The organism is Cellulosimicrobium sp. XJ-DQ-B-000, assembly GCF_031119065.1.
GTDB lineage: Bacteria > Actinomycetota > Actinomycetes > Actinomycetales > Cellulomonadaceae > Cellulosimicrobium > Cellulosimicrobium funkei.
This window is the reverse complement of sequence record NZ_JAVHYN010000007.1, coordinates 57,672-115,342: the sequence shown is the minus strand read 5'-3', so window position 1 is coordinate 115,342 and position 57,671 is coordinate 57,672. Positions and strand designations below refer to the sequence as shown.

General features: G+C 74.2%; 36 protein-coding genes (2 of these 36 cut by a window edge). 24 read left to right on the top strand and 12 right to left on the bottom strand.

Translation table 11 applies throughout. The features are described 5' to 3' along the window. Positions 1-78: the 3' end of a carbon storage regulator CsrA gene (csrA, locus tag RDI86_RS12015; protein ID WP_061266705.1), read on the top strand. The gene continues 162 nt to the left of window position 1, outside the view; only the last 78 of its 240 coding nucleotides appear in the window; the start codon falls outside the window, past its left edge; its stop codon occupies positions 76-78. 83 nt (positions 79-161) lie between these two features. On the opposite strand, the gene RDI86_RS12010 is transcribed toward csrA, so the two are convergent. Both RDI86_RS12010 and RDI86_RS12005 read right to left on the bottom strand, forming a co-directional pair. Beyond that, a complete protein-coding gene (locus tag RDI86_RS12010; RefSeq protein WP_308821474.1) occupies positions 162-1,532 on the bottom strand; it encodes a hypothetical protein in 1,371 nt (456 codons plus the stop codon). Between the two features lie 138 nt (positions 1,533-1,670). Then, the gene (locus tag RDI86_RS12005) at positions 1,671-2,621 is read right to left on the bottom strand and encodes a hypothetical protein (protein WP_211932026.1); all 951 of its coding nucleotides are present in this window, start codon (positions 2,619-2,621) and stop codon (positions 1,671-1,673) included. A 283-nt stretch (positions 2,622-2,904) separates the two neighbouring features. On the opposite strand from RDI86_RS12005, the gene RDI86_RS12000 reads away from it, so the two are divergent. Continuing rightward, the gene (locus tag RDI86_RS12000; protein WP_021483189.1) at positions 2,905-3,519 is read left to right on the top strand and encodes a hypothetical protein; all 615 of its coding nucleotides are present in this window, start codon (positions 2,905-2,907) and stop codon (positions 3,517-3,519) included. A 12-nt stretch (positions 3,520-3,531) separates the two neighbouring features. Here the strand turns inward: RDI86_RS12000 and RDI86_RS11995 are convergent, their stop codons facing one another. Continuing rightward, positions 3,532-6,159 carry a LuxR C-terminal-related transcriptional regulator gene (locus tag RDI86_RS11995; RefSeq protein WP_308821473.1) on the bottom strand — a complete coding sequence of 876 codons (2,628 nt, stop codon included), beginning with the start codon at positions 6,157-6,159 and terminating at the stop codon, positions 3,532-3,534. Positions 6,160-6,457: 298 nt separating this feature from the next. Here RDI86_RS11995 and RDI86_RS11990 point away from each other — a divergent pair, with 298 nt between their 5' ends. Further along, positions 6,458-8,017 carry a hypothetical protein gene (locus RDI86_RS11990; protein ID WP_308821472.1) on the top strand — a complete coding sequence of 520 codons (1,560 nt, stop codon included), beginning with the start codon at positions 6,458-6,460 and terminating at the stop codon, positions 8,015-8,017. Between the two features lie 66 nt (positions 8,018-8,083). On the opposite strand, the gene RDI86_RS11985 is transcribed toward RDI86_RS11990, so the two are convergent. The 5 genes from RDI86_RS11985 to RDI86_RS11965 form a co-directional block, all read right to left on the bottom strand. Continuing rightward, positions 8,084-9,391, bottom strand: coding sequence for an alpha/beta fold hydrolase (locus RDI86_RS11985; protein WP_308821471.1), 1,308 nt, complete (start codon positions 9,389-9,391; stop codon positions 8,084-8,086). A 53-nt stretch (positions 9,392-9,444) separates the two neighbouring features. Beyond that, a complete protein-coding gene (locus tag RDI86_RS11980; RefSeq protein WP_009862620.1) occupies positions 9,445-9,954 on the bottom strand; it encodes a pyridoxamine 5'-phosphate oxidase family protein in 510 nt (169 codons plus the stop codon). Between the two features lie 151 nt (positions 9,955-10,105). Beyond that, entirely contained in the window at positions 10,106-11,623 is a 1,518-nt protein-coding gene (glpK, locus tag RDI86_RS11975; RefSeq protein WP_021482287.1) for a glycerol kinase GlpK, read from the bottom strand. Positions 11,624-11,759: 136 nt separating this feature from the next. Beyond that, the gene (locus RDI86_RS11970) at positions 11,760-12,521 is read right to left on the bottom strand and encodes an MIP/aquaporin family protein (RefSeq protein ID WP_021482286.1); all 762 of its coding nucleotides are present in this window, start codon (positions 12,519-12,521) and stop codon (positions 11,760-11,762) included. Positions 12,522-12,694: 173 nt separating this feature from the next. Further along, a complete protein-coding gene (locus RDI86_RS11965) occupies positions 12,695-14,443 on the bottom strand; it encodes a glycerol-3-phosphate dehydrogenase/oxidase (protein WP_168946112.1) in 1,749 nt (582 codons plus the stop codon). 230 nt (positions 14,444-14,673) lie between these two features. Between RDI86_RS11965 and RDI86_RS11960 the strand changes: the two genes are divergently transcribed. Together RDI86_RS11960 and RDI86_RS11955 are read left to right on the top strand one after the other, a co-directional pair. Continuing rightward, complete coding sequence (locus RDI86_RS11960) at positions 14,674-15,651, top strand: sugar-binding domain-containing protein (RefSeq protein WP_308821470.1); 978 nt, start codon at positions 14,674-14,676, stop codon at positions 15,649-15,651. Then, on the top strand, positions 15,651-16,304 hold the full coding sequence (locus RDI86_RS11955; RefSeq protein WP_076403272.1) for an amino-acid N-acetyltransferase: 654 nt from the start codon (positions 15,651-15,653) through the stop codon (positions 16,302-16,304). The genes RDI86_RS11960 and RDI86_RS11955 overlap by 1 nt, the downstream gene beginning before the upstream one ends. A gap of 16 nt (positions 16,305-16,320) precedes the next feature. Here the strand turns inward: RDI86_RS11955 and RDI86_RS11950 are convergent, their stop codons facing one another. Then, a complete protein-coding gene (locus RDI86_RS11950; RefSeq protein ID WP_083711184.1) occupies positions 16,321-17,286 on the bottom strand; it encodes an A/G-specific adenine glycosylase in 966 nt (321 codons plus the stop codon). Between the two features lie 190 nt (positions 17,287-17,476). Between RDI86_RS11950 and RDI86_RS11945 the strand changes: the two genes are divergently transcribed. Then, positions 17,477-18,319, top strand: coding sequence for a hypothetical protein (locus RDI86_RS11945; RefSeq protein WP_168946114.1), 843 nt, complete (start codon positions 17,477-17,479; stop codon positions 18,317-18,319). 82 nt (positions 18,320-18,401) lie between these two features. On the opposite strand, the gene RDI86_RS11940 is transcribed toward RDI86_RS11945, so the two are convergent. Beyond that, on the bottom strand, positions 18,402-19,124 hold the full coding sequence (locus RDI86_RS11940; protein WP_076403269.1) for a class I SAM-dependent methyltransferase: 723 nt from the start codon (positions 19,122-19,124) through the stop codon (positions 18,402-18,404). Between the two features lie 37 nt (positions 19,125-19,161). After that, positions 19,162-20,247, bottom strand: a complete 1,086-nt coding sequence (gene disA / locus RDI86_RS11935; protein WP_021479893.1) for a DNA integrity scanning diadenylate cyclase DisA — start codon at positions 20,245-20,247, stop codon at positions 19,162-19,164. 194 nt (positions 20,248-20,441) lie between these two features. On the opposite strand from disA, the gene RDI86_RS11930 reads away from it, so the two are divergent. After that, on the top strand, positions 20,442-22,907 hold the full coding sequence (locus tag RDI86_RS11930) for a hypothetical protein (RefSeq protein ID WP_308821469.1): 2,466 nt from the start codon (positions 20,442-20,444) through the stop codon (positions 22,905-22,907). Positions 22,908-22,992: 85 nt separating this feature from the next. On the opposite strand, the gene RDI86_RS11925 is transcribed toward RDI86_RS11930, so the two are convergent. Continuing rightward, complete coding sequence (locus RDI86_RS11925; protein ID WP_076403266.1) at positions 22,993-24,456, bottom strand: DNA repair protein RadA; 1,464 nt, start codon at positions 24,454-24,456, stop codon at positions 22,993-22,995. 84 nt (positions 24,457-24,540) lie between these two features. On the opposite strand from RDI86_RS11925, the gene RDI86_RS11920 reads away from it, so the two are divergent. The 17 genes from RDI86_RS11920 to RDI86_RS11840 all read left to right on the top strand — a co-directional run. Further along, positions 24,541-25,077, top strand: coding sequence for a potassium channel family protein (locus tag RDI86_RS11920; RefSeq protein WP_308821468.1), 537 nt, complete (start codon positions 24,541-24,543; stop codon positions 25,075-25,077). Between the two features lie 229 nt (positions 25,078-25,306). Then, a complete protein-coding gene (locus tag RDI86_RS11915; protein WP_251177747.1) occupies positions 25,307-26,047 on the top strand; it encodes a hypothetical protein in 741 nt (246 codons plus the stop codon). 79 nt (positions 26,048-26,126) lie between these two features. Continuing rightward, positions 26,127-27,002: a pyrroline-5-carboxylate reductase gene (gene proC / locus RDI86_RS11910; protein WP_168946116.1), complete on the top strand. Its 876-nt coding sequence runs from the start codon at positions 26,127-26,129 to the stop codon at positions 27,000-27,002. Positions 27,003-27,037: 35 nt separating this feature from the next. Next, on the top strand, positions 27,038-28,090 hold the full coding sequence (locus RDI86_RS11905; protein ID WP_061266725.1) for a LacI family DNA-binding transcriptional regulator: 1,053 nt from the start codon (positions 27,038-27,040) through the stop codon (positions 28,088-28,090). Positions 28,091-28,203: 113 nt separating this feature from the next. Then, positions 28,204-29,877, top strand: a complete 1,674-nt coding sequence (locus tag RDI86_RS11900; protein ID WP_308821467.1) for an FGGY-family carbohydrate kinase — start codon at positions 28,204-28,206, stop codon at positions 29,875-29,877. Continuing rightward, entirely contained in the window at positions 29,874-30,632 is a 759-nt protein-coding gene (locus RDI86_RS11895) for an L-ribulose-5-phosphate 4-epimerase (protein ID WP_308821466.1), read from the top strand. Before RDI86_RS11900 ends, RDI86_RS11895 begins: the two co-directional genes overlap by 4 nt. A 124-nt stretch (positions 30,633-30,756) precedes the next feature. Further along, on the top strand, positions 30,757-32,265 hold the full coding sequence (araA, locus tag RDI86_RS11890) for an L-arabinose isomerase (protein WP_308821465.1): 1,509 nt from the start codon (positions 30,757-30,759) through the stop codon (positions 32,263-32,265). 381 nt (positions 32,266-32,646) lie between these two features. Further along, positions 32,647-33,666 carry an ABC transporter substrate-binding protein gene (locus RDI86_RS11885; protein ID WP_031315144.1) on the top strand — a complete coding sequence of 340 codons (1,020 nt, stop codon included), beginning with the start codon at positions 32,647-32,649 and terminating at the stop codon, positions 33,664-33,666. Between the two features lie 235 nt (positions 33,667-33,901). Then, positions 33,902-35,440, top strand: a complete 1,539-nt coding sequence (locus RDI86_RS11880) for a sugar ABC transporter ATP-binding protein (protein ID WP_061269177.1) — start codon at positions 33,902-33,904, stop codon at positions 35,438-35,440. Further along, a complete protein-coding gene (locus tag RDI86_RS11875) occupies positions 35,437-36,495 on the top strand; it encodes an ABC transporter permease (protein ID WP_043655183.1) in 1,059 nt (352 codons plus the stop codon). The genes RDI86_RS11880 and RDI86_RS11875 overlap by 4 nt, the downstream gene beginning before the upstream one ends. Before the next feature lie 83 nt (positions 36,496-36,578). Next, positions 36,579-37,556, top strand: coding sequence for a galactofuranose ABC transporter, permease protein YjfF (gene yjfF / locus RDI86_RS11870; protein ID WP_021482614.1), 978 nt, complete (start codon positions 36,579-36,581; stop codon positions 37,554-37,556). Between the two features lie 263 nt (positions 37,557-37,819). After that, positions 37,820-41,701, top strand: coding sequence for an alpha-L-arabinofuranosidase C-terminal domain-containing protein (locus RDI86_RS11865; RefSeq protein ID WP_308821464.1), 3,882 nt, complete (start codon positions 37,820-37,822; stop codon positions 41,699-41,701). 208 nt (positions 41,702-41,909) lie between these two features. Further along, positions 41,910-46,088 carry a beta-L-arabinofuranosidase domain-containing protein gene (locus tag RDI86_RS11860; protein WP_308821463.1) on the top strand — a complete coding sequence of 1,393 codons (4,179 nt, stop codon included), beginning with the start codon at positions 41,910-41,912 and terminating at the stop codon, positions 46,086-46,088. Positions 46,089-46,244: 156 nt separating this feature from the next. After that, positions 46,245-49,142, top strand: coding sequence for a family 43 glycosylhydrolase (locus tag RDI86_RS11855; protein ID WP_308821462.1), 2,898 nt, complete (start codon positions 46,245-46,247; stop codon positions 49,140-49,142). A 152-nt stretch (positions 49,143-49,294) separates the two neighbouring features. Further along, the gene (locus tag RDI86_RS11850) at positions 49,295-51,709 is read left to right on the top strand and encodes a family 43 glycosylhydrolase (protein WP_308821461.1); all 2,415 of its coding nucleotides are present in this window, start codon (positions 49,295-49,297) and stop codon (positions 51,707-51,709) included. Between the two features lie 224 nt (positions 51,710-51,933). Beyond that, positions 51,934-56,871: a family 43 glycosylhydrolase gene (locus RDI86_RS11845; RefSeq protein ID WP_308821460.1), complete on the top strand. Its 4,938-nt coding sequence runs from the start codon at positions 51,934-51,936 to the stop codon at positions 56,869-56,871. Positions 56,872-56,994: 123 nt separating this feature from the next. Beyond that, on the top strand, positions 56,995-57,671 hold the 5' portion of the coding sequence (locus tag RDI86_RS11840; RefSeq protein ID WP_308821459.1) for an immunoglobulin-like domain-containing protein. It continues 1,921 nt past the right edge of the window; the window shows 677 of its 2,598 coding nt (coding positions 1-677); the start codon lies at positions 56,995-56,997; the stop codon falls past the right edge of the window.

Below are 57,671 nucleotides of genomic sequence, written 5' to 3'. Positions count from 1 at the left end.
AACCGCGCCGCCGCGCTCGGGGCGCCCGGGGGCGAGGCGCGCGCCCGCGCGCTGCTGGGGCTGGACGCGCGCTCCTGACGCGCCGCACGGGACGTGCGGGGCCCGCGGCGGCGGAGAGCCGCCGTCGGGGGTGCCCGTCCCGTCGGGAGGCCCGCCGGGCGCTACCCGCGTCCCTCGCGGCCGCCGCCGTGGCCCCGGTCCTGCCGGCCCGAGTCCTTGTCGGGGCGCCGGTCGTCGTACGTCTGCGGCTGTGGCGTCACCGTCCCTGGCAGGGACGAGCCGCGTGCGTCGTCCGACCGCGGTGCGGGACGGTCGGGCTTCGGGAGAGCCGGACGCGTGACGGGCGGCCCGGGTCGCACGGGCGTCGGAGCGGGCCGAGCGGCCGGCGCGGGCTTCGGCGTCGGCTTCGGCGACGGCTTCGCTGCAGCCGGCGGCGCGGGCTGGGGCGTGGCCGCCGGTGCCGGCGCCGCTCCCGAGGCCGGTGCGGGTGCCGGCGCGGGCGTCTGCGGGACGGCCGGGCCCGGCGGGGCCGGCACGACCACGGGCAGCGGCTCGACCACGGGCCCGCTGCCGGGCTCGGCGGCGGGCACCTCGACGGCGTCGCCCACCCGCGGACCGACCGGCTCGTCCGCCGGCTCGTCGACGAGCTCGACCGCGGGTGCCGGCGACGGCGCCAGGCCCGTCAGCACCGGGGAGGACAGGTCGAGGCGGACGGACGCGGCGCCGGCGCCGTCGAGCGGCGCCCACGCGGTCGAGCCGGTCCCCGGGGTCGTGCCCAGGAGCACCTGCTCGGGCCGTGCCGAGACGCCCGGGCCACCGCCGACCTCGTCCTGCGCGGGCGCGACGACGACCCCGAACGCGAGCGTCGCGGCCGAGAGCACGGCAGCGGCACCCCAGCGCACGGGACGACCCGGGCCGCTGGTGCGCGCGCGTCCCCGCACCCTGGGCGCACGGCGGCGCTCCTGGCGTGCGGGGGTGTGCGCCGACGAGACCGGCGCTGCAGGCCGGACCGTCGGGAGCACGCGCGTGGCGGTGGCCTCGTCCAGCGGGTGCGGCGTGGGCGGCAGCCCCACCGCCACGGCACCCGCGCGGACGACCTCTCGCGGCGCGGGACGGTCCACGACGGCGGCGGTCTCGCGGAGCAGCAGCAGGGCCGCGCGGTCGGCCGCGAGGCGGTGGCGGTACGGCGGGACGGCGACCGCGCCCTCCGCGGCCAGCGCGCGCACCGCGCGCAGGGCCTCGAAGCGCACCGTGGGCGACCAGGCGCGGCCCTCGGGCGGACGGCGACCGGCGACGAGGTCGTCGAGCACGGCGCGCTGCGCGTCGGTCACCGCCCGCAGCGCGGCGACCTGGTCCGTCCCCGAGACCCCCGCGGCGCGCACGTGCCGCCGGGCGTCGCGCGCGAGCCCGACGGCGTGCGCGGCGACCAGGCCGTCCACCGCGCGCTCGCGCTCGCCCTCCGGCACCGTCGCGGCGACGACGCGTGCGTCCTCGACGACCGAGCGTCGAGGCCCGGGTCCCCCGTCAGACATGTCCTGCTGCCCCCTGTGCTCCTGCGCCCGCCTGCGGCCGCCCCCTGGTCCCCGTGCTCGCCACGGTGCGGTTCTCCTGCTCGCCGCGGTACGCCGCGGGCCTCCCGGCAGGTGCGGGTCGTGGAGCGACGCTCGCGCTCACACGCTGTCCACGGCGTCGAGGACGATGCCGACGTCCCGGAGGTGCTGCGCCGCCAGCACCCGGACCCGGTCGATGTGGGCGACGGTCCGGTGCCGGGGCAGACCCAGCGTCCGGGCGATCCACACGACCGTGTCGTGGCCCGGGAGCGGGCCGCCGCCCCCGTAGGCCTCGGACATCCAGAGCGCCGCGACCCGTCCGCGGACCGGGTCCTCCGCGTGCGCCGCGTCGACGACGGAGCGGACGAGCGCCGGGACCTCGACCGCGTGCAGCACGCAGTCCGCGTGCGCGTCCGTCGTGCGCGCGGAGTCCAGGGCCTCGTCGAACGACAGCGCGCCGCGCAGCACGAGCTCGTCGGCCTCCGTCACGACCATGCCCTGCCGGACGACGTCTGCCCGGTGGGCGCCGAGGCGCTCGTTCGTCGCGCGGACGGCCTCCTCGACCGAGGGTGCCGCGCCGCGCAGCGCGGCGAGCTCCGACCGCGTGCGCGCGAGCTCGCGGCGGCGACGCTGCGCGGCCACCATGCCCGACGCCGGCGCGGTCGCGTGGTCGAGGAACGAGCGGACCCGGGGCCGGGCCGTGTAGACGACGATGGCGAGGAACGAGCGCATGCTGCGCAGGTACGCCGGGTCGCGCCGGGACCGCTCGAGCATCTCCCAGGCGGTCTCCACGACGATCGCCGCGACGTCGTCGAGGTGCTGAGCCGCGGGCACCGAGTTGGTGCGGCACAGGCGCGCCGCGATCCGGCGCCACTGCGTCGCGTGGGCGGCGAGGAGCGCCGAGACCTCGGCGCGGTAGCGGTCGTCGTCCTCGATCGCGACGACGCGGGCGACCTCGTGCCGGAGCGCCCCGGGGTCGTCGTCCTCCTGCGGGCCCTCGTCGACGGCACGCACGGGACGCGCGTCGCGCGCCCGCTGCGGGCGCGGGTCGAGCAGGGTCCGGTCGGTCACGGTCCAAGCATGCGGACCCGGAGGGGCTCCTGGCGCGCGGGACACCGTCTTTCACACCGGACTTCACCCTCAGGTGCCCCGGGCAGCGGGTGATCTCCGCACGCTTCGCCCGCCGCGGGTGTTTCGCGGACGTCGCCACGGTGGGATGCTGTCCTCGGCGACGGGCTCGCCGGCTGGACAGGGCAGGACGAGATCAGGAGGTGGACCGGGTGCACGCAGCGTCCTGCGCTTCGACGGCGTCGCCGTGCCGGGCCGCCGACGCCCCGGGCGGGGTGGTGTCGCGGTGACCCCGGAGGAGGACGGCGCCGGCGCGCCGTGGGACGACACGACCTGGGCCATCTGGGCCGTGGGCCTCGTGGAGCCGCTCATCGACCCCGACGACCGGCTCGCGACCATGGCCGCGATGCGCGCGCAGGCGAAGGCGCACCCGCTGCGCGCCGTGACGCTCCTCGCCGGCGCCCTCACCGACCTCCTGGACTCGTTGCCCGACGACGACCCGTGGCGCCACCTGGACCCCGCGACGTTCGGCACGTACCGGGACGGCCTGGACCTGGTCCCGTCGGAGGCCGTCGTGATCGCCGAGGACATCGGCCTCGCGGCGCTCGCCCGGCCGCTCGGGCACGGCGGGGCGCGGGTCATGAGCGAGGCGCAGCACGGGTGGGAGAACGCCGCGCACGCGGCGAACGAGCTCGAGGACCCGGTGCGCACGCTCACGCGCGCCGTGGCGTGGGCCGCCTGGCGCCGCCGCGTGTACGTGGGCGAGGACAGCTACCCCGTCCTCGTGGTCTTCTCGTGGCTGCCGCGCGCGGCGCTCATCGCCGCGGGGCGCGAGATCGACGACGACCTCGCGCGCGCCGAGATGCGCGCGTCCGCCAAGATCGTCGACGACCTCGTCTGACCGGCCCGGGCCTCAGCGCCCGTCCGTGCCGCTCGCGGGCAGGGGACGCTGGGCCGGGAGCAGCCCCAGCTCGATCCCGCGGGCGAGGGCGTCCTCGCGCCGACGCACCCCGAGCTTCCGGTAGATCGAGCGGAGCTGGCTCTTCACCGTGTTCACGGACACGGTGAGGCTCCGGGAGACGTCGACCGCGGTCGCGTGCCGCATGAGGGTGTCGAGGACGACGACCTCGCGGTCGGACAGGGGCTGGGGGAGGTCGACCGTCGCGGCGAAGAGCTCCGGCACGGGTTCCGCGTCCGCGATGAGGCGCTGCGCCGTCTGGTCCTTGCTCCGTGCCGCGAGCTCGACGAGCGTGAGGAGGTCGTGCCGGGCGGGGAGCGCGAGGGCGAACCGCAGCCGTCGGTCCTCGGCGACGCCGGCGAGCTTGTCCAGGGCGTCGCGCGCCTGCGTCTCCTCCTCGGCGTGCGTGAGGGCGGCGGCGAGCAGGACGGCGTGCGCGGCCCGCAGGCGTGGCGCGGCGGTCCGCGGCGGCGTGTGCGCGACGAGCACGTCCCGCGCGGTGCTCCACCGGCCGGTGAGCAGAGCGACGTGGGCCCGCAGCAGCCAGGTGAGCGACGACGTCGCCGGGGCGACCTTGAGCCAGGAGTGCACCGCGCCGACCTGGCCGCGCGCGAGCCCGAGCAGGCCGCTCACGTAGTCGAGGTGGTCGATGTCGCGCGCGGAGATGCGGCGGCGGCCGCGCTCGGACTCGATGTAGCGGCGCAGCCGCTCGATGCCCAGGGCCGGCTCGAAGGACACGAGGTCGACGTACGCCTGGACCGTGGCGACGACCGGGCGGGTCTCGAGCGTCGCGAGGTGCGGTCGCAGCACGTCGAGGTGGGCCTGGGCGCCGCGGGCGTCGAAGCGCTCGAGGCACACGATCGCGCGGGCGATGCGGTACAGGTGGTCGTCGCGCCCCGCGCGGACCTCGGCGTGGGGCGACGCCTCGATGACCTCGAGGTCGCGCACGGCCTCCGGCAGGTCCCCGCGGAGCGCGAGCACGAGCGCACGCAGCGACAGGCCGTAGAGCGTGCGCGGGTCGACGGCGGGGGAGCCGCCGAGGTCCTCGAGCGTGGCGAGCGCCTCGTCGTCCGCGCCCGCCCGCGCGAACGACATCGCGACCTCGGCGCGGAGCCGGGGCAGCTCGCGCACGAGCTCCCGGCGCTCGTCCACGCCCAGCTCGTCGAGCGTCTGCCGAGCCCGGCGCGCCGGCTCGAGCGCGCGCTGCGTCGCGTTCGTGGAACGCAGCGCGACGCTCTCGAGCACGTCCAGGACGACGCGTTCCGTCGTCGAGGTCGCCCTCGCCCGGGGGCGCAGGGCGGCCAGCGTCAGCTGGTACGTCTCGATCGCCTCGGTGCGCTCCCCGGGGACGCTGTCGTGGTGGATCGCGAGGGCCCCGGCGAGCAGCGGCCAGCGCCGCAGGTCCGTCTGCGGGAGGCCCTTGAGGACGTCGAGGCGGGCCAGCGCCTGCGGCTCGAGCAGCTCGCCCCAGTACCGCGAGACGGCCGAGGACGCGAGCCCGAGGTCGCCCGCGCCGACCGCGTGCCGCAGCGCCTCGACGGGATAGCCGTTCGTCAGGTACCAGCGTGCGGCGGCGAGCTGGGCGAGCCCCCACTCGTCCGGGTGCTCCTCGCGGACGCGCTCCGCCACGAACGTCCGCACCACCGGGAACAGGACGAAGACCCGGCCCGCGGGACGTCGCTCCCACGCACCCAGCCCGCGCTCCTCGAGCATCCACAGCAGCTGCGGTGCCGCGGGCTCCCGCGTCAGCGCCACGGCGAGGTCGGCGGTGAGGACGTCCGCGACCGCGCACCGCCGCAGGACCTGCTCGAGCCGAGGGCGCTCGGCGCCCTCGAGCTGCTTCTCGAGCGCGGCGCGCAGCAGCTCGTCGGCGACCTGGACGTGCGCCGGGGTCCCGTGGGAACCGGCCATCTCCGCGGCGAGCATCGCGACCCGCAGGTACAGCGGCTGGCCGCCGGTGAGGACGTGCGCCTCCGCGGGGTCGAGGTCCACGCCCGCCTGGCGCAGCATGCGGGCCGTCTCGTCCCGGGTCAGCGGCAGCTGGTCCGCCGTGATGACGGTCCGGTCGAGCTCGAGCCCGACCGATGCGGCCTCCAGGGGGGAGACCGTGCTCGTGGCCACGGCCACGGAGAGGTTCGGGCACAGGCGCAGCAGGGCGAGGACGTCGTCGTGGACCGCGGCGTCCGTGACGTCCTGGTAGTCGTCGATGACGACCACGACCTCCCCGGGCACCGCGAGGAACGCGTCGGCCAGCCGGCCGGGCACGTCGTCGGGGGCGAGCTCCGCGGGACCCAGCGCGGCCTCGAACGCCACGAGCCCGGCGCGCGCGGCGCGTCGCGCGACCGCGCGCCAGAGGTCCGTCCGGGACATCTCCGGGATGACGGACAGCCAGAGACCCGGCGTGGCCCGGCGTCGGGACCACTCGGCGAGGAGGGAGGTCTTGCCCGCACCTGCGGGGCCGCGGACCACGCGGAGAGCGGCGTCCACCTCGAGCCGGTCGAGCAGGCGCTCGCGGACGAGCTCGGTGTGCGGGGGGCGTGGCGCCCCGTACAGACGGAACGTCGTCGTGTCCGTCACCGACATGCTGCCTCCGTGCTTCCCCCGCTCCACGGGCGGGCGGACGGACGGCGGCGAACCGCGTCCGGCCACGGCTCCGCCCCGAGAGCCGGCACCGCGCCGTGATCCGCTCTCACCCTAGGCGAGGAGGTGCGCCGGTTCTCGGGGAAGGCGGGTGAAGCGCTCGAACCAGGTCGCCCGCGGCTCCCGCCACCCCGGACGAAACGGGACGCCCGGGGACGATGCGGACAGCGCGGCCCCTCGCGTGCATAGGGGCCTCGGGCGCGTCCACCCGCGGACGCGACCGGAGAGGAGCCGCACGCCCATGTCTGTGCACCGGGCCCGCCCACGGACCGCGCTCGCTGCGGTGCTGGTGTGCGCCGTCCTGGTCGGCGCGTCCACGACGGCCCACGCCGCCCCGGTCGCCAGTGCCACGGCAGACCCGGGCGTCGCGCCCGTGGCGACGGAGACCCTCGCGCGGGTCGGCGAGGACGGCCGGCCCGGTGCCGCGGGTGCGGCGACGTCCACGGCTGCGGCCGGAGCCGACGGCACGGGCCCCGACGCGGCATCCGGCACGCACCCCGGCGCGGGCACGGACTCCGGCTCCGGCGCGGGCGCCGGCACCGTGGGCGTCGGGCCGGTCGTGCCTGCCGTGCCCGGCGCTCCCGTGCCGGACGGACCGGAGCCTCCCGCGCCCGGGTCGGCCGCTCCGGAGGAGGGCGCGTCTCCCTCCGTCCCCGCTCCCGACCCGGCGGCCCCGGAGGAGGGCGAGACGCCCCCCGGCCCCGACCCCACCGTGCCCGACGGCGGGCCCGCGCCCCGCGTGGTCGTGCTGCCGCCGGTCCTCGTCCGCGCGGCGGCCGGGGACGCGGTCTACCTCGTGCCGGTGGTCGAGGGCGTGCGCTGGTCCCTGGGCGGCGAGCCGATGACGTGCACCGTGGTCGTGGTCGACGGGTACCGGACCGTCGAGGCGCCGCGGGACGGCGGCGTCCTGCGGGCGACGGCCGTGGCGGAGGACGGCCACGTGCTGCAGCTCCCGGACGGGCGGTCCGCCGCCGAGGCGGTCACGGAGCTGCTCCCCGTCGTCACGGCGGTGCTCCCCGCCGCGCAGGACGGCCCGGGTAGGGCGGACACGTACACCGTGCCCGACGCCGAGGGCCTCGTCGTCCGCGACGCGACCGGCGCGGTGCTCCCGCCCGGCAGCACGCACGCCGTCGAGGGGTACCTCGACCACGTGGCGCGCGTCGTCCTGACGCTCTCCCCGGCCGCGGGCCTGCGGCTCGCGGCGGAGGGCGCGGCGGAGCCGGTGCTGCCGGGGTCGGACGGGTCGCGCGCCGTCGAGCTCGTGTTCTCCGGTCTCACCGAGGTCCGGGCGCCGACGCCCGTGGTCGTCGCCGCGCGCCCGGGCGCGGTGGCCGCGGTCGAGGTGCCGCGGGCCGACGGCGTGGAGTTCGTCCTCGACGAGCGGGTCCTCACCCCGGGCCGCCATCCTGCCCGGGGCACGGTGACCGTGACGGCGCGCGCGCTCGACGGCTACGTCCTCGTCGGCGAGACGTCGTGGGAGCTCGTGCTCGACGGGCCGGCCGTCCCCGAGGCGCCCGCCGCCCCGCCCGCGTCGCCTGCTCCGGCCGCCCCGGCGCCCGCTGCGACACCGGACGCGTCCGCGCCGACGACGGCGGACGGGCCCGCGCTGGACCTGGCGCCGGTGGTCGGCACGGCGGACCCGTCGGGCGCCGTCGTCGTGGCCGCGGGCGGGGCGCCCGCCGCGGTGCCACCGGCCCCGCCGCGCGGCGACGCCGGGTTCGACCTGCTCACGCTGGTGCTGGGCGGGGCGCTCGTGTCCGGGGCGTGGGTGCTGCGCGCGCGCCGCGACCAGACGGCCTGACTCCGCCCAGCCGGGGTCTGGGAGCCTGGCGCCGCAGCCCGTCCAGCGGGCCGGGCGCGGCACGCCTCAGGCGCGCGGGCCGCCGCGGGCGCCGAGCCGCTCGACCAGGCGCGCGAGGACGTCGCCCGTGCGCAGGCCGTCGTGCTCGAACTCGTTCGTCACCCACGTGCGGACGTTGCCCACGCGCGCCGCCGTCTCGAGCGAGAGCCCGGCGTCGACGAACATGTCGTCGACGTACACCGCCGCCTCGACGGGCACCTCGTTGCGCGCGAGGACGTCGAGGTCGTACAGGTCGGGCCACTCCTCGCGCGCGGCGAGCGCCTCCGCCGCCGCGCGGAACGGCCGGAGCGCGGCGATCTCCTCGAGCATCCAGGGGTAGATCATCTCGCCGGTGAGGAGCAGCGGTCGTGCCGCCGGGTCGAAGGCCGGCTCCTCGGCGCGGACCGCCTCGGCGGCCCACGCCGTCGGGCCCGTGCCCGACTGCGCGTAGATCGACTCGTGGAGCACGGCGTACAGCGGGTTGGTGCGGAACGACGTCGCCGCCGCGACCTCCGCGAGGAACGTGTCCGTGAGGGTGTCCGGCGCGTCCGCGTCGAACGCCTCGTCCACGAGCCAGTGGATGCGCTCCGGGCCGGGCTTCATCCCGAGGTCCGTGCCGAGCGACTGGAGCCGGCGCACGGTGAGCCGGTCGCCGTCGGGCAGGCGCACGTCGTCGGACGCGAGCAGGTCCGCGACGCGCGCGAGGCGGGCCGCGTCGTCCGGGTACCGCTCCCGGTAGGCGGCGTTCTTCGCGACGACGCGCGGCTGGGTGCGGCGGTACACCTCGCGCGCGTCCGCCGTCAGGCCCGGCAGCCCGCCCGTGACGTAGCACGCGGCGAGCGCCTCGGGCGCCCGCGACAGGTACGTCATCGTGAGGAAGCCGCCGTAGGACTGGCCGAGCGACGTCCACCGCCGGCCGCCGTACACCGTCCGGCGCACGTGCTCGGCGTCGGCCACGATCGCGTCCGCCCGGAAGCGGGAGAGGTACTCGGCCTGGACGGCCGCCGAGCCGCGCGCGGCGAGCGCCGCCCCGCGCACGGCCGAGGACCGGCCGGTGCCGCGCTGGTCGAGCAGCACCACCCGGTGCGTCGCGAGCGCGGTGCCGACCCAGCCGTCCGGCCCGGTGGGCCGTGGCCCCTTGCCGCCCGGGCCGCCCTGGAGGAACACGAGCAGCGGCAGGTCGTCGTGGCGCCGGACCGGGTCGACGAGCTCGCGCACGAACAGCGTGAGGCGGCGGGGGTCCGTGTCGTCGTCCCACACGAGCGGCACCTCGAGCTCGCGGTCGGTGACGTGGATGCCGGGCAGGGTGTACGCGGTCTCGCGGGCGACGCTCACCCGGCCACCCTAGCCGCGCCGCGCGCGGCGGCCGCGGCGGACGGCGGTGCGCGTCACAGCTCGACGGTCTCGTTCTCCCCGCCGTCGTAGCGCGAGCCGGTGACCTTCGCCTTGACCAGGCTGAACAGCGTCGCGACGCGGCCGCCAGGGGAGTCCCAGTACTCCGCGGAGTGGGCGTGCAGCCGGACGAGCACCACGCCGGGCGTGTCCGGGCCGTCGGGGAACCAGGCGTCGGCGACCGTGTTCCACAGCTCGCGGATCTTCTCGCGGTCGCGGACCACCGCGGCGCGCCCGGACACCGAGACCCAGGACGTCGAGCCCGAGAAGGCCGCGTTCGCCGCCGAGTCCCGCGCGATCTCGGCGACCTTGTGCGAGTCGGCGGCGGCGAAGAACCACAGGTCGCCGTCGAAGTCGACGGCCTGGACGCCCATCGGCCGGCTGACCAGGCTCCCGTCGGTCGCGACGGTGGTCAGCATGGCGATCTTCTCGTCCTTGATGAGCTCGCGGACCGTGGCGACCTCGTCGGAGCTCGCGTGGGGCTGCTCGTGGTGCGTGCCGGTCATGTCGTCTCCCGTCGTCGGGCCGCGGGGCGCGGCATCTCGACGCTAGGCACGACGCGCGCGACTCGCCCCGTGGGAGCACGACGAGGGGGTGGGGTGCGCGACGCCGCGGCGCCGTGCACCCCACCCCCTCGGCAGGTGGTCCCGGGACGGGCTACTGCTCCACGTCCTCGTCGACCCACTCCATGGTCTTCGTCACGGCCTTCTTCCAGTTCCGGTACAGGCGCTCGCGCTCGCCGGACTCCATCGACGGGCTCCAGCGCTTGTCCTCGGCCCAGTTGTCGATGACGTCCTGCTCGCCCTTCCAGAAGCCGACGGCGATGCCCGCGGCGTAGGCGGCGCCGAGCGCCGTCGTCTCGGCGACCTTGGGGCGCACGACGTCGACGCCGAGCTGGTCGGCCTGGAACTGCATGAGGAGCTCGTTGGCGACCATGCCGCCGTCGACGCGCAGCTCGGTGAGGTCGACGCCCGAGTCGGCGTTCATCGCGTCGACGACCTCGCGGCTCTGGAACGCCGTCGCCTCGAGCGCGGCGCGCGCGATGTGGTTGCGGTTGACGTACCGCGTGAGGCCCACGAGCGCACCGCGCGCGTCGGGCCGCCAGTAGGGCGCGAACAGGCCGGAGAACGCCGGCACGAAGTAGGCCCCGCCGTTGTCCTGGACCTTGCCCGCGAGCCACTCGACGTCGGGCGCGTCCTCGAACATGCCCAGGTTGTCGCGCAGCCACTGCACGAGCGAGCCGGTCACGGCGATCGAGCCCTCGAGCGCGTACACCGCGGGTGCGTCGCCGATCTTGTAGCAGACGGTCGTGAGCAGGCCGTTCTTGCTCATGACCTTCTCCGTGCCCGTGTTGAGCAGCAGGAAGTTGCCGGTGCCGTACGTGTTCTTGGCCTGGCCGACCTCGAAGCACGCCTGGCCGAACGTCGCCGCCTGCTGGTCGCCGAGGATGCCGGCGATCGGGACGCCGGGGACGAGGCCGCGGGGCCGGCCGTGACCGTACACCTCGGACGACGACCGGATCTCGGGGAGCATCGACAGCGGGATGCCCATGTCCGCGGCGATGTCCTCGCGCCAGGAGAGCGTGTCGAGGTCCATGAGCATCGTGCGCGACGCGTTCGTCACGTCGGTGACGTGCACGCCGCCCTCGGTGCCGCCCGTCATGTTCCACAGCACCCACGTGTCGGTGTTGCCGAACAGCAGGTCGCCCTTCTCGGCCTTCTCGCGCGCGCCCTCGACGTTGTCGAGGATCCACTTGATCTTCGGGCCGGAGAAGTAGGTGGCGAGCGGCAGGCCGACGATCGACTTGTACTTCTCGGGGCCCTCGTCGCCGCCGAGCTCGTCGACGATCTTCTGGGTGCGCGTGTCCTGCCAGACGATGGCGTTGTAGACGGGCTTGCCCGTGGTCTTGTCCCAGACGACGGCCGTCTCGCGCTGGTTCGTGATGCCGACGGCCGCGATGTCCTCGTGCGTGAGGTTGCCTCGGGTGAGGGCGAGACCGACGACCTCGCGCACGTTGTTCCAGATCTGCTCGGGGTTGTGCTCGACCCACCCCGCGCGCGGGAAGATCTGGTCGTGCTCGAGCTGCCCGGTGGAGTAGATCTCCCCGGAGTGGTTGAAGACGATGGCCCGGGAGCTCGTGGTCCCCTGGTCGATGGCGAGAACGTAGTCGGCCATGGTGCGTTCAGTCCTTCACGTCGGTGTGGGTGTGGTTGCGGCGTAGGTGCCCGGCGCCCGACGGCGCGGGTCGCGTGACCGGGGAGGCCCCCGGCTCCCCGGTCACGCGGGGGAGAGGTCCGGTCGTCCGGGTCGGTCAGACCCAGGCGGCCCCGAGCAGGCCGGCGAGGACGCCGCCGACCAGCGGACCGGCGACCGGGACCCAGGCGTAGGCCCAGTCGCTCGAGCCCTTGCCCCGGATCGGCAGCACCGCGTGCGCGATGCGGGGACCGAGGTCACGGGCAGGGTTGATGGCGTAGCCGGTGGGACCACCGAGGCTCGCGCCGATACCGACCACGATGAGCGCGACCGCGAGCGGCCCCAGGCCGGACGGGGTCTTGCCGGACGCCACGACGAAGAACACGAGCACGAACGTCGCGATGACCTCCGTGACGAAGTTCCACGCGTAGGAGCGGATCTCCGGGCCGGTGGAGAACACCGCGAGCTTGGTCGCGCCGGGCGCGTCCTCGTCGAAGTGCTTCTTGTACGCCAGGAACGCCAGCACGGCGCCGATGAAGGCACCGATCATCTGGGCCCCGAAGTACAGGAACATGTTGCCGACCGTCGGCTCGATGGTCGCCGTCACGAGCCCCTCGGGGCCGGTCACGGAGAAGAACGGCTCCTGGGCGGTGAAGAGGCCGATGGTCACGGCCGGGTTGAGGTGCGCACCCGACTTGTAGGCCACGTAGACGCCGGCGAAGACCGCGAGGCCCCATCCGAAGTTGATGAGGAGCCAGCCGCCGTTGAAGCCCTTGGTCCTCGGGAGGACGACGTTCGCGACGACGCCCGCGCCGAGGAGGATCAGTGTCGCCGTGCCGAGTATCTCGGACCAGAAGGCGTTCATGAGGAGTTGATCCATCGTGCTCTCTCTTTCGTGGTGGACTTCTCTGTCTCAACCGTCCCGACGCACCTGAGCGCCGGGTCCTCGGGTCGGTCCGCCGTCGGCGTGGCGCCCCGTGGGGTCGGTGTGCGGGGCCCCGGGGCCGACCCGTCGGTCGGCCACCGGGGCTCGCTCGCGGCGATGTGCAGCTGTCAGGTCGTGCGGAGCGGCTGGAGCGGCGCGACGTCGGGCGCCTCCAGCCGGGTGCGCTCGGCGGACGCGTCGTCGGGCTCCTGCTCGGCGGCGGCCTCGGCCTCCGCGCGGGCGATGTAGCTCGCGATCTCGGCGTCGCGCGTCGCGTCGTCCCACCCGAGGATCTCGGCGGCGACGGCCGCGATCTCGGGCAGCGCGGCGAGGCCCCGGTCGGGCACCTCGTAGTTGAGCCGCGTGCGGTGCAGCAGCAGGTCCTCGAGGTGCAGCGCCCCCTCGTGGGAGACGCCGTACGCGATCTCCGCGCGCAGGTACGCCGGCGCGTGCTCGAGCGGGCGGGCGAGGTCCGGCTGCGCCTCGCACAGCTCGACGAGCTCGCGCAGGTTCGACCCGTACCGGTGCAGGAGGTGGTCGACCATGGCCGGGGTCCAGCCGTACCGGGACGCCCAGGGCCGCGCCTGGCGACGCACGGCGTCGAGGCCGACGGCGCCGAGCAGCGGGATCTTGTGCGTGATCGACGGCAGGGCGCTCGCGCGCTGGCCGATCGCGAAGTCCACCGCGTCCTTCGCCATGACGCGGTAGGTGGTGAGCTTGCCGCCGGCGATGACCGTGAGGCCCGGGGTGGGGGAGGCCACCGTGTGCTCGCGCGAGACCTTCGCGGAGCTGGTGCCCTCCTTGGTACCCGGCTGGAGCAGCGGCCGCAGGCCCGCCCAGGTGCCGATGATGTCGTCGCGCGTGAGAGGGTGGGCGAGCACGGCGTTCGCGTGCTCGAGCACGTAGTCGATGTCGGCCGCGGTCGCGACGGGGTGCTGGAGCTCCTGCTCCCACGGGGTGTCGGTCGTGCCGATCACCCAGTAGCGGGACCACGGGATGACGAACAGGACCGACTTCTCCGTCTGCAGGATCAGCCCGACCTGGCCCTTGATGCGCTCGCGCGGCACGACGATGTGGATGCCCTTGGACGCGAGGACCCGCAGCCCGCCCTCGCTGCCGGCGAGCGCCTCGGTGTCCTCCGTCCAGACGCCGGTCGCGTTGATGACGGCGCGCGCCCGGACGGTGATCTCGCGGCCCGTCTCGAGGTCCTGGAGCACGGCGCCGTTCACGGCGCCGGTCGACCCCTTGGTGAGCGAGACGACCTGCGTGCGGGAGGCCGCGTGCGCGCCGTACGACGCCGCGGTGCGCACGAGCGTCGAGACGAGACGGGCGTCGTCGACCGACGCGTCCCAGTACTGGACGGCACCGACGGCCGCGTCGTGCGCGAGGTCGGGGAACTTCTTCTCCATGCGGCTGCGCGACAGATGCCGGTGCAGCGGCATCGCGCGGCGACCGGGCGCGACGCTCGCGAGCGTGTCGTAGAGCGCGATGCCCGCGCCGACGTAGGCACGCTCCCACACGCGGTGCTCGAGGGGGTACAGGAAGGGGACGGGGCGCACGAGGTGCGGCGCGATCTCCTTGAGCAGGAGGTCGCGCTCGGTGAGCGCCTCCTTGACCAGGTGGAAGTCGAGCATCTGCAGGTAGCGCAGGCCGCCGTGCACGAGCTTGCTCGACCGGCTCGACGTCCCCGCCGACCAGTCCTGCGCCTCGACGATCGCGGTGGAGAGCCCGCGCGTGACCGCGTCGAGCGCGATCCCGGCACCGGTGACCCCGCCGCCGATCACGAGGACGTCGAGCTCGGCGTCCGCGCTGGTGCTGGCCTCGAGCGCGGCGAGCGCCTGCCGCCGGGAGTCCGCGGTGAGTCTCGTGGATGCCATCCGTCTTCCTCTCTCGTCCCTCGGTGCTGCGGCACGCCGCGGGACGATCGCGCCCACGGTGCGCTCACAGCGACGGTCCCACGCCCGACCAGGGTGCGCGAGCGGGAACCGCCGTGCGTGCACCGGGGTCTCCGGCGCGGAGGCACACGGTCCAGACCACCACGCCGCGAACGCCCGCGCAACCGTGGTGCACGAACGTGCAGAATGGGGGTGACGGGAAGGAGACCGCGATGGTCGATCGGGAGCAGGACGTCCTGCGCGCGGCGTCGATGTACTACCTCCAGGACATGAAGATGGAAGCGATCGCCAAGCACCTGCACACGTCGCGGTCCACCGTGTCGCGGCTGGTCAAGCGGGCGCGCGACACGGGCCTGGTCGAGATCTCGCTGCGGCCCGCGCGCAGCCGCGGGCCGGGGCTCGGGCAGCACCTCGCGAGCACGTGGGGGATCGACGCCTACGTGGTCCCCGTGCCGGACCAGGCGCCGCAGGTCGAGCGGCTCGAGCAGGTCGCGCTGACGACCGCACGCCTGCTGTCGACGTGGTTCGACTCCGACATGATCCTCGGGATCGCGTGGGGCACGACCCTCTCGGCCGTGTCCCGGCACCTGCCCCGCAAGCCGACCCGGGGGAGCGCCGTCGTGCAGCTCAACGGGGCGGCGAACACGCGGACGTCGGGCGTGCACTACGCGGGCGACCTCATCGCGGGCTTCGGCAGCGCGTTCGACGCCCACGTGCACCATTTCCCAGTGCCCGCGTTCTTCGACTACGCGGAGACGAAGCGCGCGATGTGGCGCGAGCGGTCCGTGCGCCGCGTGCTCGACGTGCAGCACCGTGCCGACATCGCGCTGTTCTCCGTCGGGGCCGTCGCCGGCGGCGTGCCGTCGCACGTGTACTCCGCGGGGTACCTCGACCCTGACGACATCGCGGTCCTCGACGCCGAGGGCGTCGTCGGCGACGTCTGCACCGTGTTCCTCCGCGCCGACGGGACCTACCGCGACATCGCGCTCAACGAGCGCGCGACGGGGCCGGCCCCCGAGGAGCTGCGGCGCGTGCCGCGGCGGGTGTGCGCCGTCGCGGGCGACAACAAGGTGGCGCCGCTGCGCGCGGCCCTGCGCGCGGGCGTGGTGACCGACCTCGTCGTCGACGAGATCACGGCGGCCCACCTCGTCGGGGGCTCGTGGAGCGCAGAGCGCACATATGCGCCCTGATGCATGACTATGCAGCGGGTGCTCCGCGCGCGTACAGTGTCGCGGTGCCCACGACCTCCGCCGTCCGTGTCCGTCCCGCCCTGCCCGCGGACGTGCGGACGGTGCGCGCGCTCGTGCAGCCCTACGCCGAGGACCGCATCCTCCTGGCCAAGGAGATGGTCGGGTACTACGAGGCGGTCCAGGAGTTCGTCGTCGCCGAGGTGCCGGACCCGGACGCGGCGGACGGCGCGGACGCGCGGCGCGTCGTCGGGTGCGGGGCGCTGCACGTCATGTGGGACGACCTCGCGGAGATCCGCACGCTCGCGGTGGACCCGGCGTGGCGCGGGCACCGAGTCGGGCACGCGCTCGTCGTCGAGCTCGTCGCCCGCGCCCGCGCGCTCGGCCTGCGGCGCGTGTTCTGCCTGACGTTCGAGGTCGACTTCTTCCGCGCGCACGGCTTCCGCACCATCGAGGGCACGCCCGTGTCCCCCGAGGTGTACGCGGAGCTCCTGCGCTCGCACGACGACGGCGTCGCCGAGTTCCTCGACCTCGCGCGCGTGAAGCCCAACACGCTCGGCAACACGCGGATGCTGCTCGACCTCGACGGCCCTGCCGTCCCCGGCGGCCCCGCCGACCTCGACGGCGACCGCGCCGCGGACGCCGCGCGCGGCTGACGGCCCGCCCGCCGGGTCAGGCGGGGAGCCGGTAGAGCACCCCGCCCGGCCCGTCCTCCTGCTCGACGAGACCGTCCTCGACGAGGCTCGCGACGCACCGGTCGAGCTGCGCGGCGTCGTGCCACACCTCGGCCACGACTCCGCGCGGCACCGGGCCCGGCGCGTCGCGCAGCGCCGCCATGACCCGGCCCCGCGCCTGCCGGTCGGTGCCGGCCCAGGCCTGCGTGCGGCGTCGGGCCGCGTGCTCGTCGCCGGGGCGCCCGGCCAGGCGCCACGCGCACGCGTCGCGGACCGGGCAGACGCCGCACCGGGGCGCGCGCGCCGTGCAGACGAGCGCGCCGAGCTCCATCGACGCCGCGGCCCAGAGCACCGCGTCGTCGTCGTCGGGCGGGGCGACGGCGGCGGCGGTCGCGCGCTCCGCGGCCGTGTAGGACGGCGCGGGCAGCGCGACGCCCCCGACCGCCCGCGCCAGGACGCGGCGCACGTTCGTGTCGACGACGACCGCGCGGCGCCCGTGCGCGAACGCGGTGACCGCCGCGGCGGTGTACTCGCCGACCCCCGGCAGCGCGCGCAGCGCCTCCTCGCCGCGGGGCACCTCGCCGTCGTGCCGCTCGACGATCGCCCGGGCGCACTCCTGCAGGCGCAGCGCGCGCCGCGGGTAGCCCAGCCGGCCCCACGCGCGCAGCACGTCGGCGGTCGGTGCGGCGGCGAGGTCGGCCGGCTCGGGCCAGCGCTCCATCCACGCCCGCCACGCCGGCTCGACCCGCACGACCGGCGTCTGCTGCAGCATGACCTCGCTCACCAGCACGCCCCACGCGGTGCGGTCGGCCGCCCGCCACGGGAGATCGCGGGCCGTCGCGCCGAACCAGCGCCCGACGGCGTCCCTCAGCCCCGCGTGCGGGTCACCGGGCGCGGTCGTGCTCGACGGCGCCGGGCGGGCGCGGCCGTCGGGACGCGCGGGGCGCGGGGCGGGGGCTGGCACGGGTGGGTCCTCGGGAGGGTCGGGGCGGCGGGCCGGGGGACGGAGCAGATCGACAGGGCAGGTGCACAGGCAGGTGCACGGGCCGGACACATTGTGCCCCGACCTGCGCCGCCGTCGGCGCGGCACCGGCGCCGCGGGGCGGCCCCGCGGCTAGCGTGGTCCCGACCAGCACGAGCACGACGGAGGACCCGTGAGCACGCCGCGGACCGACCGCACCCCGAGGCCGAGCACCCGCCCCAGCACCGGGCCGGGCGCTCCCACGCGCGCCGCTCTGGTACGCCGTCGGCTCGTCGCGCTCCTCCTGCTCGTCGCGCTCGTCGTCGGCCTCGTGCTGCTCGGCCAGGTGGCCGTCCGCGCCGTCGGGCCGCTGCTGAGCGGCGACGCGAGCGCGCAGGAGGGCAAGTCCCCGCCCCCCACGCCCGAGGCCGCGGGGCCGCCCCGCGACTGCACGGCGGCGTCGCTCGAGCTCGCCGTGACGACGAACGCCGCCGAGTACGAGCCCGGTCGCGCCGTGCAGCTCGACGTGACCGTCCGGCACTCCGGCGGGCGGCCGTGCCTCGTCGACGGCTCCGACGCGGGCCGCCAGGTGCTCGTCTACTCGGGCGACGAGCTCGTGTGGTCGTCGGCCCACTGCGGGTCCACCGAGCGCCTGCTGCTCATGAGCACGGGCGACGAGGACCCGTCGCGGCTCGTGCGGTGGGACCGGCACCGCTCGGTCGAGGGCTGCGCGCCCGACCAGCCCGAGGTCGGGCCCGGCACGTACACGGCGGTGGTGAGCATCGCCGGCGTCGACGGCGCGACGAGCGAGCCCGTGACCTTCACCCTGCTCGCCCCGCCCGCGCCCACGCCAGACCCGGCCGAGCCCACCGCCCCGGCGGACGGGACCACCCCGGCGGAGGGAGCCCCGGCGGACGGGACCGCTCCCGCCGACGGGACGGCCCCGGCGGACGGAGCGCCGCCGGCCGAGGGGACGGCGCCCGCCGAGGGCGCCGAGCCGCCTGCCCCGTCCGGTCCTCCTGCCGACGGCGCGTAGACCGGCGGCGCTGCCCCCGCCCGGGACGCTGCCCCTCCCGTGGGGCCCCGACGTTCCCGGGCACGCGCCCGGGTCGCGGGCGTCAGCGGCGGGCGAGGGCCCAGCGGAAGGTGTTGCGCAGCAGGTAGGACCCATCGGGCCGCCGGAACGGCCGCGCGGCGCGGAGCACGTCGGGGCGGAGCTCGGCGCGCAGCTCGTCCGACTCGCCGAACATGATCGCGGCGACGACCTCGTCCGCGTCGGCGAGCACCATCGGCGCGTCCGCGACGCCCTCCGTCACCGGCGTGAAGCCGTGCTCCGCGAGGAGCGCGCCGAGGTGCCCCTCCTCGCGGCTCTCGTCGCTCGGCTCGTGGTCCTCGCCCGCGACCGCGCGCTCGAGGACGGTGAGGTCGTTGAGCTCGTCCTCGGCCCACGTCGCGACGGCGACCAGCCCGCCGACGCGGCGGCACTCGACGAGCGTCCGCGCGACGTCGGTGAAGGCGAGCGCGTTGACGAGCGTCACGAGGTCGAAGGAGTCGTCCGGCCAGGGGAGGCGCTCCGCCTGGGCGACCCGCAGGTCCGCGCCCGGGCTGCGGCGCCGGGCGGCGTCGACCATCCCCGCGGCGGCGTCGCACCCGGCTGCCTCGGCCCCGCGGGCCACGGCCAGGGCGACGAGCTCGCCCGTCCCGCACCCGACGTCGAGCACGCGGGAGCCCGGCCCGACGCCCGCGGCGTCGAGGATCGCCCGCTGTGCGGGCTCGGCGGCGGGCGCCCACCAGCGCGCCCAGGCGTCGGCCAGTGCCGACCACTCGTCGACGTGGTCCACGGTCCCCTCCGTGTGCGTCGTGCGGACGGTCGGAGCGTCAGACGTAGCGCTCGAGGATGCTCGACTCCGCGAGCCGGGACAGGCCCTCGCGGACCGCGCGGGCCCGCTGCTCGCCGACGCCGTCGACGGTCATGAGGTCGTCGATGCTCGCGGCGAGCAGCTTCTGCAGGCCGCCGAAGTGCGCCACGAGCCGGTCGATGATCGTCGCGGGCAGGCGCGGCACCTTCGACAGGAGGCGGTACCCGTGCGGGGCGACCGCCGCGTCGAGCGCGTCGCCGCCGCCCGGCAGGTCGAGCACCCGGCCGATCTGACCGAGGTCGAGGAGCTGCGTCGAGTCGAGGCCGCCCAGGGCCTTTTGCACCTCCGCGAGCGAGCGGTCCTTGCGGCCCAGGTCGACGTAGTCCCGGATGACGAACTCGCGGTCCGAGCCGATGCCGCCGATGAGCTCGTCGAGCTGGAGCGCGAGGAGGCGGCCGTCGGTGCCGAGCTCGATCACGTAGCCGGCGATCTCCTCGGAGATGCGCGCGACCATCTCGAGACGCTGCACGACGGCGCAGACGTCGCGCACCGTGACCAGGTCCTCGATCTCGAGCGCGGACAGCGTGCCGGACACCTCGTCGAGGCGCGCGCGGTAGCGCTCGAGCGTCGCGAGCGCCTGGTTGGCGCGCGACAGGATCGTGTCGGAGTCCTCCAGGACGTGGCGCTGCCCGCCGACGTACAGCGCGACGATCCGCATCGACTGGCTCACCGAGATGACGGGGAAGCCGCTCTGCTTGGCCACGCGCTCGGCGGTGCGGTGCCGCGTCCCGGACTCGGTGGTCTCGATCGTCGGGTCCGGCAGGAGCTGGACGGCGGCGCGCAGGATGCGGTTGGCGTCGCGGTCGAGCACGACGGCGCCGTCCATCTTCGACAGCTCGCGCAGCCGCGTCGCGGAGAACCCGACGTCGAGCTGGAAGCCTCCCGAGCACATCTCCTCGACGATCTTGTCCAGGCCCAGCACGATGAGCGCGCCGGTCCGGCCGCGCAGGATGCGCTCGAGACCGTCACGGAGCTCGGTGCCCGGTGCCACGGCGGCGAGGGTCTCCCGGAGCAGCTCGTCGGGGTGCGCGGGGGAGTTGGCCACGGGGGAATCCTACGCTGCGAGCCCCTCCGCACCTCCGGAAAACCCCGGCGCCACGCCACAAAGCGGTCACGATCCGGTCTCGGCGCCGTGGGGCGTGCCGGGTCCGGGCGCCGGGCGCACCGGTGGCCGCCTCCGGAGGGCTCCGTCAGAGTGGGTGCTCGAAGCAGATCATCGGAGCGGCTCGGGGAGGGCACGTGCACCGTCGTCGGTCGTTCGCACAGGTCGGGAGGTCCGCCGCGGCGGGCGCCGCGGCGCTCGTCCTCGTGGGCCTCGCCGCCCTCGCCACGGGCACCTCGGCCGTGGCCGAGGTACCCGAGCCCGGGGAGGGCGAGGCCGTCGTCACCGTCCGCGTGGGCGGGGACCGGGTCGGGACCCGGGAGGTCGCCCCGCTGCCCGGCGTCGTGCTCGGGTTGTACACCGAGGGGGCGACGCCCGAGCCGGTCGACCAGCCTTGGGCGCTGTGCACCTCCGACGCCGACGGGGACTGCTCGTTCGTCGTCCCGGCCACGGGCCCGGGGGGCGCGAACGCCGGTGCGCGGTTCCTCGTCCGCCAGCTGTCGGCGCCCGCGGGGTGGTACACCAACCCGACCCTGCGGACGGGCGCGGGGAGCGGGTCGGGCTCCGTCGCCCGGCCGTACGAGTTCCTCACGCCGCCGCTCGAGGCGGGCCAGACGTACAGCTCCCTGGCGGCCGAGCCGCCCTTCATGTTCGGCAGCGCCGGCAGCGGCCGACCCGAGACGGACTCGGAAGGGGTGTGGCAGCAGTCGCGCTCGAACCCGGAGTTCGCCGCGCAGTGCGGGGTCGACGTCGCGCTCGTGCTCGACCTGTCGGCGTCCTTGGGCAGCCAGGTGACGAACCTCAAGGCCGCGACCGACTCGATCGCGGACGCGCTCGTCGGGACACCGTCGCGGATGGCGGTCTTCTCGTTCGACGGGACGTCGCCCGCGACGAACGGCGGCAACGCCCCGACGCTCGTCCCCGTCTCGACGCAGGGCGGCGCGGACGCGTTCAAGGCCCAGTACGCGGGCTGGGCGACAGGGTCCGGGACCAACTGGGACCAGGCGCTGTGGGCCGTCGCGCAGGCCGCGCCGGACTACCAGGTGGTCGTCCTGCTCACCGACGGCAACCCGACGCGGTTCAGCGCCGACCCGCTGCTCGGCAGCGGCGGCACCACGCACTTCCGCGACGTCGAGAACGGGATCTACTCCGCCGACGCCGTCAAGGCACGGGGATCCCGGCTCCTCGCGCTCGGCGTCGGCAGCGGGATCGACGACGTGACGCGCCTCAACCTGCGAGCGCTCTCCGGCGAGACCTTCTACGAGGGCGGCGACCCGCGGTCGGCCGACTACTTCGACCTGGCCGACTTCGAGTCCGCGGGGTCCGCGCTCCGTGACGTGCTCCTCTCGGGCTGCGCGTCGCGGCTCACCGTGACGAAGGAGCTGGTCCCCGCGGAGAACCTCGGCGAGGACGTGACGGGCGCGGTGCCCGCGGGACCGGGTTGGGAGATCTCGGCCGGCACGACGACGGCCGGGGTCACGGTCACGCCGCCGACGCAGACGACGCCCGACGACGGCACCGGCAGCGTGGTGTTCGACGTCGACTACGGCGGCCAGCCCCAGACCGCGACCCTGACCGTCGCGGAGACCCAGCAGGACGGCTACGACCTCGTCACGGCCGCCGGGGCGAACGCCGTGTGCGTCGACAAGCTCGCGCAGGACGCCCCGGTCGCGGTCGAGAGCTCCGGTGCCACCGGCTTCACGGTCGACCTCCCGCCCTCGGGGTTCGTGAGCTGCACGATCCGCAACCGGCCGCAGTCCGCGGTCGTCGTCGACAAGACGTGGGTCGTGCGCGGCGAGACCTTCGCCGAGGGCGAGCAGCCGGAGGGCCTGGAGGCCGCGCTCACGCTCACCGGGCCCGACGGCGCGGGCCCGAGCGCCCAGCCGTGGGGCGCCGAGCGGGGCGGGTACGCGGGCGCGCAGGAGGTCGTCGTGGACGAGACGACGACCCTTCCCGCGGGCTGCGTCCTCACCGGTGCGCGCGTGACGTCCGTCGACGGCGAGACGGTCGACGAGGCGCTGCCCTTCACGACGACGGCGGGGTCGCCGACGCGCGAGGTGGAGGTGACGAACGAGGTCGTGTGCCCGCCGATGCTCACGCTGGTCAAGGAGGTCGTCAACGACGACGGCGGCACTGCCGCGCCTGCCGACTGGACGCTCACGGCGTCCGGGTCTGCCGAGACCGGCGACCTCCTCGTCACGGGGGCGTCGGGGAGCGACGACGTCACCGCGGTGCCCGTCGAGGAGGGGACGTACGCGCTGGCCGAGGACGGGCCGGCGGGCTACACCACGCTCGGGTGGGAGTGCGTCGACGGGGAGGGCGCGGCGCTCGCGGTCGAGGACGAGGTCGTCGTCGTCGGGCCCGACGACGCCGTGACGTGCACCGTGACCAACGACGACGACCCGGTGCCGCCCACGACGCCGGCGCCCGAGCCCTCCGAGCCGGGAGCCACGGCCGCACCCGCCCCCGGTGGCGGCGGCCCGCTCGCCACCACGGGCGCGAGCGTCGCGCTCCTGACGGCGCTCGCTGGCCTGGCCGTGGCCGTCGGCACGGGGACGGTCGTGCTGGTGCGGCGCCGTCGCTCGGCCGGCGTCGAGGGCTGACGACCGCGGCGGGGCGGCCGTCGGGCCCCGCGCGCGGGCCCCGCTCGGTGGCTGCCCGGCAGCTACCCCGCCGCGGCCCGTGCGCTCAGCTCCGCGCGAGCTCGACCGCCTCGCCGAGGTGCCGCGCCGGGTGGATCGTCATGCCCTCGACGGGGCGCGGGAACGACCCCCGCGGCACGACGGCGCGCGTGAAGCCGAGGCGCGCGGCCTCGGCCAGCCTGCGGTCGAGGCCGGCGACGGGGCGGATGTCCCCGGCGAGGCCGACCTCGCCGAACGCGACGGTGCCCTGCGGGAGGGCCTCGTCCTCCCGCGCGGACAGGACGGCGAGCGCGATCGAGAGGTCGGCGGCCGGCTCGGTCACCTTGGCGCCGCCCACGGTCGACGCGTAGACGTCCTGGTCGACGAGCCGCACGCCCGCGTGCCGGTGCATGACGGCGAGGATCATCGCGAGGCGGCTCGAGTCGACGCCGCTCGTGGTGCGGCGCGGGTTCGTCAGCGAGCTCGGCACGACGAGCGACTGGATCTCGAGCGCGAGCGGCCGGCGGCCCTCGAGCGTCACGGTGACGCACGTGCCCGGCACGCCCGCGCCGGTGTGCGAGAGGAAGAGGCCGCTCGGGTCGGCGAGCCCCACGATCCCGTTCTCGGTGAGGTCGAAGCAGCCGACCTCGTCCGTGGGCCCGTAGCGGTTCTTCACGGCGCGGACGAGGCGCAGGCGCGAGTGCCGGTCGCCCTCGAACTGGCACACGACGTCGACGAGGTGCTCGAGCGTGCGCGGGCCGGCGACCGAGCCGTCCTTCGTGACGTGCCCGACGAGGATCACGGGCAGGTCGCGGGCCTTCGCCGCGGCGATGAGCGACGCCGCGACCTCGCGCACCTGGCTCACGCCACCGGGCGCGCCCTCGACCTGCGCGGACGCGATGGTCTGCACGGAGTCCACGACCAGCAGGTCGGGCTCCGTGGCCTCGATGTGCCCGAGGACGGTCGCGAGGTCCGTCTCGGCCGCGAGCAGCAAGCCGGGCGCGAGGGCGCCGACACGCTCGGCGCGCAGGCGCACCTGCCCGGCCGACTCCTCGCCCGTGACGTACAGGACGCGCCGCGGGACGGGCGCGGGGCGCGCGGGCTCCGCAGGCGCGCGCTCTCCGGCGGGCCGGACCGTCGGCAGGTCGGAGCCGCCCGCGGCGACGTTGCTCGCCACGGCGAGCAGGAGCGTCGACTTGCCGACGCCCGGCTCCCCGGCGAGGAGCACGACGGCGCCCGGCACGATGCCGCCGCCGAGCACGCGGTCGAACTCGGACACGCCGGTGGGTGTGGCGCGCGCGGCCTCGACGCTGATCTCGCCGATGGGGCGCGCGGGGGAGCGCGTGGGGGACACGGCCGTGGTGCGGGGGCCCGAGGCGGCCGGGGCGTCCTCCGTCACCGTGCCCCACTCCTGGCACTCGCCGCACCGGCCCACCCACTTCGCGGTGGTCCACCCGCACTCGCTGCAGCGGTAGGCGGGGCGGGCTCGCTTGGCGGCCGCGGAGCGGGCCGCGGTGGTCGACGACGTCACGCGCCCCAACCTAGCCAGCACCCCTGACACCGGCACGCCGCCGCACGCCGCGACGAGCGGGCGTCGGCGCGGGATGCTGGGCCCATGCGCATGCGCGGCCTCCCGCACGACAGCCCGTGGTGGACGCCGATCCTCACGGTGACCTCGACGGCCGCGTGCCTCACGGTCTACTACGGCGTGCCGCTGCCCGACGACGACGCGCCCGAGGTGGTCCAGCTCGTCTCCTTCGGCGTCGGGCTGGCGCTGCTGTGCGGGCTCCTCGTGGTCCAGGTGCGGCGCCAGCTCCGCGCGTGGGAGACGCCGAGCGTGCGGGTCCAGTCCGTCATGGGCCTGCTGCTGCCGGTCGTGACGTTCTTCGCCCTCGTCTACTACCTCCTCGCGGACCAGTTCGTGGGGATCGAGAACCGGACCGACGCCCTGTACTTCGCCGTCGTGACGCTCGGGACGGTCGGCTACGGCGACGTCCACCTGACGGGCGAGGCCGCCAAGATGGTGGCGATGGTCCAGATCGTGCTGGACCTCGTCGTCGTCGGCGTCCTGGTGTCGATCGCCACGTCGCGCGCGCGGGCCCGGGCGGAGCACCGCGAGCGCGCGGAGCGCACCGGGCGACACCCCGACTGACGTCCCCGGCCGGCGGTCCACGGCGCACGGTTTCCGGCGCGCGGCCCCCGGCGGGCGGTCCCCGAGGCGGACGCGCGGGCACGACGACCGGGTGAACCCGCTCCGCCCGGACGACACCCCGCGTCACCGCAGGGGGTCGGGCCCGCGCGCGTCCTACGCTGGGCCGCGGGGCCAGGCCCCGGAGGATCGGCGGCCCACGAGGACGGCCGGGAGCAGAGAGGTGCGCGCGATGAGCCAGTCGCCCGGCGGGGGCACGCCAGGACGGGCCGCCACCCCGGCGCGCCCCGGGGCGAGGGCGGGCGCGGCGGGCCCGTCGGGTCGACGTCGTCCCGCCGACGCGACGGGCGCGCGCGACCGGCGGCACTCCCGCCCTCCGTCGGCGGCGGTGTACCGGCGCCGACGGCTCGTGGTGCTGGTCGGCCTCCTGGTCGTCGTCGGTCTCGTGCTCGCGCTCCTCGCGTGGGTGTGGCCCGGGTTCGCCCGCTCGGACGCCCCGGCGGAGCCCGAGCCGACGGTCACCGTCACCGCCGACCCGCCCACGCCGACGCTCGAGCCCGTGGCACGCACCGGCACGACCGCGTTCGCGCAGGCGCTCCCGGACACCGTGCTCGACCTCGTGCTCCGCAGCGACTCGGCGACGGACGCGTGGACCGCCGCGCGTGCCCTGGAGGCGTACCAGCTCGAGTACGCCGACGGCGAGGGGGACGACGCGACCCGGGTCACCGTCGTCGCGGGCCAGTGGCCGACGTCCGCGGAGGCGGAGGCCGCGGCGGACGACCTCGTCGCCGCGGCGGGCACGCCCACGGAGGAGGGCGACGTCGAGGTCGCCGGGGAGGTCGCGGGCCGGTACGCCGTGACCGACGCGGGCGACGGCCGGGCCACCGTCACGTGGCGCAACGACACGGCCGTCCTCCAGGCCACGGGGCCCGCCGACGTGGTGACCGACGTCTACGCCGCCTTCCCGCTCTGAGCACCGGGGCCCGCGCGGCGGCCCGGACTCTCCGGGTGCGCAAGAATGCCCTTCACCGACTCCCGGGAGCTGATCGCCCATGACCGACCTGCCCACCCCCTCCGCCCCCCGGCTCGCCGTCCTCGGCACGGGCGTCATGGGCGAGACCGTCCTCGCGGGTGCGCTCGCGTCCGGGTGGCGACCCGACGACGTCGTCGCGACCGTCCGCAGGCCCGAGCGCGCCGACGAGCTCGCCGCACGCCACGGCGTCCGGACGACGCGCGACAACGTCGAGGCCGTGCGCGGCGCCGGGGTCGTCGTCGTCGCGGTGAAGCCGAAGGACGTGGCCGCGCTGCTCTCCGAGGTCCACGACGCGGTGGGCGAGGGCACGGTCGTCGTGAGCGTCGTCGTCGGCCTGCCGACCGCCTTCTACGAGGAGCGGCTGCCCGCGGGCACCGCGGTCGTGCGGGTCATGCCGAACACGCCGTCCGTCGTGGGTGCGGGCGTGAGCGCCGTGAGCGGCGGGAGCGCCGCGGACGACGACGACGTCGCGCTCGTCGAACGGCTGCTCGCCGCGACGGGCCTCGTCGTGCGCGTCGCGGAGAAGGACCAGGACGCCGTCGGCGCGCTCTCCGGCTCCGGTCCCGCGTACGTCTTCTACGTCATCGACGCGCTCGCCGAGGCGGGCGTGCTGCTCGGCCTGACGCGCGCGACGGCGCTCGAGCTCGCGACCGCGACCGTGCACGGCGCGGCCACGATGCTGCGCGAGACGGGCGAGCACCCGGCGATCGCGCGCGAGCGCGTGTCGTCGCCGGGCGGCACGACGGTCGCGGCGCTGCGCCGTCTCGACGCCGGCGGGGTGCGCGCAGCGTTCCTCGACGCGCTCGAGGCCGCGCGCGACCGCTCGGCCGAGCTCGCGGCGGCGCTCGCGGACGCCCCGGCACCGCGCGCGGGGACCGAGGGGGCCGGGTCGTGAGCGACGGGCCGTCGCCCCGCACGCGCCCGCCCGCGATGTCGGACGTCGCGCGGCTCGCCGGCGTCTCGCACCAGACCGTGTCCCGCGTGCTCAACGACCACCCGAGCGTGCGGCCCGAGACCCGCGACCGCGTCCTCGACGCGATCGCGACGCTCGGCTACCGCCGCAACAGCGCGGCGCGCGCGCTCGTGACGATGCGCTCGGGCACGATCGGCGTGGTCACCACCGGCTCCGCGCTGTACGGGCCGACGTCGACCCTCATCGCGGTCGAGGAGGCCGCGCGCGAGCAGGGCTACTTCGTGAGCGTCGCGACGATCCGGCGCTACGACGCCGACACGATGCACCGCGTGCTCGAGCACTTCATGGACCAGGGCGTCGAGGGCATCGTCGTCATCGCGCCGCAGACGGACGTCGCGGCGGCGGTCGACTCGTTCCGCGCGCCGGTCCCCGTCATCATGATCGCCGCGCGCGACCTCCCCGCGGACGGCGAGGCGACCGACGTCGTGCGCCCCGCGTCCGGTGCGCTCGGTGCGCCGGGGGCGATCCTGTCCATCGCCGTGGACCAGCGCCTGGGAGCGCGCGTCGCGACGGAGCACCTGCTCGGCCTGGGCCACCGCACGGTGCTCCACCTGTCCGGGCCCCTCGACTGGTTCGACGCGCGCGAGCGCGAGACGGGCTGGCGCGCCGCTCTCGAGGAGCACGGCGCCCCGGTGCCCGAGCCGGTGCGGGGCGACTGGTCGTCGGACCGCGGGTACGCCGTCGGGCGCGAGCTCGCGGCCGCGATCCGCGCGGGCGACGGCCCGACGGCGGTGTTCGCGGGCAACGACCAGCTCGCGCTCGGCCTGCTGCGCGCGTTCTGGGAGCAGGGCGTGCGGGTGCCGGCGGACGTCTCGGTGGTCGGGTTCGACGACGTCGCGGGCGCCGGGCACTTCATCCCGCCGCTGACGACGGTGCGCCAGCCGTTCGGGTCCCTGGGCCGCCGGTGCATGGGGATGATGATCGACGCGCTGGCGGGCGCGACGGTCCGCCCCGTCTCGATCCCGCCCGAGCTCATGGTGCGCGAGAGCACGGGCACGCCGCGCGACTGACCGCTCGCTCGCACGGACGAGCGCGGAGGGAGTTGGCCTCGCCGGTTGTGAGCGCTAACATTCGAAGGACACTCAACGACCGAGGCGCGACGCCGCGACGAGGAGAAGCAGCAATGGTGCAGCAGGACGAGGTCGGGCGCCGTCGGGCGGCCGTCGTGGCGGGGGACACCGCGCTCGGGATCGAGCTCGGGTCGACGCGGATCAAGGCATGCCTCGTGGACGGCGACGGCACGCCGCTCGCGAGCGGGAGCCACGCCTGGGAGAACCGGTTCGAGGACGGCACGTGGACGTACCCGCTCGACGCCGTGGAGGCGGGGCTGCGCGAGTGCTACGCGCGCCTCGTGGCCGACGTCGAGGAGCGGTACGGCGTGCGACCCACGACGTACGGGGCGCTCGGCGTCTCCGCGATGATGCACGGCTACCTCGCGTTCGACGCCGACGGCGAGCTCCTCGTCCCGTTCCGCACGTGGCGCAACACCTCGACCGGCCTGGCCGCCGCCGAGCTCACCGAGCTGCTGGGCTACAACGTCCCGCTGCGCTGGTCGGTCGCCCACTGGTACCAGGCGATCCTCGACGCCGAGCCGCACGCGGCGTGCGTCGCGTCGCTCACGACGCTCGCCGGGTACGTGCACCGGCGCCTCACGGGCCGCCACGTGCTCGGCGTCGGCGACGCGTCCGGCATGTTCCCGGTCGACCCGGCGACGCGCGACTACGACCACGCGCTCCTCGCGCTCGTCGACGAGCGCGCCGCCACCCACCGGGCCGGGCCGAAGCTCGCCGAGCTGCTGCCGGACGTCCTCGTCGCGGGCGAGGACGCCGGGCGCCTGACCGCCGAGGGCGCGGCCTGGCTCGACCCCACCGGTTCGCTGGAGCCCGGCGTCCTGCTGTGCCCGCCCGAGGGCGACGCGGGCACGGGCATGGTCGCGACGAACGCCGTCGCGCCGCGCACGGGCAACGTCAGCGCGGGCACGAGCATCTTCGCGATGGTCGTGCTCGAGGGCCCGCTCGCCGCCGTGCACCACGAGCTCGACCTCGTCACGACGCCGGCGGGCGACCTCGTCGCGATGGTCCACTGCAACAACGGCGCGAGCGAGCTCGAGGCGTGGGCCGGCCTGCTCGGCGAGCTCGCCGCGGCCGTCGGCATCGACGCGGGCCCGGACGACGTGTTCGGCGCGCTGTTCCGCGCCGCGCTCGACGGCGACGCCGACGGCGGCGGGCTGCTCGCCTACAACTATCTCGCGGGGGAGCCGATCACCGGGCTCGACGAGGGGCGCCCCCTGGTCGTCCGCACGCCCGGCAGCCGCCTGACGCTCGCCAACTTCGCGCGGACGCAGGTGTACGGCGCGTTCGGGACCCTCGCGCTCGGCATGCGCGTGCTCGCGCGGGAGGGCGTCCGGATCGACGGGATGCTCGCCCACGGCGGGATGTTCCGCACCGCGGGCGTCGCGCAGCGGCTCCTCGCGGCGGCGATCGGCGCGCCCGTCAGCGTGGGGCGCACCGCGGGCGAGGGCGGGGCCTGGGGCATCGCGGTGCTCGCGGCCTTCGCGCGCGCCCGCGTCGGGGAGCGCGCGCCGGGCGCCGACGTGGGCGCCGACCCGGGTGCGGACCTGGGCGACTACCTGCGCGACCACGTCTTCGCGGCGGCCGAGACCGTGACGGTCGAGCCCGACCCCGCGGACGTCGCCGGCTTCGCCGCGTACCTCGAGCGGTACGCGGCCGGGCTCGCCGTCGAGCGCGCCGCCGTGACAGCGCTGCCCACCCGCACCGGAGGAGAGGACCCCGCATGAGCACGCCCACCCCGCCCGCGGACGCGACGGACGCGCGCGCCGCCGTCCCGGCGGTGCCCGCGCACCTGCGCGACGCCGTCGACGCCGCCAAGGAGCGCGTCGCCGCGCTGCACGCCGAGCTGCCCCGCTGGGAGCTCGTGGTGTGGACCGCGGGCAACGTGTCCGAGCGCGTCCGGGACACCACGCGGCCCGACGGCGCGGGCGACCTGCTCGTCATCAAGCCGTCGGGCGTCGCGTACGACGACATCACCCCCGGCGCGATGGTCGTGTGCGACCTCGACGGCGCCCTCGTCGAGGGCGACCGGTCGCCGTCGTCGGACACGGCGGCGCACGCGTACGTGTACCGCCACCTGCCCGAGGTGGGCGGCGTGGTGCACACGCACTCGACCTACGCGACGGCCTGGGCCGCGCGCGGCGAGCCCGTGCCGTGCGTCCTGACGATGATGGCCGACGAGTTCGGGGGCGACATCCCCGTCGGACCGTTCGCGCTCATCGGCGACGACTCGATCGGGCGCGGCATCGTGGAGACGCTGCGCGGGTCGCGCAGCCCCGCGGTCCTCATGCGCAACCACGGGCCGTTCACCATCGGCACGGACGCGCGCGCGGCGGTCAAGGCGGCCGTGATGTGCGAGGAGGTCGCCCGCACCGTGCACGTCAGCCGCCAGCTCGGCGAGCCCACGCGCATCCCGCAGGACGACGTCGACGCGCTCTACACGCGCTACCAGCACGTCTACGGGCAGCAGCCCGCGCGCTGACCGGCGGGCCGCTCCGACCCGGTTCCCCCGGGCCCGGCGGCGCACCGGCACGACACGCAGCACGACCACCGGGACGGGACCGCAGCGGTGCGGCCCTCGCCCACGACACGAGAGATGGACCGACATGAGCAAGCCCTACGCGGACCGCGAGATCTGGTTCCTCACCGGCAGCCAGGACCTGTACGGAGAGGAGACGCTGCGGCAGGTCGCCGAGCAGTCGCAGGAGGTCGCGCGCGCCCTCGACGCGTCGCCGGACGTCCCGGCGACCGTCGTCTGGAAGCCCGTCCTCAAGGACGCCGGCGCGATCCGCCGCGCGATGCTCGACGCGAACGCCGACGACCGCGTGCTCGGCGTCGTGACGTGGATGCACACGTTCAGCCCCGCGAAGATGTGGATCGGCGGCCTCGACCAGCTCCGCAAGCCGCTCCTGCACCTGCACACGCAGGCGAACGTCGAGCTGCCGTGGGACACGATCGACTTCGACTTCATGAACCTCAACCAGGCCGCGCACGGCGACCGGGAGTACGCGTACGTCGCGACGCGGCTCGGGGTGGCGCGCACGACGGTCGTCGGGCACGTCTCGAACCCGGCCGTCACCGCGCGCGTCGGCTCGTGGGTGCGCGGCGCCGCCGGCTGGGCGGCGACGCACGAGCTGCGTCTCGCCCGCTTCGGCGACAACATGCGCAACGTCGCGGTGACCGAGGGCGACAAGACCGAGGCCGAGCTCCGGTTCGGTGTGAGCGTGAACACGTGGGGCGTGAACGACCTCGTGCGCGCGGTCGAGGAGGTCTCCGAGGCCGACGTCGACGCGCTCGTCGCCGAGTACGAGGACCTCTACGACGTGGTCCCCGAGCTGCGCAAGGACGGCGACCGGCACGCCTCGCTGCGGTACGCGGCGCGGCAGGAGATCGCGCTCGAGACGTTCCTCGAGTCCGTCGGCGCCAAGGCGTTCACGACCAACTTCGAGGACCTGGGCGACCTGCGCCAGCTCCCCGGCATCGCCGTCCAGCGCCTCATGGCCAAGGGCTACGGGTTCGGGGCCGAGGGCGACTGGAAGACGGCCGTGCTCGTGCGCGCCGCGAAGGTCATGGGCGAGGGGCTGCCCGGCGGCGCGTCGCTCATGGAGGACTACACCTACGACCTGACCCCGGGCAGCGAGAAGATCCTCGGCGCGCACATGCTGGAGATCTGCCCGTCGCTCACGACCTCGACGCCCCGCGTCGAGATCCACCCGCTCGGCATCGGCGGCAAGGAGGACCCGGTCCGCATGGTGTTCGACGCCGACCCGGGCGTCGGTGTCGTCGTGTCCCTCGCGGACATGCGCGACCGCTTCCGGCTCACGGCGAACGTCGTGGACGTCGTCCCGCCGAGCGCGCCGCTGCCGCACCTGCCGGTGGCACGCGCGGTGTGGGAGCCGCGGCCGGACTTCGCGACGTCCGCCGAGGCCTGGCTGACGGCGGGCGGCGCGCACCACACGGTGCTCTCCACGGCCGCGGGGATCGACGCGTTCGAGGTCTTCGCGGACATCGCGCGCACGGAGCTCCTGGTCATCGACGAGTGCACGACGCGACGGGGCTTCCGCGACCAGGTGCGGTGGAACCAGGTCTACTACCGCCTCGCGCAGGGGCTCTGACGGCCGGGGGAGCCTTCCGAGCACGGTCCCGTCACGGCCGTCGGCCGTGACCGAACCGTGACGGGGCGGCGGCTTCCCCTGGAGCCGTGTGAGCGCTAACATCGTCTATCGGGAGGGTGTGAGCGATCACATCCGCGGGCCCGGGGTCCTGCCCCTCGCCTGGCTCCGCAGCTCGAGCACGTCGCAGTGCCGAGCGGTGACCGGAATGGTTACCGAACGGTGATGCGGAATGCCGAGTGGGGGCTTGCGGGAGCGGCCCTGACACCGCTAGACATTGACACAAGCAAACATGTATCAACAAGAGTCAACAGTCCGATGAGGGGCTGGCACGACCCGACGGTCCTCGGCACGGCGCCGAGGTCGCATCTCAAGGAGGAGAGCATGTTCAGCACGACCAAGGCGCGCACGCGTCTGACGGGTGTCCTCGCCGGCGTGGCGGTCCTCGCGCTCGCGGCGTGCAGCAGCGGGGGCGGCAGCACGGACGGCAGCAGCAACGACGCGGGCGGCGACGGCGGCGGTGGCGGCGACACGATCTCCGTCGGCTTCTCGCAGGTCGGCGCCGAGTCCGGCTGGCGCGCGGCGAACACCAAGTCCATCCAGGACACGCTCACGGCCGAGAACGGCTTCGACCTCAAGTTCTCCGACGCGCAGCAGAAGCAGGAGAACCAGATCCAGGCGATCCGCTCCTACATCGCTCAGGGCGTCGACGTCATCGCGTTCTCCCCGGTCGTCGAGTCCGGCTGGGACGCGGTGCTCGAGGAGGCCAAGCAGGCCGGGATCCCCGTGATCCTCACCGACCGCGCGGTCGACTCCGAGGACGACACCCTCTACGAGTCGTTCATCGGCTCCGACTTCGTCCTCGAGGGCGAGATGGCCGGCGACTGGGTCTCCGAGAACCTCGCGACCGAGCCCATCAACGTCGTCGAGCTCCAGGGCACCACGGGCGCCGCGCCCGCGATCGACCGCAAGACCGGCTTCGAGAACGCCACGGCGGACAACCCCAACGTGACGATCATCGACTCCCAGACCGGCAACTTCACGCGTGCCGAGGGCAAGACGGTCATGGAGGGCTTCCTCCAGGCGCACGACGACATCGACCTCGTGTACGCGCACAACGACGACATGGGCCTCGGCGCCATCGAGGCCATCGAGGCCGCCGGTCTCGTCCCGGGCGAGGACATCAAGATCGTCACCGTCGACGCGGTCAAGGACGGCATGCAGGCTCTCGCCGACGGCAAGATCAACTTCATCGTCGAGTGCAACCCGCTCCTCGGCCCGGACCTGGCCGACATCATCAAGAAGGTCGTCGCGGGCGAGGAGGTCGAGAAGCGCATCGTCGTCAAGGACGAGTCCTTCACGCAGGAGCAGGCGATCGAGGCGCTCCCGACGCGCGAGTACTGAGCGCACCGCGCGCGCCGAGCGGGCGCCCCGGACCTCCGGGCACCCGCTCCGCACCGCCCCGGCGGGGCCGGTCGACGCCGACCGGCCCCGCCACCACGGACGGGTCGCGCGCCGGGAGAGCACGGCTCCCCGGCGCGCGGCCGACGCACCACCGCCGGCATGCCGACCCCGCCGGCGTCCTGAGGCGCCCCGGGGCCCGGCAGCCCCGCCGCCACCGCTGCACGGAAGGTCACCCATGACTACCGCCGTCCCCGACGGTCGGCCCGTCGTCGAGATGACCGGGATCTCGATCGAGTTCCCGGGCGTCAAGGCGCTCGACGGAGTCGACCTCACGCTCCGGCCCGGAGAGGTCCACGCCCTCATGGGCGAGAACGGCGCCGGCAAGTCGACGCTCATCAAGGCGCTCACCGGCGTCTACTCGATCGACTCCGGTCGCATCCTCGTCGACGGCGCCGAGCACACGTTCTCCGGCCCGGGCGAGGCCCAGGCCGCCGGCGTCTCGCCGGTGTACCAGGAGGTCAACCTCTGCGAGAACCTCTCGGTCGCCGAGAACATCATGCTCGGCCACGAGCCGCGCCGCCTCGGCGCGATCGACTGGCGGGCCACGCGCCGTCGGGCGGGGGAGATGCTCGCGCGCCTCAACCTCGACATCGACCCGGCGTCCTCGCTCTCGAGCCACTCCCTCGCCGTGCAGCAGCTCGTGGCGATCTGCCGCGCGCTCGTCGTCGAGTGCAAGGTGCTCATCCTCGACGAGCCGACGTCCAGCCTCGACGCGGACGAGGTCGCGCAGCTCTTCGCCGTCGTGCGGCGCCTGCGCGACGAGGGCGTCGCGATCCTCTTCGTCTCGCACTTCCTCGAGCAGGTGTACGAGATCTCCGACCGCATGACCGTGCTGCGCAACGGGAGGCTCGTCGGCGAGTACGTCACCGCCGAGCTGCCGCGCCTCGAGCTCGTCTCCAAGATGATCGGCACCTCGCTCGAGGTGCTCGAGGAGCTCGAGGAGGCGCCCAAGCGCTCGGTCGCCGACCGCGAGGCGACGCCGTTCGTCCAGGCGCTCGGCGTCGGCCGCAAGGGCTCGGTGCAGCCGTTCGACCTCGACGTCTACCCGGGCGAGGTCGTCGGGCTCGCGGGCCTCCTCGGCTCGGGCCGCACCGAGCTCGCCCGGCTGCTCGCGGGCGCGGACCGCGCGGACAGCGGCCAGGTCCGCGTCGGCGGCTCGCTCGCCCGGCTGCGTACGCCGCGCTCCGCGATGCAGCGCAAGATCGCGTTCTCCTCGGAGCACCGCAAGGCCGAGGGCATCGTGGGCGACCTGACGATCCGCGAGAACATCGTGCTCGGTCTCCAGGCCGAGCGCGGGTGGGCCCGGCGCCTGCCGCGCAAGCAGGTCGACGAGATCGTCGAGAAGTACATCAGCGCGCTCGCGATCCGCCCCGCCAACCCGGACGCGCTCATCAAGAACCTCTCGGGCGGCAACCAGCAGAAGGTGCTCCTCGCGCGCTGGCTCGCGACGGCGCCCAGGCTGCTCATCCTCGACGAGCCGACGCGCGGCATCGACGTCGGGGCGAAGGCCGAGATCCAGAAGCTCGTCGCCCAGCTCTCGGGCGAGGGCATGTCGGTCGTGTTCATCTCGGCCGAGCTCGAGGAGGTGCTGCGGCTCAGCCACCGCATCGCCGTCATGCGCGACCGCGTCAAGGTCGCGGAGATCACCAACGACGAGGACGTCACGGTCGAGGACGTCGTCGAGCTCATCGCGAGCGGAGGGCAGGAGTCATGAGCACCACGGCACCCGCCTGGCAGCGCGCCGTCCAGCACCGGCTCTTCTGGCCGATCGTCGCGCTGGTCGTGCTGCTGGCGGTCAACACGGTCAACCGGCCGAGCTTCCTGTCGATCAGGCTGCAGGACGGCCACCTCTTCGGGTCGCTCGTCAACCTGCTGAAGAACGGCGCACCGCTGCTGCTCGTCGCGCTCGGCATGACCCTCGTCATCGCGACGCGCGGCATCGACCTCTCGGTCGGCGCGGTGGTCGCGATCTCCGGGGCCGTCGCGCTGAGCTTCATCGCGTCGTCGCCCACGCCGGACAGCCTGACGACCGTCCTCGTCGCCGTGGGGATCGCGCTCGCGCTGTCCTTCGTCCTTGGCGTGTGGAACGGGTTCCTCGTCTCCGTCCTCGGGATCCAGCCCATCATCGCGACGCTCGTGCTCATGACCGCGGGCCGCGGCGTCGCGATGCTCATCACGGGCGGCCAGATCACGACGGTCAACAGCGCACCGTTCAAGTCGATCGGGTCCGGGTTCTGGTTCGGGATCCCCGTCGCGGTCGTGCTGGCCGGCATCGTCTTCGCGGCCGTCGCGCTGCTCACCCGGCGCACCGCGCTCGGCATGCTCATCGAGTCCGTCGGCATCAACCCCGAGGCGAGCCGCCTCGCGGGCGTCAAGGCGCGCAGCATCATCTGGACCGTCTACGCGGTCTGCGCGCTCTTCGCGGGCCTCGCCGGCCTCATGATCTCGTCGAGCACCATGGCGGCCGACGCCAACAACGCCGGGCTCTTCATCGAGCTCGACGCGATCCTCGCCGTCGTGATCGGCGGCACGTCGCTCGCGGGCGGGAAGTTCTCGCTCTCCGGCACCCTGGTCGGCGTCCTCATCATCCAGACGCTCACCCTCACGGTGACCATGCTCGGCATCTCGCCGTCCGTCACGCCCCTGTTCAAGGCGATCGTCGTCATCGCGGTCTGCCTCGCGCAGTCCCCGAAGGTGCGCGACCTGGTCGCCGCCCGACGACGTCGCGCGGCCCCGACGGCCGCCGCGGCCGCGGAGGTGAGCGCCTGATGTCCGCCGTGCAGACCCCTGCCCCGACCTCGCCGCCCGACCCCCGGGGCGCCGAGACCGCCGCCCCCGGAGGCCGACCGACCATGACCGAGCGACTCACGAGCCGCGTGCGCCTCGACCGGCGCTACCTCCCGGTCCTCGGCACGTTCGCGGTGCTCGCGCTCATGCTCGTCGTGGGCGGGAGCCGGTACGAGAACTTCCTCTCGGCCCGCGTCGTCTCGAACCTGTTCATCAACAACTCGTTCCTCATCGTGCTCGCGGTCGGGATGACCTTCGTCATCCTCACCGGCGGCATCGACCTCTCCGTGGGCGCCGTGGTGGCGCTGTCCGGCATCACGACGGCGTCGCTCCTGCAGAGCGGGTGGCCGGTCGCGGTGGTGCTCGTCATCGCGGTCCTCATCGGCACCGTGCTGGGGCTCGCCGTCGGGCTCATGGTCCACGTGTTCGACATCCAGCCGTTCATCGCGACGCTGGCCGCGATGTTCCTCGCGCGCGGCTTGTGCTACGTCATCAGCCTCCAGTCCATCCCGATCACGAACGAGTCGTTCGTCGCGCTCGCGGGCTGGAGCCAGGAGATCGGCGACGGCTGGCGCCTGACGACCGCGGTCATCATCGCGCTCGTCGTCGTGGCGATCGCGTTCTACGTGCTGCACTACACGCAGTTCGGCCGCACGGTCTACGCGATCGGCGGCGGCGAGCAGTCGGCGATGCTCATGGGCCTGCCCGTCGCGCGCACCAAGGTGCTCGTCTACGTGGTGAGCGGCACGTGCGCCGGCATCGGCGGCCTGCTGTTCGCGATGTTCTCGCGGTCCGGATACTCGCTCACGGGCGTCGGCATGGAGCTCGACGCGATCGCGGCGGTCGTCATCGGCGGCACGCTCCTCACGGGCGGGACGGGCTTCGTGCTCGGGTCCGTGCTCGGCGTGCTCGTGCTGGGCCTCATCCAGACGATCATCACGTTCGAGGGCACCCTGAGCTCGTGGTGGACGAAGATCGTCATCGGCGTGCTGCTGCTGGTCTTCGTGATCCTGCAGCGCGTCCTCGTCGTCAGGCGGAGGTGAGCCGGCGGCACCGGCCCCCGCCCCGGACGTCCGCGTGACGTCCGCGGCGCGGCGCCGGTGCCGCGGCCGTCTGCCCGGGCCGACGGCCCGGGGTCACCGGAGCAGGACGGGGGCCGGCACCCCTGGGTCGTTCGGGCGTACGCCCGACCGGCGGTGTCATGACGCCGCCCTTGTAGAATGTGAGCGCTCACACTAGGCTCGGGCCGAACTTGTGAACGCTCACACGCAACGGTGCGTGTCTCTCGACGATGAGAGGAAGCCCTATGGAAACGTCTGTTCACCCGTCCCTCCCCACGCCCCGGCGCAGACCGGCGCGCCGCCGGTCCGTCGCGGTCGCCCTCGTGGCGGGCATGGTCGGCACCGTCGCGCTCGCGACGTCGCTGCCGGCCGCCGCCGCGGAGCCCGACCTGCCCGACGGCGCATGGGTCGACACGTTCGACGACGCCGCGCTCGGCTCGGCCTGGACCGTCGTCAACCCCGTGCCCGAGGCGCTGTCCGTCGGCGGGGGGAAGCTCACGCTGACCTCGCAGCCGGGCGACACGTACCAGGACGCGAACAGCGCGAAGAACGTCGTGCTGCTCGACGTGCCGGCGGGCGACTTCACCGTCGTCACCCGGATCGAGGCGCCCGTCACCTCCGTCTACCAGGGCGCCGGCCTCGTCGCGTGGCAGGACATGGACAACTACGTCCGGTCGGGCCTGACCTTCGTGGGTGACCTCTCGCCGTCGGGCCGCGCGATCGAGAACGACGTCGAGACCGGCGGCGTCTTCAGCGCGGCGGCCTTCACCGACCGCCCGGGCTCCACCGGGGAGACGCTGCGCATGCAGCGCACCGGCGACACGATCGCGACGAGCTTCTGGGACGGCACCGCGTGGCAGCCCGCGGGCTCCGTGACCGTCGACTTCCCGACGACGCACGTCGGCCTCTACGCGCTCGCCGCGCAGAGCGGCGCGGCGCACACCGCGGCGTTCGACTACGTCGCGGTCCAGGCCGCCGAGGGCACGGACCAGGTGCCCGACGGCACGTTCACGCTCGCGGGCCCGGGCGACGCCCGGTACCTCGTGGCGACCGACGACGGCCTCGCCCTCGACGACGAGCGCCCCGCGACGACCGTCGCGCTCGCCGCGACGGCGGTCGACGGCGCCGAGGGCACGTCCCCGGTGACGCTCGCCGTCGGCGACCGGCCCGTCGTCGTCTCCGGCGCGTCCCGGCTCTCCCTCGGGGCCGCGGGCGCGGACGCGACGGCGCTGCGGCTCACCGACGCGGGCGGCGGGACGGTCTGGCTGCGCAGCGCGGCCGACCCCGAGCGCTACGCCGGGGTGCGCGCGTCCGACGGCGCGCTCGTCCTCGGTCCGCGCGACGCGGCCACGAAGCTGACGATCACGCCCGCCACGAGCGCCGACCACGAGATCACCGTGGACCTCGCGGGCGAGCGCACCCAGATGAGCGACGAGCTGTACGGCATCTTCTACGAGGACATCAACTACGCGGCCGACGGCGGCCTGTACGCCGAGCTCGTGCGCAACCGGTCGTTCGAGTTCAACAACCAGGACAACGGGTCGTTCACCGGGCTCACCGCGTGGAGCGCCGCGAACCGCGGCGGCGCGACGGCGACGACCCAGGTCGTGAACGACGCCAGGCGGCTCAACGCGACGAACCGCACCTACCTCAACCTGACGACGACCGGGGCGGGCGCCGGGGTGCGCAACGCCGGGTACAACACGGGGCTGTTCGTCGAGGAGGGGGAGTCGTACGACTTCTCCGTCTGGGCGCGGTCGGCGACGGCGCAGACCGTCACCGTGCGCGTCGAGGACGCCGCCGGGACCACGGCTTACGCGACCGGCCAGGTCGCCGTCGACGGCTCGGACGCGTGGAAGAGGTACGGCGTCACGCTCACCGCCACCGGCACGACGAACGCCGGGCGGCTCGCGCTGCTCTCCGGCGCGGCGGGCACGCTCGCGCTCGACCAGGTGTCGCTCTTCCCGCAGGACACGTGGGTCGGCCCGGTCAACGGGAAGTCCGTGCTCCGCAAGGACCTCGCCGAGAAGATCGACGCGCTCGACCCGCAGTTCCTGCGCTTCCCCGGCGGCTGCGTGACGAACGTCGGCACGTTCCGCACGTACGAGGAGTCGGGCTTCACCGACCGACGCCGCACGTACCAGTGGAAGGAGACGATCGGCCCGGTCGAGGAGCGTGCGACCAACTGGAACTTCTGGGGCTACAACCAGTCGTACGGCATCGGGTACCTCGAGTACTTCCTCCTCGCCGAGGACCTCGGCGCGACGCCGCTGCCCGTGGTGTCGGTCGGCGCCAACGGCTGCGGCAGCACCATCCCCGAGATGACCGACCCCGCGCAGATCCAGCGCTGGGTGGACGACACGGTCGACCTGATCGAGTTCGCCAACGGCGACGTGACGACCGAGTGGGGCGCCGTACGTGCCGAGCTCGGCCACCCCGAGCCGTTCGGCCTGAAGTACGTCGGGCTCGGCAACGAGGAGAACACGAAGACGTTCGAGGCCAACTTCCCGGCGTTCCGGGACGCGATCGCGGCCGCCTACCCGGACGTCCAGATCATCTCGAACTCCGGGCCGGACGACACGGGCCAGCGCTTCGACGAGCTCTGGGAGTTCAACCGCGAGCAGGACGTCGACCTCGTCGACGAGCACTACTACAACGACCCGCAGTGGTTCCTCGAGAACGACGAGCGCTACGACTCCTACGACCGCGAGGGGCCGCACGTCTTCCTCGGCGAGTACGCGTCGCGCGGCAACACGTTCGCCAACGCGCTGTCCGAGGCCGCCTTCATGACGGGCCTCGAGCGCAACTCCGACGTCGTGCGGCTCGCGTCGTACGCGCCGCTGCTCGCGAACGAGTCGTACGTCCAGTGGTCGCCCGACGCGATCTGGTTCGACAACGACGAGTCGTGGGGCTCGGTGAACTACTACGTCCAGCAGCTGTTCTCCGCGAACGCGGGCGACGAGGTCGTGCCCAGCACGCACTCCGGCCCGGCGCCCGCCGACGCGACGCTCGACGGTGGCGTCTTCCTCTCCACGTGGAACACGGCCGCGCAGTACGACAACGTGCGCGTCACCGACAACGCGAGCGGCGACGTGCTCTTCGCGGACGACTTCGAGTCCGGCGCGTCGCAGTGGGATCCGCAGTCGGGCACGTGGGCGGCGCAGGACGGCGCCTACGTCCAGTCGGCGACGAACGTCACCGACGCCCGGTCGATCGTCGCCGGGGCGTACGCGAAGGACTGGTCGAGCTACACGCTCGAGCTCGACGCGCGCAAGACGTCGGGCGCGGAGGGCTTCCTCGTCGGCTTCGCCGCGGGCGGTCCGAACGACTACTACTGGTGGAACCTCGGCGGGTGGAACAACACGCGCCAGGCCCTCCAGCGCGCGTCGGGCGGGAGCGCCAACGAGGTGCAGGCCGTCGAGAACCACAGCATCGAGGCCGGGCAGCCGTACCACGTCAAGGTCGTCGTCGAGGGCTCGACCATCGAGCTCTACCTCGACGGCGAGCTCCAGATGTCCTACGAGCAGCCGTCGACCAAGTCGCTCTACCAGGTCGTCACGCGCGACGACGACACGGGTGACGTCGTCGTCAAGGTCGTCAACCCCACCGCGACCGCGGCGCGCACGCAGGTGCACGTCGAGGGCTCCGACGGCATCGCGGACCAGGCGACGGTCACGGAGATGGTGGGCGCGCCGTCGGACACCAACACCAAGGCCGACCCGGAGCGGATCGTCCCGGTGGAGCGGACGCTCACGGGCGTGGGGGAGGAGTTCTCCTACGAGTTCCCCGCGCACTCGATCACGTTCGTCCGGCTGCACGCGTCCGACACGGAGCCCGAGCTCGACCTCGCGGTCGACGTCGCGCCGCGCTGCCTGGCGGGCACGGCGTACGTCGCCGTGCGCGCGACGAACGGCGAGGACGTCCCGGTCTCGGTGACGCTCGCGACGCCGTTCGGGCAGAAGGCGTTCGCGGACGTGGCGCCCGGCAGGAACGCGTACCAGTCGTTCGCGGCGCGCGCGACGTCGGCCCCGGCCGGCACCGCGACGGTGACGGGCACGGTGACGCTCGACGGCGAGCAGGTCACCTCGACCGTCGACGTCGCCTACGACGCGCTCGACTGCGGCTGACCTCGTGACGTAGCACCGCAGGTGCCGAGGTAGAGGCGTGGTCACGACCACGCCTCTACCTCGGCCAGGAGGCACCCTCGTGGCCGGTCCGGCGGGCCACGAGGGCGCGGCCCGCGCTCCCCGCGCGGGCCGCCACAGCACGACATCGCACGACACCGCACGTCTCGACGCGCGGGCGCCGCCGCCCGTGCCGACCAGAGGAGCACCGATGCACCCCCGACCGACCGACGGCGTCCGCCGTCGACCCGGCGGCGTGGCCCGGCTGGCGGCCGTGGCGGCCGCCGCCGCGCTCGCCGTGACCGCGTGGGCACCGTCCGCCGTCGCGGCCGACGCCCTGCCCGCGCCCGTCCTCGACCTCGCGTTCGACGGCGACGTCGCCGACGCGAGCCCCCTCGCGCACCCCGTGGCCCTGCGCGGCCACACGGGCTCCGCGCCGACCGGCTTCTCCTACGTCGACGGCGTCGACGGGGCGGGGCAGGCCCTGCGCCTGAGCGGCAGCACGTACCTCGACCTCGGGTCGTCGACGGCGCTCCAGCCCGAGGACCTGACCCTCTCGTTCTGGGTGGAGCCCAGCGGGAAGCTGTCCGGGGAGCACGTCATCACGTGGAACAAGCGGGCCTACAACTCCGACGGCTGGTACCTGTCGTCCGAGTCGGACACGGTGCCGCTCGCGCTGTCGGTGGGGCCGGCGTCGGGCCAGCCGTACAAGGTGCGGGTCGCGAGCTCCGACCGCGCGGCGTTCTTCCCCGCGGACGAGTGGACGCACGTCGTCGTCACGTACGACCACGCGACGAAGGCCGTCGCGTTCTACCGCAACGGCGAGCAGGTCCCGTCGACGGTGGCCAGCGCGGTCGCCGGCGACGCGACGGGGGTCCTGGGCTCCGACCCGGCGCTGCCGAAGACGATCGGGTTCAACGGGCCCCAGTACAACGGCGCCTACCTCAAGGCCGCGCTGGACGACTACCGCCTGTACGACGCGGTGGCGGACCTGGGCGACGTCGTCGGGCTGTACGAGGAGAGCGGGCGCACGGTGGACCGCGACGCGATCGCGCAGGACGACGCCGACGCGCTGTCCCTGCCGGAGCGCGCGACGGTCGCGCTCGTGCTCCCGGCGACCGGCTCGCGCGGGTCGACCGTGACGTGGCGGTCGTCGCATCCCGAGGTCGTCGCGACCGACGGGACCGTGGTCCGGCCCGCGATCGGGGAGGACGACGCGCACGTCACGCTGACCGCGACGGTGCGCTACCTCGACGGCGAGCCGGTGACGCGCGACCTCGAGGTCGTCGTGCCCGCGCTCGTCGACGAGACGCCGCTCGAGGAGGCCGCGCTGCCGTCGGTGCTGCTCTCCGACGACTTCCTCCAGAACGCCGCCGCGAAGGAGCACGAGTACCTGCTGAGCCTGGACTCCGAGACGTTCCTCTACGAGTTCTACAAGGTCGGCGGGCTGACCCCGACCACGGCCGCCGGGTACGGCGGCTGGGAGCGCAGCAACGCCGTGAACTTCCGCGGCCACGCGTTCGGCCACTACCTCTCGGCGCTCGCGATGTCGTGGTCCTCGACGAAGGACGAGGCGACGAAGGACGCGCTGTTCACCGAGATCGAGGAGGGCGTGGGCGGGCTCGCGCGCGTGCAGGACGCGTACGCCGCCGCGCACCCCGGCTCGGCCGGGTACGTCTCCGCGTTCCGCGAGTCGATCCTCGACCAGGTGCAGGGCACCGGGACGTCGGACGAGAACGTCATCGTGCCCTGGTACAACCTGCACAAGGTGCTCGCCGGGCTGCTCGACGTCGCCGAGCACGTCGACGGCCCGGTCGGCGACCAGGCGCTCGCCGTCGCGACCGACTTCGGGCTCTACGTCCAGGGGCGCGTGGCGAAGCTGCCGAGCACCGACGTGATGCTCCGCACCGAGTACGGCGGCATGAACGAGGCGCTGTACGAGCTGTTCGACCTCACGGGCGACGTCCGGATCAAGGAGGCGGCCGAGGCGTTCGACGAGGTGACGTTCTTCCGTCAGCTCGCCGCGGGCCAGGACGTGCTGCCGGGCAAGCATGCCAACACGCAGATCCCCAAGCTGCTCGGCGCGCTCAAGCGCTACCAGGTGTTCACGCAGAACCCCGCCTACTACGACCTGCTCACGCCCGCCGAGAAGGACGAGCTGCCGATGTACCTCGCGGCGGCGGAGAACTTCTTCGACATCGTGGTGCGCGACCACACCTACGTCACCGGCGCGAACAGCCAGGCGGAGCACTTCCACGCGCCCGGGTCGCTGCACGAGCGCGCGGACGAGCAGGGCACCGCGCGCAACGCCGAGACGGCCGAGACGTGCAACGAGTACAACATGCTCAAGCTCGCGCGCGAGCTCTTCACCCTGAGCAAGGACGTGCGGTACGCGGACTACTACGAGAACGCGTTCATCAACACGATCCTCGCGTCGCAGAACCCGGAGACCGGGACGACGACGTACTTCAACCCCATGGCGTCGGGCTACCACCGCGTCTACAACCTGCCGTTCACCGAGTTCTGGTGCTGCACCGGGACGGGCATGGAGAGCTTCTCCAAGCTCGGCGACTCGATCTACTTCACCGGCCAGGGCTCGGTGTGGGTCAACATGTTCTTCTCCTCGACGGTCGAGCACGCGGAGCAGAACCTGCGGCTCACGCAGGAGGCGAACCTGCCGAACGAGGACACCGTGACCTTCCGCGTCGACGCGCTCGACGGCGGTGCGGTCGCCGAGGACGCGACGCTGCGCCTGCGCGTGCCGTCGTGGATCGCGGGCGAGCCCGCGGTCGAGGTGAACGGCGCCGCCGTCGAGCCGCACGTGTCGCGCGGGTACGTCGTGCTGCCCGTCGCCGCGGGCGACGTCGTCCGGTACACGATGCCGATGGCGGCGTCCGTCGTCGACACCCCGGACAACCCGTACTTCGTGGCCTTCCGGTACGGGCCGGTCGTCCTCTCCGCGAACCTCGGCGAGGTCCCCGAGCCGGCGTGGCAGGGCACGGGCATCCTCGTCCGTTCGTCCACGCGCGACGCCGACGCCCAGACGACGATCACGGCCGCGAACATGGGCGCCGACGAGTGGAAGGAGCGGATCGCGGAGAACCTCGTCCGCGTCGAGGACGACGCCGAGGGTCGGGTCCAGCTCGAGCTGCGGAACACCGCCGACGGCGGCGACCTCGTCTTCACGCCCCACCACACCAACTGGGACGTGACGTACGGGCTCTACCTCCACCTCGACGAGCCGGACTCTGCCGCGTCGCAGGAGCGCATCCTGCGCGCCAAGCAGGAGCTGCGCGACGCCGACCGCACCGTCGACAGCCTGACGAGCTTCGACAACAACAACTTCGAGAACGCGAAGAACCTCCAGCAGAGCGGGTCGTCGGTCGGGACGTTCTCCGGCCGTCAGTTCCGCCACGCGAACGGCACGGGCTGGTTCAGCTACGACCTCATGGTCGACCCGGCCTCGGCGTCGAACCACCTGGGCGTCACGCTCTACTCGGGCGACCAGGGCCGCGTGTTCGACCTGTACGTGAACGACGAGAAGCTGAAGACGATCACCACGGTCGCGAACGCCCCGACCAAGGACGAGCAGGGGTTCTACGTCGACACGACGCAGCTCCCGGCGAAGTACCTCGAGATCGGCGAGGGCACGCGCTGGAAGGTCGACAGCGCGGGGGAGTACGTGCTCGACGAAGACGGCGAGCGCATCCCCGTGGTCACCGTCCGCTTCCAGGCGACGGGCGGCTGGGCCGGAGGCGTGTTCGGCGTCCGGGTCGACCGCGCGGCGTCGTACGACGCGACGCCCGGGCTCGCGGCGCTCGCGTTCGACACCGGGTCGCTCGCCCCTGCGTTCGACCCGGCGGTGACGGACTACACCCTCACCGTCCCCGCGGGCACGACGAGCGTCGTGCTCGACGCCGACCCGCACGTGCCGAGCGGCCTGGTCCGCGTCGACGGCGTGCTGATCGACGACACGCAGGGTCGCGTCGTGCCGCTCCCGGAGGACGGGAGCGCTCGGACCGTGGAGGTCGTCGGCGTCGCGCAGGACCACGAGACCGCCACGACCTACCGGGTCGAGATCGTGCCGGGGGCGACGGCCGTCGTCCCGCTCGACGTCGAGGTCTCGTCGCGCTGCCTCGCCGGCAGGGCCTACGTGGCGGTCCGGGCGACGAACACGGGCGCCACGCCGGTGGACGTCACCCTGGCGACGCCGTACGGGGAGAGGTCGTCCACGGGCGTCGCCCCGGGCGCGAGCGCGTACCAGTCGTTCGCGTCGCGCGCGACGGCGGTCCCCGCCGGCACCGCGACGGTCACCGCGACGGCGGTGCTCGACGGCGCCCCGGTCACCACGACCCACGACGTCGACATCGAGCCGCGCACCTGCGGCTGAGCGACCCGCGCGCCGCACCGGCGTCCTCGCGGTCGGTCCGACGGGCCGCGAGGACGCCGCACCACGGCGACGCGGCGTAAGTCGATATCGGTACCGACATCGATATCCCCGCCATGAACCCACGACAGCAGCAGGACCTCGACGAGGAGGAACGACATGAGCAGGCACCGGAGACGACGAGCCGCGGCGACGATCGTGGCGGGGGTGCTGGCGCTCGGCGCCGGCCTGCCCGCGGCGCACGCCACCACGACGACCGACGACGCGCCCCCGGCGGCGACCGCCCTCACCGGGCTGACCACGACGGACCGCGGCGACGGGACCTACGACGTCCCGCTCCTGCGCAGCGACGTCCCCGACATCAGCGTCACGCGCGTCCCCGCGGCCGAGAACGACGAGGGCCGCGACCTCTACTACATGATCAGCACGACGATGCACCTCGCGCCCGGCGCCCCGATCATGAAGTCGTACGACCTCGTGAGCTGGGAGATCGTCGGCTACGTCTACGACCGTCTCGGCGTCGGCGACGTGTCGTCGCTGCGCAACGGGAAGAACGGCTACGGCAACGGGCAGTGGGCGTCCTCGCTGCGCTACCGCGACGGCACGTTCTACGTGGTGTTCAACACCAACGACCTCGGGGGGTCGTACCTCTTCCGCACGGACGACGTCGAGCACGGCGCGTGGGAGCGCACCGCGCTCGGCCGGGGGTTCCACGACCCGTCGCTGTTCTTCGACGAGGCCGACGGGGGGACGCCCTACATCTTCTACGGCTCGGGCGCGACGAGCGCCGTCCGGCTGAACGACGACCTCACCGCGATCGAGGCGGACTTCCCGAACATCTTCCGCGCCGCGGACTACGCGGGCGAGCCGTTCGTCGGCGGGCTGTTCGAGGGCGCGCAGGTGCACTACATCGACGGCGAGTACTACGTCGCGATCATCACGTGGCCCAGCGGCCAGAACCGGCAGGAGGTGCTCTTCCGCTCGCCGCACCTGCTGGGCCGCTACGAGACCGCCGACGGCTCGAACCCGTACGAGGCGCGCAGCGCGCTGAACTCGGACGGCTTCGCGCAGGGCGGGTTGGTCGAGGTGCCCGACGGCGCGGGCGGCTACGAGTGGTGGGGGATGTTCTTCCGCGACACCTACCCTCTCGGCCGCATCCCCGCGCTCATCCCCGCGACGTGGGAGGACGGCTGGCCGACGTTCGGCGACGACGGCGTCGTCCGTGTCGGCGACACGTTCGCCAAGCCGATCGTGCTGGACCCGGCGACGGAGCGCCGGGAGCGGCTGAAGAGCATCGTCGCCTCCGACGACTTCGCGAACGACGCCGAGCACCGCGCGTTCAGCGACACCGTCTGGGAGGTCCCCGACGCGCCCACGTACGACGAGTCGCTGCTCGGCGTCGAGCTCGTCGCGAACCCGGGGTTCGAGGACGCCGGGACCGCCCCGTGGGCCGCGCAGTTCGGGGCGACGCTGTCGCGCGAGACGAGCGGCGCGGCGTCGGGCACGGGCGCGCTGCGCGTGGCGGGCCGGACGCTCAACGGCTCCGGGCCGAACCAGCAGCTCGGCGGGAAGATCCAGGCGGGCGTGACGTACGAGGTCTCGGCCCGGGTCCGCTACGCCTCCGGGCCGGCGCAGGTCCGCTTCAACCTCGTCGGCGACTGGGGCGCGGGCGTCACCACGCTCGCGTGGGCGAACGCCACGCCGGGGGAGTGGACGACCGTGCGGGGCACCTACACCGTCCCGCAGGACGCGGACGTCCGGACCTTCAAGCTCGCGGTCGAGACGCCGTGGGGCAACCCGCAGCCGCCGTCGTCGAGCGTCGAGTACCTGCTCGACGACTTGTCCGTGGTCGGCCGCGCGCCGGCCGTCGAGACGCCCACGCTCGAGGAGGTGTCGTACAACGGCTCGGACCTCGACCTCGCCTGGCAGTGGAACCACGCGCCGGACAACCGGTACTGGTCCCTCACCGAGCGCGAGGGCTGGCTGCGCCTGACCAACGGGCACGTCGTGACCGGCGAGGCGGAGTACACGAAGGCGCCCGGGCGCGACCTCACCTACCTCGAGGAGGCGCGCAACACGCTCGGTCAGCGCACCTTCGGTCCGACGGCCTCCGCGGACACCCGCCTCGACGTGTCGGGGATGCTCGACGGCGACGTCGCCGGCCTGGCCGTCTACGGCCGCAGCTTCGCGTACGCGGGCGTCCAGCAGGTCGACGGCGAGCGCACGCTCGGCCTCGTCACGCGGCTCCAGCCGTTCACCGACACGATCGACCGCGAGGCGGTCGAGTCGTTCGTCCCCGGGTCGCAGGTCCCGCTCGGCGAGCGCACGGACGTGCACCTCAAGGCGGACGCGGACTTCGCCTCGCCGAACGGCCAGCTCTGGGTGCAGTACTCCTACAGCCTCGACGGGCGGACGTGGCAGCCGCTCGGGCCGCGCCAGGGGCCGCTCGTCATGGACTGGAGCCTGTCCCACTTCATGGGCTACCGGTTCGGCCTCTTCTCCTACGCCAAGGAGCAGACCGGCGGGCACGTCGACTTCGACCACTTCCTCCTCAGCGACGTGCTCGACGCCGACGGCGGCGCCGACCGGACGGCGCTCGACGCCGTCGTCGCCGAGGCCGAAGGGCTCGACCCGGCGGACCACACGGCCGAGTCGTGGGCCGCCGTCGAGCAGGCCCTCGCCTGGGCGCGGTCGACGACCGCGCCGTCGACGCAGAACCAGGCCGACGCCCCCGCGCGGGCGCTCGCGCTCGCCGTCGCGTCGCTGGAGCCGACGACGTCCCCGGACGTCGCGTTCGCGGCGGAGGCGAGCCTGCGCGCGCTCGCCGGCACCGACTACGTCGCCGTGCGCGTCGTGAACGAGGAGGACGTCCCGGTGGACGTGGTGGTCACCACGCCGTACGGCAGCCGCACGTTCGCCGACGTCCGACCGGGGGCGAGCGCCTACCAGGCGTTCCCGACGCGACGGCCGCATGCGCCGGCCGGGGAGGCCACCGTCACCGTCACGCGCTCGACCGACGCCGCGACGACGACCCGCACCGTGCCGTTCGGCCGCTGACCCGCGCCCGACCCGGCGGCCGCGCAGGCCGCGCCGGGTCGGGCGCGCGAGGAGGGAGGACGCAGGACGACGGCGGGGGACCGCCGTCGGGCACGACCGTCCGCGCGAGGCGCGCGGACGCGCAGGACACCCACATCGATCGAGGAGGATCCATGGACACGCACCACCGCAGACGACGTCGCCTGCGCGGCGCCGTCGCCGGGGCCGCGCTCGTGACGCTGCTCTCCGCGTCGCTCGCCGCGCTGCCGTCGTACGCCGCGGACGAGGAGCTGGTCGTCAACGGCGGCTTCGAGGACGGCACGACCGGCTGGTTCGTCAACAACGGCAACGCGACCGACAAGGCCGTGCTGTCGACCACCGACCAGGCGTTCGCGGGCGAGGCCGCGGCCCTGACCACCGAGCGCGCGACGACCGGCTCCGGTCCGATGCAGGACCTCAGCGGCAAGGTCCGCGCGGGCGAGACGTACGAGCTCACCGCGAAGATCCGGTACGACGCCGCCGCGGCCCCGGCCACCAAGCAGTTCTTCGCCACGATGCACTACGGCGGCGGGACGTACACGAACCTGGTGAGCGTCACCGCGACCAAGGGCCAGTGGGCGACGTTCGACGGCCGGTTCACGATCCCGGCCGACCAGAACGTCGGCACCGCGCGGCTGTTCTTCGAGACGCCGTGGACGAGCAACCCGTCGGCCGACCCGGCGACGCACCTCATGGACTTCGTGCTCGACGACGTCTCCGTCGTCGGCGCGGCCCCGCCCGGACCACCCTCGAAGACGATCGAGGTGCTCGGCAAGCTGCCCGGCGAGCACAACCCGCTCATCTCCCACAAGTTCGGGGCCGACGGGTTCGGGTTCGTCGAGGACGGGCGCGTGTACATGTACATGACGAACGACACCCAGGGCTACGCGCCCGACCCGGTGACGGGCGTCTCGCCGCAGATCAACTACGGCAGCATCAACCAGATCACGCTCATCTCGTCCGAGGACCTCGTGAACTGGACGGACCACGGCGAGATCCAGGTCGCGGGGCCGCAGGGCGTCGCGCCCTTCACGAACAACTCGTGGGCGCCGGGCATGGCGAAGAAGACGGTCGACGGCGTCGACAAGTACTTCCTCTACTACGCCAACGGCGGCGGGTCGTCGAACGTCATCACGGGCGCCTCGCCGCTCGGGCCGTGGACGAGCGAGCGCGACAGCACGCTCATCGACGGGCGCACCCCGGGCGCCGAGGCCGTGGCCTGGAAGTTCGACCCGGCGCCGCTCGTCACCGACGACGGCGCGTACCTCTACTTCGGCGGCGGCCCGGCGTCGACGTCGATGCCCGCGGCGGAGCGGTTCAACAACCCCAAGAACATCCGCGTCATCGAGCTCGGCGACGACATGGTCTCCACGCAGGGCACGGCGGCCGTCGTGGACGCGCCCGTGGCGTTCGAGGCGGCGCAGGTCTTCGAGCGCGACGGGAAGTACTACCTGTCGTACTCGTCGCACTTCGGCGGCAACGACTTCGGCGGCAACCAGGCCACGCTCCCGGGGTACCCGGGCGGCGGGCAGATCGGCTACATGATCTCCGACGACCCGATGTCGTTCCCCAAGGAGACGTACGCCGGCGTGATGTTCCCGAACCAGTCGCAGTTCTTCGGCGCGGGCACGGGCGGCAACAACCACCAGTCGGTGTTCGAGCTGGACGGCAAGTACTACTTCACCTACCACGCGCCCACGCTCAACAAGCGCATCAACGGCAGCACCACGCAGGGCTACCGCAGCCCGCACATCCAGGAGCTGACGTTCAACGCGGACGGCACGGTCCAGCAGGTCGTCGGCGACTACGCGGGCGTGGACCAGGTCAAGGACCTCGACCCGTTCCAGGTGCTCGAGGCGGAGACGTTCGCGTGGCAGCAGGGCCTCACGACCGCGAAGGTCGACGGCGGCTCGGCGCAGTTCGGCGACCAGGCGCCGAACCTCGTCGTCCGCGACGTCGACGCCGGCGACTGGTCGGCGCTGTCGTCGGTCGACTTCGGCGACGGTGCCGCGAGCGTCACGGCGCGCGTGAAGCCGCTCGTCGAGGGCGCCACCGTCGAGGTGCGCCTCGACGACCGCGAGGGTGCGGTCGTCGGCACGCTCGACCTCGACACCCCCGTGGGCGAGTGGGCGGACGTGACCGCCGCCCTGGAGGGCGTGAGCGGCGTCCACGACGTGTACTTCACGTTCGCCGGCCCCGCGGGCGTCGACCTCGTCGAGGTGGACACGTGGGAGTTCGCGGCCGACGCCGCCGGCCCGGCCGTCGAGCTCGACGTGACCGCGTCCGCACGCTGCCTCGCGGGCAAGGCCTACGTGGCGGTGCGCGCGACGAACCTCGCCGACGTCGCGGCCGACGTCGAGCTCGTCACCCCGTTCGGCGCGCGCGTCGTGCGCGACGTCGCGCCGGGGGCGAACGCGTACCAGTCGTTCGCCACGCGGTCCGCGTCGCTCGCGGCCGGGGTCGCGACCGCCACGGGCACCGCGGTGCTCGACGGCGCCACGGTCGAGACGGCGCACGAGGCCGCCTACGGCGACCTGTCCTGCGGCTGACACCGGACGACCAGCACTGCCCGACGGCGGCCCGCACCCCACCCGGTGGTGCGGGCCGCCGTCGGCGTCCGGGGGGGCCCGGGAGCCCTCACGCGCTTTTCGACATCGTTGTCGGTCCCGGGGTCTCTAGGCATGTTTGCGTTCACATGTTAGCGTTCACACGCGCGTCCGACGGCGGACCCGCGACCGGCGCCGACGCCGGGCACGACGACGAGGAGTCACCGATGACCTCACGCCACGAACCACCCCCGACGCCCGCGGAGCCCCGCGCCCGACGCCGACGCCGCTCGCTCGCGGCGCTGCTCGGCCTCGCGCTCGTCGCCCCGCTCGCGCCCGTGGGCGCGGCGGCCGCCGGCCCGATGCCCGCGGCGCCCGCACCGGTCCCCGTCGCGGCCGAGCCGACCACGGACGGTCTGCGGCTCTGGCTCCCGCTCGACGAGACCGAGGGCACCGTCGCGCACGACGCGTCGGGCCACGGCCTCGACGCCGCGCTCGTCGGCACGGGCGGCGGGTGGCGCGCGGGACAGGGGCTCACGTTCGGCGGCGCGAACCACGTGGACCTGCCCGACGACCTCCTGGCCGGCTACGACGCCGTGACGGTGAGCGCGGACGTGTGGGTCGACACGTCGCTGAGCGGCAACTACTTCTTCTACACCCTCGGCAACCCGGCGGTCGGCACCCCGCAGTCCGGGAACGGCTACCTGTTCTCGACGGGCAACGCGAACTACCGCGCGACGATCTCCGACCTCGCGTGGGGCCGCGAGCAGAACACGGCCAAGACCCCCGCGGGCGCCCTCCAGCGGGGCGTGTGGAAGACCGTCACCTACACGCTCGCGGGCGGCACGGCGCGGCTGTACGAGGACGGCACCCAGGTCGGGCAGAACACCGCGGTGACGATCACGCCCGGCGCGATCGGCGGCGGCACCACGACCGCGAACGCGCTCGGGAAGTCGGCCTACGCCGCCGACAACCTCTTCAAGGGGCGCATGAAGGACTTCCGGCTCTACGACCGCGCGCTCACCGCGCAGGAGGTCGCCGACCTCGCGTCGGACGCCGCGCAGGACGCCGTCACGGCCGACGCCGCCGCGCTCGACCTGGGCGACACGAGCGCCGTCGGCACGGACCTCGTGCTCCCCGCGAAGGGCGTCGGTGGCTCCGCCGTCGCGTGGTCGAGCTCCGACGCGGGCGTCGTCTCGGCGAGCGGCGCGGTGACGCGCCCCGCGGGCGACGAGCCGGCGACCGCGACGCTCACCGCCACGGTGACGTTGCGCGGCGCGACCGCGACCCGCACGTTCGACGTCACGGTCCTGCCGGGCGACGGCGACCAGGCGAAGGCCGACGCCGCGGCCGCCGCGCTCGAGGTGACGAACCTCGACGACGTGCGCGGCAACCTCACGCTGCCCACCACGGGGCTGCACGGCGCGAGCGTGACGTGGGAGTCGTCGTCGGGCACGATCACCCCGACGGGCGAGGTGACGCGCCCGGCGCACGGCGAGGACGCCGAGACCGTGGCCCTCACCGCGACGGTGACGGTCGGCGCGGCCACCGCCACGCGCGAGCTCGCGGCGCACGTGCCGCCGCTGCCCGAGCAGGAGGACCTCGCGGGCTACCTGTTCTCCTACTTCGTGGGCGAGGGCACCGCCACGGGCGAGCAGGTCTACTTCGGGCTCAGCCAGGGCAACGACCCGCTGAAGTACCAGAACCTCAACGACAACCAGCCCGTCCTCACGTCGGAGCTGGGGGAGAAGGGCCTGCGGGACCCGTTCGTCATCCGCTCGCCCGAGGGCGACAAGTTCTACCAGATCGCCACCGACCTCAAGATCTACGGCAACGGGAACTGGGACGCGTCCCAGCGCACCGGCTCGAAGTCGATCATGGTGTGGGAGTCCACGGACCTCGTGAACTGGACCGACCAGCGCCTCGTGCAGGTCTCGCCCGACACCGCGGGCAACACGTGGGCGCCGGAGGCGTACTACGACGAGACGATCGGCGCGTACGTCGTGTTCTGGGCCTCGAAGCTCTACGCGGAGGACGACCCGGACCACACCGGCAACACCTACAACCGGATGATGTACGCCACGACGCGCGACTTCGTGACGTTCAGCGAGGCGCAGGTGTGGGTCGACCCGGGCTACTCGGTCATCGACTCGACCGTGACGCAGCACGACGGCCAGTACTACCGGTTCACCAAGGACGAGCGGAACAACACGTCGTCCACGCCGTGCTCCAAGTTCATCCTCGCGGAGAAGGCGGCCGAGCTGCGCTCGACGGACTACGACTTCATCACCGACTGCATCGGCAAGGCGAACTCGCTCGGCGGCGGGATCAACCAGGGCGAGGGCCCGACGATCTTCAAGTCGAACACCGAGGAGAAGTGGTACCTCTTCATCGACGAGTTCGGCGGACGCGGCTACGTGCCGTTCGAGTCGACCTCGCTCGACGCGGCCGAGTGGACCATGTCCTCCGACTACGAGATGCCGTCGCGCCCGCGCCACGGCACGGTGCTCCCCGTGACGCAGGCCGAGTACGACCGCCTGCTGCGCACGTACCAGCCCGACGCGTTCGTCGAGTCCGTCGAGGACGTCGCCGTGACCGTCCAGACCGGCTCCGCGCCGGTGCTGCCCGCGAGCGTCACGGCGCGCTTCGCCGACGGCTCCACGGGCTCGGCGGATGTCACGTGGGACGCGGTCGACCCGGCGTCGTACGCGCAGGCGGGCTCGTTCGAGGTCGCCGGCACGCTCGGCGGCGGGGTGAGCGTCCGCGCCCGCGCGGTCGTCACCGTGACCGACGACGTCGTCCCCGTCGAGGGCCTGAGCGTCACCCCCGAGTCGCTCGAGGTGGGCGTCGGCGGCACGCGGCAGCTCACGGCGACTGTCACGCCCGCGAACGCGACGGCGCGCGCGATCACGTGGGCGTCGGACGACGCGGACGTCGCCACGGTCTCGGCCGACGGCGTCGTCACCGGTGTCGGCGAGGGCCACGCGCTCGTCACGGCGACCACGGCCGACGGGTCGCGCACCGCGTACGTGGCGGTCGAGGTGACGGCCGACGTGCCGGGCCTCGTGGTGCGGTACGCGTTCGACGAGACGAGCGGCACGGCGGCGGCGAACACCGCGCCCGGGTCGTCGTTCGGCCCGGCGACGCTGACCAACGGCGCGGCCTTCTCCGGCACGGGCGAGGGCGTGACCCTCGACGGGACGGACGACTACGTCGACCTGCCCGACCACCTGCTCGCCGGGCTGACCGACGTCACGGTCGCGCTCGACGTCAAGGTCGCGACGGACCAGGCGACGCCGTACTTCGTCTACGGCCTCGGCAACACGAGCGGCACGGCGGGCGACGGGTACCTGTTCACCACGGGCAACGCGTACCGCACGTCGATCGCGACGGGGAACTGGACCACCGAGCAGACCGTCACCAAGAACGCGAACCTCCAGCGCGGGGTGTGGAAGCACCTCACGTACACCCTGTCCGGCACGACGGCCGTGCTCTACGAGGACGGCGTCGAGGTGGGCCGCCAGACCGGCGTCACCATCGACCCGAAGGACATCGGGAACGGCTCGACGCTCGCCAACTACATCGGCCGCTCCCTGTACTCGGGCGACCGCTACCTCAAGGGCTCGGTGCGCGACTTCCGGGTCTACGACCGTGCGCTCACGGCCGACGAGGTCTACCAGGTCGGGGCGGACCACACGGCCGTCACGGGCGCCGAGCTCGACGCGCTCAAGGTCCCCGCGATCGTCGACGGGGCGAGCTCGACCGTGACGCTCGCCGTCGTGCCGGGCACGGACGTCTCCGCGCTCGCGCCGGTCCTCACGGTCTCGCCGCGCGCGACCGTCACGCCCGGGAACGGCTCGGTGCAGGACCTCACGCAGCCCGTGGAGTACACCGTGACCGGGCCGGACGGGTCGTCGCGCACGTGGACGGTCCAGGCCAAGCAGATGGGCAGCCCGGTACTCCCCGGGACGTACGCCGACCCGAACATCGCGCAGTTCGGCGACACGTTCTACCTCTATGCCACGACCGACGGCACGCCGGGCTGGGGCGGCAAGGACTTCTACGTGTGGAAGTCCACCGACCTCGTGACGTGGGAGCGCTCGGAGCGGCCTTTCCTCACGCTCGACGGCGCGAACGGGAACGTCCCGTGGGCGACGGGCAACGCGTGGGCGCCCACGATCATCGAGCGGGACGGGAAGTACTGGTTCTACTTCTCGGGCCACAACCCGACGTACGACCGGAAGACGATCGGCGTCGCGGTGGCCGACAGCCCCGAGGGGCCGTTCACCGCGCAGCCGACGGCGATGATCACGAACGGCGAGGCGGTCACGTCCGGCCAGGCCATCGACCCGGCCGCGTTCCGCGACCCGGAGACCGGGAAGTACTGGCTGCTGTGGGGCAACGGCGGGCCGTCGAACGGCCCGGTCATGGCCGAGCTGGACGACGACATGACGTCGATCAAGCAGGACACGCTGCGACGCATCCCCGGCCTGACCGACTTCCGCGAGGGCCTGTTCCTCAACTACCGGGACGGCATCTACCACCTCACGTACTCGATCGACGACACGGGCTCGGAGAACTACCGCGTCGGCTACGCGACGTCGGACAGCATCGACGGCCCGTGGACGTACCGCGGCGTGATCCTCGAGAAGGACGCCTCGCAGGGCATCCTCGGGACCGGGCACAGCTCGATCCTCAACGTCGAGGGCACAGACGAGTGGTACATCGCGTACCACCGGTTCGCGATCCCCGGCGGCGACGGGACGAACCGCGAGACGACGATCGACCGCCTCACGTTCGGCGAGGACGGCCTCATCCAGAAGGTCGTGCCGACGCTCGAGAGCGTGGACCCGGTCGACGTCGCCCCCGCGCCCCGGGTCGAGCTGACCGTCGAGGCCACCCCGCGGTGCCTCGCGGGCAAGGTCTACGTCGCGGTGCGGGCGACGAACGCGGGCGACGTGCCCGCCGACGTCACCCTCACGACCCCGTACGGCACGAGGACGTTCGCGGGCGTCGCGCCGGGAGCGAACGCCTACCAGTCGTTCGCGACGAGGGCGACGTCGGTCCCGGCGGGCACCGTGACGGTCACCGGCACGGCCGTGCTCGACGGCACCCCGGTCACCACGCCCTACGACGTCGCCTACGACGCCCACCCCTGCGGCTGACGACCCCCCCGAGGTAGAGCCCCGGTGAGCCGAGGTAGAGGCGTGGTCACGACCACGCCTCTACCTCGCGGGACCGGGGCTCTACCTCGCGACACACCTGCATCTCGACGAGGAGAGGACGACATGGACCTGACACATCGAGCACGCTCGGCGCTCGCCGCCGGGCTCGTGGGGGCGCTCGCCGCCACGACGCTCGCCGCCGCCGCCACGACGCTCGCCGCCGCCGTCGCGGCGCCCGCCGCGGCCGACGTCGGCGGCCCCACCGACGACGGGCTCGTCGCGTGGTACCCGCTCGACGCCGCGAGCACGACCGGCGGCACGACGGCGAACCGCGCCGAGGGCTCGACGTTCGGCCCGGCCGCGGTGGTGGGCGGCACGACGACGGCCGACGGCACGACGCTCGACGGGACCGACGACTACGTCGACCTGCCCGACCACCTGCTCGCGGGCCTCACGGACGCCACCGTGAGCCTCGACGTGCTCGTGAGCCAGGACCAGGGCACGCCGTACTTCGTCTACGGGCTCGGCAACACGAGCGGGTCGAACGGCAACGGCTACCTGTTCACGACCGGCAACGCGTACCGCACGTCGATCGCGACCGGGAGCTGGACCACCGAGCAGACCGTCACCAAGGGCGCGAACCTCCAGCGCGGCGTCTGGAAGACGCTCACGTACACGCTCTCCGGCGCGACGGCGACGCTCTACGAGGACGGCGTGCAGGTCAAGCAGGCCACGAACGTCACGACCGACCCCGGCCAGATCGGCGGCGGTCAGACGACCGCGAACTACGTCGGCCGCTC

Coding starts and splice junctions, on each gene's coding strand:
- RDI86_RS11875 (WP_043655183.1), top strand. CDS start 35,437: ATGAGCACCACGGCACCCGCCTGGCAGCGCGCCGTCCAGCACCGGCTC.
- yjfF (WP_021482614.1), top strand. CDS start 36,579: ATGACCGAGCGACTCACGAGCCGCGTGCGCCTCGACCGGCGCTACCTC.
- RDI86_RS11850 (WP_308821461.1), top strand. CDS start 49,295: ATGGACACGCACCACCGCAGACGACGTCGCCTGCGCGGCGCCGTCGCC.
- RDI86_RS11905 (WP_061266725.1), top strand. CDS start 27,038: ATGTCGGACGTCGCGCGGCTCGCCGGCGTCTCGCACCAGACCGTGTCC.
- RDI86_RS11995 (WP_308821473.1), bottom strand. CDS start 6,159: ATGTCGGTGACGGACACGACGACGTTCCGTCTGTACGGGGCGCCACGC.
- RDI86_RS11860 (WP_308821463.1), top strand. CDS start 41,910: ATGCACCCCCGACCGACCGACGGCGTCCGCCGTCGACCCGGCGGCGTG.
- RDI86_RS11880 (WP_061269177.1), top strand. CDS start 33,902: ATGACTACCGCCGTCCCCGACGGTCGGCCCGTCGTCGAGATGACCGGG.
- RDI86_RS11970 (WP_021482286.1), bottom strand. CDS start 12,521: ATGGATCAACTCCTCATGAACGCCTTCTGGTCCGAGATACTCGGCACG.
- proC (WP_168946116.1), top strand. CDS start 26,127: ATGACCGACCTGCCCACCCCCTCCGCCCCCCGGCTCGCCGTCCTCGGC.
- RDI86_RS11990 (WP_308821472.1), top strand. CDS start 6,458: ATGTCTGTGCACCGGGCCCGCCCACGGACCGCGCTCGCTGCGGTGCTG.
- RDI86_RS11885 (WP_031315144.1), top strand. CDS start 32,647: ATGTTCAGCACGACCAAGGCGCGCACGCGTCTGACGGGTGTCCTCGCC.
- RDI86_RS11960 (WP_308821470.1), top strand. CDS start 14,674: ATGGTCGATCGGGAGCAGGACGTCCTGCGCGCGGCGTCGATGTACTAC.
- RDI86_RS11865 (WP_308821464.1), top strand. CDS start 37,820: ATGGAAACGTCTGTTCACCCGTCCCTCCCCACGCCCCGGCGCAGACCG.
- RDI86_RS11955 (WP_076403272.1), top strand. CDS start 15,651: ATGCATGACTATGCAGCGGGTGCTCCGCGCGCGTACAGTGTCGCGGTG.
- RDI86_RS11900 (WP_308821467.1), top strand. CDS start 28,204: ATGGTGCAGCAGGACGAGGTCGGGCGCCGTCGGGCGGCCGTCGTGGCG.
- RDI86_RS11980 (WP_009862620.1), bottom strand. CDS start 9,954: ATGACCGGCACGCACCACGAGCAGCCCCACGCGAGCTCCGACGAGGTC.
- glpK (WP_021482287.1), bottom strand. CDS start 11,623: ATGGCCGACTACGTTCTCGCCATCGACCAGGGGACCACGAGCTCCCGG.
- RDI86_RS11895 (WP_308821466.1), top strand. CDS start 29,874: ATGAGCACGCCCACCCCGCCCGCGGACGCGACGGACGCGCGCGCCGCC.
- RDI86_RS12010 (WP_308821474.1), bottom strand. CDS start 1,532: ATGTCTGACGGGGGACCCGGGCCTCGACGCTCGGTCGTCGAGGACGCA.
- RDI86_RS11855 (WP_308821462.1), top strand. CDS start 46,245: ATGAGCAGGCACCGGAGACGACGAGCCGCGGCGACGATCGTGGCGGGG.
- araA (WP_308821465.1), top strand. CDS start 30,757: ATGAGCAAGCCCTACGCGGACCGCGAGATCTGGTTCCTCACCGGCAGC.
- RDI86_RS11915 (WP_251177747.1), top strand. CDS start 25,307: ATGAGCCAGTCGCCCGGCGGGGGCACGCCAGGACGGGCCGCCACCCCG.
- RDI86_RS11920 (WP_308821468.1), top strand. CDS start 24,541: ATGCGCATGCGCGGCCTCCCGCACGACAGCCCGTGGTGGACGCCGATC.
- RDI86_RS11965 (WP_168946112.1), bottom strand. CDS start 14,443: ATGGCATCCACGAGACTCACCGCGGACTCCCGGCGGCAGGCGCTCGCC.
- RDI86_RS11845 (WP_308821460.1), top strand. CDS start 51,934: ATGACCTCACGCCACGAACCACCCCCGACGCCCGCGGAGCCCCGCGCC.